The organism is Streptomyces deccanensis (genome assembly GCF_022385335.1).
Classification (GTDB): domain Bacteria; phylum Actinomycetota; class Actinomycetes; order Streptomycetales; family Streptomycetaceae; genus Streptomyces; species Streptomyces deccanensis.
The window spans coordinates 1601678-1656917 of sequence record NZ_CP092431.1 but is presented as its reverse complement, the minus strand read 5'-3'; the positions used below and the strand labels follow the sequence as shown (position 1 = coordinate 1656917).

55 protein-coding genes and 1 riboswitch (1 of these 56 only partly in view) are annotated in these 55240 nt (G+C 71.7%); of the genes, 23 read left to right on the top strand and 32 right to left on the bottom strand.

The genetic code is table 11. The annotated features are described in order from the left end of the window. Positions 1–24: 24 nt before the first annotated feature. Together L3078_RS07365 and L3078_RS07360 are read right to left on the bottom strand one after the other, a co-directional pair. Complete coding sequence (locus L3078_RS07365; protein WP_239752226.1) at positions 25–2595, bottom strand: ABC transporter permease; 2571 nt, start codon at positions 2593–2595, stop codon at positions 25–27. A 4-nt stretch (positions 2596–2599) separates the two neighbouring features. Continuing rightward, positions 2600–3445, bottom strand: coding sequence for an ABC transporter ATP-binding protein (locus tag L3078_RS07360; RefSeq protein ID WP_239752225.1), 846 nt, complete (start codon positions 3443–3445; stop codon positions 2600–2602). Positions 3446–3635: 190 nt separating this feature from the next. On the opposite strand from L3078_RS07360, the gene L3078_RS07355 reads away from it, so the two are divergent. Further along, positions 3636–3875, top strand: a complete 240-nt coding sequence (locus L3078_RS07355) for a toxin-antitoxin system HicB family antitoxin (protein ID WP_184896821.1) — start codon at positions 3636–3638, stop codon at positions 3873–3875. A gap of 4 nt (positions 3876–3879) precedes the next feature. Next, positions 3880–4254, top strand: coding sequence for a fic family toxin-antitoxin system, toxin component (locus L3078_RS07350; RefSeq protein ID WP_239752224.1), 375 nt, complete (start codon positions 3880–3882; stop codon positions 4252–4254). Here the strand turns inward: L3078_RS07350 and L3078_RS07345 are convergent. Both L3078_RS07345 and L3078_RS07340 read right to left on the bottom strand, forming a co-directional pair. Further along, positions 4223–4909 carry a class I SAM-dependent methyltransferase gene (locus L3078_RS07345; protein ID WP_239752223.1) on the bottom strand — a complete coding sequence of 229 codons (687 nt, stop codon included), beginning with the start codon at positions 4907–4909 and terminating at the stop codon, positions 4223–4225. The two genes, L3078_RS07350 and L3078_RS07345, sit on opposite strands and share 32 nt — an antisense overlap. Positions 4910–5018: 109 nt before the next feature. Beyond that, positions 5019–5705, bottom strand: a complete 687-nt coding sequence (locus tag L3078_RS07340; RefSeq protein WP_239752222.1) for an esterase/lipase family protein — start codon at positions 5703–5705, stop codon at positions 5019–5021. Between the two features lie 109 nt (positions 5706–5814). Between L3078_RS07340 and L3078_RS07335 the strand changes: the two genes are divergently transcribed. Continuing rightward, positions 5815–8031: a helix-turn-helix transcriptional regulator gene (locus L3078_RS07335; RefSeq protein ID WP_239752221.1), complete on the top strand. Its 2217-nt coding sequence runs from the start codon at positions 5815–5817 to the stop codon at positions 8029–8031. A 108-nt stretch (positions 8032–8139) separates the two neighbouring features. Here L3078_RS07335 and bioD read toward each other — a convergent pair whose 3' ends face one another. Genes bioD through bioB form a run of 3 tightly spaced genes read right to left on the bottom strand, consistent with a single transcriptional unit; the run spans position 8140 to position 11432 of the window. Further along, the gene (gene bioD / locus L3078_RS07330) at positions 8140–8865 is read right to left on the bottom strand and encodes a dethiobiotin synthase (RefSeq protein WP_239752220.1); all 726 of its coding nucleotides are present in this window, start codon (positions 8863–8865) and stop codon (positions 8140–8142) included. A 19-nt stretch (positions 8866–8884) separates the two neighbouring features. Continuing rightward, the gene (locus L3078_RS07325; protein ID WP_420864045.1) at positions 8885–10165 is read right to left on the bottom strand and encodes an adenosylmethionine--8-amino-7-oxononanoate transaminase; all 1281 of its coding nucleotides are present in this window, start codon (positions 10163–10165) and stop codon (positions 8885–8887) included. Positions 10166–10181: 16 nt separating this feature from the next. Continuing rightward, the gene (gene bioB / locus L3078_RS07320; protein WP_239752218.1) at positions 10182–11432 is read right to left on the bottom strand and encodes a biotin synthase BioB; all 1251 of its coding nucleotides are present in this window, start codon (positions 11430–11432) and stop codon (positions 10182–10184) included. A 197-nt stretch (positions 11433–11629) separates the two neighbouring features. On the opposite strand from bioB, the gene L3078_RS07315 reads away from it, so the two are divergent. Next, entirely contained in the window at positions 11630–12760 is a 1131-nt protein-coding gene (locus tag L3078_RS07315; RefSeq protein ID WP_239752217.1) for an 8-amino-7-oxononanoate synthase, read from the top strand. A gap of 57 nt (positions 12761–12817) precedes the next feature. Here L3078_RS07315 and L3078_RS07310 read toward each other — a convergent pair whose 3' ends face one another. Then, the gene (locus tag L3078_RS07310) at positions 12818–13042 is read right to left on the bottom strand and encodes a DUF397 domain-containing protein (RefSeq protein WP_239752216.1); all 225 of its coding nucleotides are present in this window, start codon (positions 13040–13042) and stop codon (positions 12818–12820) included. 9 nt (positions 13043–13051) lie between these two features. After that, on the bottom strand, positions 13052–13912 hold the full coding sequence (locus L3078_RS07305) for a helix-turn-helix domain-containing protein (protein ID WP_239752215.1): 861 nt from the start codon (positions 13910–13912) through the stop codon (positions 13052–13054). 247 nt (positions 13913–14159) lie between these two features. On the opposite strand from L3078_RS07305, the gene L3078_RS07300 reads away from it, so the two are divergent. Then, positions 14160–14618, top strand: coding sequence for an ATP-binding protein (locus L3078_RS07300; RefSeq protein WP_239752214.1), 459 nt, complete (start codon positions 14160–14162; stop codon positions 14616–14618). On the opposite strand, the gene L3078_RS07295 is transcribed toward L3078_RS07300, so the two are convergent. The 4 genes from L3078_RS07295 to L3078_RS07280 all read right to left on the bottom strand — a co-directional run bounded on the left by L3078_RS07295 (position 14590) and on the right by L3078_RS07280 (position 17212). Continuing rightward, the gene (locus L3078_RS07295; protein ID WP_239752213.1) at positions 14590–15138 is read right to left on the bottom strand and encodes a DUF6328 family protein; all 549 of its coding nucleotides are present in this window, start codon (positions 15136–15138) and stop codon (positions 14590–14592) included. The genes L3078_RS07300 and L3078_RS07295 overlap by 29 nt on opposite strands. Before the next feature lie 77 nt (positions 15139–15215). Next, positions 15216–15689, bottom strand: coding sequence for a C40 family peptidase (locus tag L3078_RS07290; protein WP_045562372.1), 474 nt, complete (start codon positions 15687–15689; stop codon positions 15216–15218). 3 nt (positions 15690–15692) lie between these two features. Continuing rightward, positions 15693–15863: riboswitch (cyclic di-AMP (ydaO/yuaA leader) on the bottom strand. A gap of 382 nt (positions 15864–16245) precedes the next feature. Next, positions 16246–16563 carry a hypothetical protein gene (locus L3078_RS07285; protein ID WP_239752212.1) on the bottom strand — a complete coding sequence of 106 codons (318 nt, stop codon included), beginning with the start codon at positions 16561–16563 and terminating at the stop codon, positions 16246–16248. Positions 16564–16570: 7 nt separating this feature from the next. Continuing rightward, on the bottom strand, positions 16571–17212 hold the full coding sequence (locus L3078_RS07280) for an ATP-dependent Clp protease proteolytic subunit (protein WP_239752211.1): 642 nt from the start codon (positions 17210–17212) through the stop codon (positions 16571–16573). Between the two features lie 197 nt (positions 17213–17409). Between L3078_RS07280 and L3078_RS07275 the strand changes: the two genes are divergently transcribed. Next, positions 17410–17688, top strand: coding sequence for a type II toxin-antitoxin system Phd/YefM family antitoxin (locus L3078_RS07275; RefSeq protein ID WP_239752210.1), 279 nt, complete (start codon positions 17410–17412; stop codon positions 17686–17688). 132 nt (positions 17689–17820) lie between these two features. Here L3078_RS07275 and L3078_RS07270 read toward each other — a convergent pair whose 3' ends face one another. Beyond that, the gene (locus L3078_RS07270) at positions 17821–18903 is read right to left on the bottom strand and encodes an ABC transporter permease (RefSeq protein ID WP_239752209.1); all 1083 of its coding nucleotides are present in this window, start codon (positions 18901–18903) and stop codon (positions 17821–17823) included. Between the two features lie 101 nt (positions 18904–19004). On the opposite strand from L3078_RS07270, the gene L3078_RS07265 reads away from it, so the two are divergent. From L3078_RS07265 to L3078_RS07230, 8 genes are all read left to right on the top strand, one after another. After that, the gene (locus L3078_RS07265; protein WP_239752208.1) at positions 19005–19634 is read left to right on the top strand and encodes a TetR/AcrR family transcriptional regulator; all 630 of its coding nucleotides are present in this window, start codon (positions 19005–19007) and stop codon (positions 19632–19634) included. A gap of 178 nt (positions 19635–19812) precedes the next feature. Beyond that, complete coding sequence (locus L3078_RS07260) at positions 19813–20115, top strand: urease subunit gamma (protein ID WP_045562427.1); 303 nt, start codon at positions 19813–19815, stop codon at positions 20113–20115. A 12-nt stretch (positions 20116–20127) separates the two neighbouring features. Continuing rightward, on the top strand, positions 20128–20439 hold the full coding sequence (locus L3078_RS07255) for an urease subunit beta (protein ID WP_033529028.1): 312 nt from the start codon (positions 20128–20130) through the stop codon (positions 20437–20439). Then, complete coding sequence (locus L3078_RS07250; RefSeq protein ID WP_239752207.1) at positions 20432–22153, top strand: urease subunit alpha; 1722 nt, start codon at positions 20432–20434, stop codon at positions 22151–22153. The genes L3078_RS07255 and L3078_RS07250 overlap by 8 nt, the downstream gene beginning before the upstream one ends. Then, a complete protein-coding gene (locus L3078_RS07245; RefSeq protein WP_239752206.1) occupies positions 22153–22827 on the top strand; it encodes an urease accessory protein UreF in 675 nt (224 codons plus the stop codon). Before L3078_RS07250 ends, L3078_RS07245 begins: the two co-directional genes overlap by 1 nt. 208 nt (positions 22828–23035) lie before the next feature. Next, on the top strand, positions 23036–23719 hold the full coding sequence (ureG, locus tag L3078_RS07240) for an urease accessory protein UreG (RefSeq protein WP_239752205.1): 684 nt from the start codon (positions 23036–23038) through the stop codon (positions 23717–23719). Continuing rightward, positions 23716–24513, top strand: coding sequence for an urease accessory protein UreD (locus tag L3078_RS07235; RefSeq protein WP_239752204.1), 798 nt, complete (start codon positions 23716–23718; stop codon positions 24511–24513). The genes ureG and L3078_RS07235 overlap by 4 nt, the downstream gene beginning before the upstream one ends. A gap of 164 nt (positions 24514–24677) precedes the next feature. Further along, positions 24678–26267, top strand: coding sequence for an alpha/beta hydrolase (locus tag L3078_RS07230; RefSeq protein ID WP_239752203.1), 1590 nt, complete (start codon positions 24678–24680; stop codon positions 26265–26267). 72 nt (positions 26268–26339) lie between these two features. Here L3078_RS07230 and L3078_RS07225 read toward each other — a convergent pair whose 3' ends face one another. Beyond that, complete coding sequence (locus tag L3078_RS07225) at positions 26340–27365, bottom strand: NAD-dependent epimerase/dehydratase family protein (protein ID WP_239760243.1); 1026 nt, start codon at positions 27363–27365, stop codon at positions 26340–26342. A 115-nt stretch (positions 27366–27480) separates the two neighbouring features. Then, a complete protein-coding gene (locus tag L3078_RS07220) occupies positions 27481–28200 on the bottom strand; it encodes a lysophospholipid acyltransferase family protein (protein ID WP_045562358.1) in 720 nt (239 codons plus the stop codon). Positions 28201–28582: 382 nt separating this feature from the next. Here L3078_RS07220 and L3078_RS07215 point away from each other — a divergent pair, with 382 nt between their 5' ends. Further along, the gene (locus L3078_RS07215; RefSeq protein ID WP_239752202.1) at positions 28583–30694 is read left to right on the top strand and encodes a SpoIIE family protein phosphatase; all 2112 of its coding nucleotides are present in this window, start codon (positions 28583–28585) and stop codon (positions 30692–30694) included. Positions 30695–30718: 24 nt separating this feature from the next. On the opposite strand, the gene rocD is transcribed toward L3078_RS07215, so the two are convergent. From rocD to L3078_RS07200, 3 genes are all read right to left on the bottom strand, one after another. After that, positions 30719–31945 (bottom strand): ornithine--oxo-acid transaminase, encoded by a 1227-nt coding sequence (gene rocD / locus L3078_RS07210; protein ID WP_239752201.1) that lies wholly within the window; start codon positions 31943–31945, stop codon positions 30719–30721. Then, positions 31942–32772: a dimethylargininase gene (gene ddaH, locus L3078_RS07205; RefSeq protein WP_239752200.1), complete on the bottom strand. Its 831-nt coding sequence runs from the start codon at positions 32770–32772 to the stop codon at positions 31942–31944. Before ddaH ends, rocD begins: the two co-directional genes overlap by 4 nt. Positions 32773–32894: 122 nt before the next feature. Next, complete coding sequence (locus tag L3078_RS07200) at positions 32895–33386, bottom strand: Lrp/AsnC family transcriptional regulator (RefSeq protein ID WP_045562354.1); 492 nt, start codon at positions 33384–33386, stop codon at positions 32895–32897. A 102-nt stretch (positions 33387–33488) separates the two neighbouring features. Here L3078_RS07200 and L3078_RS07195 point away from each other — a divergent pair, with 102 nt between their 5' ends. The 4 genes from L3078_RS07195 to L3078_RS07180 all read left to right on the top strand — a co-directional run bounded on the left by L3078_RS07195 (position 33489) and on the right by L3078_RS07180 (position 37817). Continuing rightward, positions 33489–34256 carry a LytR/AlgR family response regulator transcription factor gene (locus L3078_RS07195; RefSeq protein ID WP_239752199.1) on the top strand — a complete coding sequence of 256 codons (768 nt, stop codon included), beginning with the start codon at positions 33489–33491 and terminating at the stop codon, positions 34254–34256. Positions 34257–34265: 9 nt separating this feature from the next. Next, on the top strand, positions 34266–34637 hold the full coding sequence (locus L3078_RS07190) for a hypothetical protein (protein WP_239752198.1): 372 nt from the start codon (positions 34266–34268) through the stop codon (positions 34635–34637). A 98-nt stretch (positions 34638–34735) separates the two neighbouring features. Next, entirely contained in the window at positions 34736–36481 is a 1746-nt protein-coding gene (locus L3078_RS07185) for a sodium/solute symporter (RefSeq protein ID WP_239752197.1), read from the top strand. Positions 36482–36596: 115 nt separating this feature from the next. After that, on the top strand, positions 36597–37817 hold the full coding sequence (locus L3078_RS07180) for a sensor histidine kinase (protein ID WP_239760242.1): 1221 nt from the start codon (positions 36597–36599) through the stop codon (positions 37815–37817). 19 nt (positions 37818–37836) lie between these two features. On the opposite strand, the gene L3078_RS07175 is transcribed toward L3078_RS07180, so the two are convergent. The 7 genes from L3078_RS07175 to L3078_RS07145 form a co-directional block, all read right to left on the bottom strand. After that, positions 37837–37992 (bottom strand): hypothetical protein, encoded by a 156-nt coding sequence (locus L3078_RS07175; RefSeq protein WP_239752196.1) that lies wholly within the window; start codon positions 37990–37992, stop codon positions 37837–37839. 22 nt (positions 37993–38014) lie between these two features. Beyond that, positions 38015–40054, bottom strand: coding sequence for a serine/threonine-protein kinase (locus L3078_RS07170; protein ID WP_239752192.1), 2040 nt, complete (start codon positions 40052–40054; stop codon positions 38015–38017). Positions 40055–40070: 16 nt separating this feature from the next. Further along, a complete protein-coding gene (locus L3078_RS07165) occupies positions 40071–41564 on the bottom strand; it encodes a DUF6777 domain-containing protein (protein ID WP_239752190.1) in 1494 nt (497 codons plus the stop codon). Positions 41565–41770: 206 nt separating this feature from the next. Beyond that, positions 41771–42715, bottom strand: a complete 945-nt coding sequence (locus tag L3078_RS07160) for a cytochrome c oxidase assembly protein (protein ID WP_239752188.1) — start codon at positions 42713–42715, stop codon at positions 41771–41773. 186 nt (positions 42716–42901) lie between these two features. Further along, complete coding sequence (locus L3078_RS07155; RefSeq protein ID WP_239752186.1) at positions 42902–43927, bottom strand: 6-phosphofructokinase; 1026 nt, start codon at positions 43925–43927, stop codon at positions 42902–42904. A gap of 243 nt (positions 43928–44170) precedes the next feature. Next, positions 44171–44902, bottom strand: coding sequence for a type 1 glutamine amidotransferase (locus tag L3078_RS07150; RefSeq protein ID WP_239752174.1), 732 nt, complete (start codon positions 44900–44902; stop codon positions 44171–44173). 48 nt (positions 44903–44950) lie between these two features. Next, on the bottom strand, positions 44951–46189 hold the full coding sequence (locus tag L3078_RS07145) for a Mur ligase family protein (protein ID WP_005475362.1): 1239 nt from the start codon (positions 46187–46189) through the stop codon (positions 44951–44953). Positions 46190–46341: 152 nt separating this feature from the next. Between L3078_RS07145 and def the strand changes: the two genes are divergently transcribed. Beyond that, positions 46342–46881, top strand: coding sequence for a peptide deformylase (gene def, locus L3078_RS07140; protein ID WP_239752173.1), 540 nt, complete (start codon positions 46342–46344; stop codon positions 46879–46881). 76 nt (positions 46882–46957) lie between these two features. Here def and L3078_RS07135 read toward each other — a convergent pair whose 3' ends face one another. Beyond that, positions 46958–47602, bottom strand: coding sequence for a TetR/AcrR family transcriptional regulator (locus tag L3078_RS07135; RefSeq protein WP_239752163.1), 645 nt, complete (start codon positions 47600–47602; stop codon positions 46958–46960). 172 nt (positions 47603–47774) lie between these two features. On the opposite strand from L3078_RS07135, the gene L3078_RS07130 reads away from it, so the two are divergent. Further along, positions 47775–49001, top strand: a complete 1227-nt coding sequence (locus tag L3078_RS07130; RefSeq protein ID WP_239752161.1) for an acyl-CoA dehydrogenase family protein — start codon at positions 47775–47777, stop codon at positions 48999–49001. A gap of 81 nt (positions 49002–49082) precedes the next feature. Next, on the top strand, positions 49083–49745 hold the full coding sequence (locus L3078_RS07125) for a thiaminase II/PqqC family protein (RefSeq protein ID WP_239752152.1): 663 nt from the start codon (positions 49083–49085) through the stop codon (positions 49743–49745). A gap of 88 nt (positions 49746–49833) precedes the next feature. Here the strand turns inward: L3078_RS07125 and L3078_RS07120 are convergent, their stop codons facing one another. The 5 genes from L3078_RS07120 to L3078_RS07100 form a co-directional block, all read right to left on the bottom strand. Further along, positions 49834–50070, bottom strand: a complete 237-nt coding sequence (locus L3078_RS07120) for a DUF6213 family protein (protein WP_045562964.1) — start codon at positions 50068–50070, stop codon at positions 49834–49836. A 25-nt stretch (positions 50071–50095) separates the two neighbouring features. Next, positions 50096–51481, bottom strand: a complete 1386-nt coding sequence (locus L3078_RS07115) for an NADP-dependent succinic semialdehyde dehydrogenase (protein ID WP_239752149.1) — start codon at positions 51479–51481, stop codon at positions 50096–50098. A gap of 64 nt (positions 51482–51545) precedes the next feature. After that, positions 51546–52013 (bottom strand): NUDIX hydrolase, encoded by a 468-nt coding sequence (locus tag L3078_RS07110; RefSeq protein ID WP_239752139.1) that lies wholly within the window; start codon positions 52011–52013, stop codon positions 51546–51548. Then, positions 52010–53548 carry an ATP-dependent DNA ligase gene (locus tag L3078_RS07105; protein ID WP_239752138.1) on the bottom strand — a complete coding sequence of 513 codons (1539 nt, stop codon included), beginning with the start codon at positions 53546–53548 and terminating at the stop codon, positions 52010–52012. The genes L3078_RS07110 and L3078_RS07105 overlap by 4 nt, the downstream gene beginning before the upstream one ends. A gap of 157 nt (positions 53549–53705) precedes the next feature. After that, a complete protein-coding gene (locus tag L3078_RS07100; RefSeq protein WP_239752130.1) occupies positions 53706–54680 on the bottom strand; it encodes an NAD(P)/FAD-dependent oxidoreductase in 975 nt (324 codons plus the stop codon). A gap of 78 nt (positions 54681–54758) precedes the next feature. On the opposite strand from L3078_RS07100, the gene L3078_RS07095 reads away from it, so the two are divergent. After that, positions 54759–55240 carry the 5' portion of a helix-turn-helix domain-containing protein gene (locus L3078_RS07095; RefSeq protein ID WP_239752127.1) on the top strand. Its footprint extends 115 nt past the window's final position, so 482 of the gene's 597 nt are visible here — the first part of the coding sequence; the start codon lies at positions 54759–54761; its stop codon lies beyond the right edge, outside the window.

Below are 55240 nucleotides of genomic sequence, written 5' to 3'. Positions count from 1 at the left end.
GAGTCGGGCACACCGGCGAGTACATCATTCGTGCGCGATGGCCGCCAGCACGTTCATCCGCGATGCCCGCAGCGCCGGCAGCAGGGCCGCGACCACGCCCACGACCGCTGAGCCGATCACGACGGCGACGACCGTGCCCCACGGGATCGCCAGCGCCTTCATCCCCTGGAGCGCCAGGATCTGCTGCACGCACACGCCCCAGACCAGCCCCAGCGCGAGCCCGAGGACGGCACCGAAGACGGCGATCACCACCGACTCCAGCCGGATCATCCGCCGCAACTGCCGCCTGGCCAGCCCGATCGCGCGCAGCAGTCCGATCTCCCGGGTGCGCTCCACCACCGACAGGGCGAGGGTGTTGACCACACCGAGCACCGCGATGACGATCGCGAGGCCGAGCAACGCGTAGACCAGGTAGAGCAGGACGGCGATCTGGCCCCGCACCAGCTCCTTGTAGTCGGCCTGGTCACGGACCTGCACCTGCGGATACGCCTCCAGCGTCCTCTCCAAATTCGCGCGCAGCTCGTCGGCGTCCGCGCCGGAGCCGGTGTTCACGTACAGGGCCGAGTCCTGCCCGTCGGGCACCTGGGTCTCGATGGTGCCCATGCCGAAGAACAGCCCGCCCCGCATCCCGAAGCCGTCGGCGGTGTCCTGGTCGGTGAGCGCTGCCACCTTCAGCTCGGCGTTCTTCCCGGCGGGGAACCGCACCGGGAGCGTGTCGCCGACCGTCACGTCGTGCTCCCGCGCGAAGTCGACGTCCATGGCGATGGCGCCGTCCGCGAGGGCGGCCGCGCTGTCGCCCTGGGCGTAGGTGACGTTCGCGACCTCGTCGAGCCGCCCGTCGTAGGCCGCGGCGGTCGTCTCGATCCGTTCACCGTCCGGCAGCCGTACCGCGACCGGGGTGAACCGCTGCCGCACCACGAGGCCTACGCCGTCGGTGGCGCGGATCCGGTCGGTGACCTCCTGCGGGAACGGCAGGAAGTTCTGGTTCTGGACGACGAAGTCGGCACCGAGGGTCTTGTCGATCTCCTGGTCGAAAGACTTCGTCATCGACGCGCTCGCCACGGACATGCCGCCGACCAGCGCGATCCCCACCATCAACGCGGCGGCGGTGGCCCCGGTCCGGCGTGGGTTGCGCAGGGCGTTGCGCTGGCTCATCCGGCCCACGGAGCCGAACAGCGCGGGGAACGCCCCGCCCAGGACCCGGATGACCGGCCGTACGAGGAGCGGTCCCGCGATGACCGTCGCGACGAGGGTGAGGACCACGCCGAGGCCGAGCAGGGAGGCCGCCGACCCGGTGTCCGACGACACCGCGCACCCCACGAGCGCGGCGGCACCGGCAGCCCCGACGGCTCCGCCGACCACCGCGCGCACCTTCAGCGGCCGTCCGACCCCGGCGATCTCGGCGTCCGCGAGCGCCGCCATCGGCGACACGGCCGACGCCCGCCGCGCCGGCAGATAGGCGGCCACGAAGGTGACGCCGAGCCCGACGACATAGGCCGCGACGGGCGTCCCCACGCCGATCACCATCTCGGTCGACTTCAGGTTCATCCCGAAGGCGCCCATGAGCGCGATCAGGCCGAAGGCCAGCCCGATGCCGGCGGCGAGGCCGAGCGTCGACCCGACCAGCCCGAGCAGCGCCGCCTCGGTCAGCACCGATCGCCGCACCTGCCGCCGGTCGGCTCCCAGCGCACGCAACAGGCCCAGCTCACGGGTGCGTTGGGCGATCAGCATCGAGAACGTGTTGACGATGAGGAACATCCCGACGAGCGTCGCGATCCCGGCGAAGCCGAGCATCACGTACTTGATGACGTCGAGGAATCCGCCGAGGGAGGCGGCCGCCGACTCGGCCTGCTCGTCGGCGGTCTCGTACGTGTACGCCGACGGCCCCAGCGCCTCGGCGATCCGCCGCTCGAGCACCTCGTCGCCGACCCCGGGATCGGCGGTCACCGAGATGCCGGTGGCGGCGTCGGGATCCCCGAGCAGCTCGGTCTGCGCGACCCGGGTGTCGAGGAAGACGAGCGCGGAGCCGGGATTGGTGGTGGTGAAGGTGGCGATGCCGACGACCTTCACCTCGAAGGAGCCCGGCCCGGCCAGGACCGTCAGGGTGTCGCCGATCCGCACGTCCTTGTTCTCGGCGGTGTCCGCGTCGAGCAGCGCCTGGCCGGGACCCTCCGGCGCGTGCCCGCTGGTCAGCTTCACCGGGCTGCGGTCGGTGGGGTGCCAGCCGGTGGCGATGGTGGGGGCGCCCGTCGTGGGTCCCACCGACTCGTTCTCGCTGTCGACGACCGTGACGTTCTCCACGGACGCGTCGACGTGGGCCTCCGCGACGCCGTCGATGCCCGCGATCCGCTCGGCGAGCGAGGCCGGCACCGTCTCCACCGCCCCGGTCGGCAACTGGCCCTCCAGCTCGTCGTCCTTGGGGCCCACCGTCACATCGGCGGAGGTGGAGGCGAAGAGCCGGTCGAAGGTACGGGTGACCGTGTCCGAGAAGATCAGACTGCCCGCGACGAACGCCACGGAGAGGATCACCGCGAGCGCCGAGAGCAGCAGCCGCCCCTTGTGTGCCAGGAAACTCCGCAGGGTCGCCTTGAGCACGGTCTCAGTCCTCGGCGGCGTCGGTGGCCCCGGTGCCCGCCCCGGTGGTGGGCGTGCTCTCGGGCGCGAAGGCCCCCCGGGCGGTGTCGAAGCGCTTCATGCGCTCCAGGACCGCCTCGGCGGAGGGGCGCTCCATCCGGTCCACGATCCGCCCGTCCGCGAGGAAGAGCACCAGGTCGGAGTGGGCGGCCGCACCGGGGTCGTGGGTGACCATGACCACGGTCTGGCCCAGCTGGTCCACCGCCTCGCGCAGGAAGCCGAGCACTTCGAGCCCGGCGCGGGAGTCGAGGTTGCCGGTGGGCTCGTCGGCGAAGATCAGTTCGGGCCGGGAGGCGAGCGCGCGGGCGCAGGCGACACGCTGCTGCTGGCCGCCGGAGAGCTGGGCGGGCCGGTGCTTCAGCCGGTCCCGCAGTCCGAGGGTGTCGATGACCTGGTCCAGCCACTTCTCGTCGGGCTTCTTGCCCGCGATGTCCATGGGCAGGGTGATGTTCTCGGCCGCGTTCAGAGTGGGGATCAGGTTGAAGGACTGGAACATGAACCCGATCCGGTCCCGGCGCAGCCGGGTCAGGTCGCGCTCCTTGAGTCCGGTGATCTCGGTGTCCCCGAGCCACACCTGTCCCGCCGAGACGGTGTCGAGCCCGGCCAGACAGTGCATCAGCGTGGACTTGCCCGAGCCCGAGGGGCCCATGACGGCGGTGAAGCGGCCGCGCGCGATGTCCACGTCGACCGAGTCGAGGGCGAGCACCGTCGTCTCGCCAGAGCCGTACGCCTTCGTCAGGCCCCGGGCACGGGCGGCGATGCCGTCGGCTTCCGCGCGGCCGAGGGTGTGCTCAGCGGCAGCAGTGGACAAAACGGCCTCCAGGCTCGAACCAGTTCGAATTCCGGGCGTTCTCGGCCGAGCCTAGTGTGACCCAGGGCACAGCCGAAATCCCCCCGAGGGTCGAGACCGTCTCCGTCGCAGGTCGGGTTCCCGTGATCGGTGTAAGGGGCACTCATGGGCGCCCTTGCCTCCGCTAGCACTTCGGCGCTAGCGTCGAGGTATGGCCAAGACCCAGCTGAACGTGCGGGTGGACGAGGACACGGCCCGAGCTGCCCGAGAGCGAGCCCTGGAGCGCGGGATGAGTGTGAACCGGTACATCGAGGAGCTGGTCAGGCAGGACACCGGCGAGGCGGGCCACACCTTCGTCGAGTCCGCCGCCGACTTCATGAAGCAGTACGAGGCGGTCTTCGCCGAGGAGTTCGGCACCGAGCCCGAGAACGGGCGCGAGGGACGTCACTGATCCCTTGAGTCAGCTCCGCATCGACCTCGCCTGGCTCCTGATGGTCGCCGAACGCAAGACGCCCGGCGATCCCCAGGTCACCGACTGGGGCGCCCTCGTCGCGGCCGTCGCCCGGCACGAGGCCCAGATCTTCGACGTCGCCGTCTACGACACCCCGCACGCCCGGGCCGCCGCCCTGCTGCAACTCCTCCTGCACGTACCGGCGTTGGAGCGCTCCAACGCGCTGTTCGCCTGCGCCGTCGCCTACGGCTACCTCGTGGCCAGCGGCGTCAAGGTCGTCACCTCCGCCGAGCAGGTGCGCGAACTGGCCAGACTGGTCAAGAGCGGCGAGGCCGGCGTGCACGAGATCACGCGGGAGCTGCGCCAGTGGAGTCAGTGAGTCCGGGCCGCCGCGCCCGGCCCAGCACACAGTAGGAACTGGGCAGCCGTGGCCCCTGCTCGGGCACCAGAAGCTCCCGGACCTCCCCGACCTCGAACCCGGTGGCCCGGAGCGCCTCGACCGGGTCGCGCGAGACATGGCAGCCGCCGAAGAGCAGCGGCCACACCGAGGCGTCCAGGGCTTGCTGGGCCGTTCGCATGGCCCGTCCACCGCCCCGGCCGTGCTCGAAGAACCGCAGCTCACCACCCGGGCGCAGTACCCGGCGCACCTCGCTCAGCGAGCGCCGTACGTCCCGCACACTGCACAGCACCAGCGACACGACGGCCGCGTCGAACGCCTCGCTCTTGACGGGCAGCGCCTCCGCCGCGCCCGGCACCACGTCCACCGGCACCTCGGCGCGCAGGGCGGCCTCCAGGGCCAGCCGCCGCAGCGCGTGCTCGGGTTCGATCGCCACCACCTCGGAGACGGTGCCGGGGTAGCGGGCGAAGTTCAGGCCGTTGCCGGCCCCGATCTCGATGACGCGCCCCGACAGCCCGGCGAGCAACTCGTCGCGCAGCGGACCGATTCTCGGCTCCGCCGACACGCTCAGTCGGGCGTAGAACCGGGCGAAGAGGGGGTGGTGCACGGCGTCCTTCGCGGCGCGGGCGCGGGCCATGAGGACCTCCCGAAGAGGGCGGTGCGGATACCGCGATTCTCCCCCGGGAAGCACCGGCTCACCCGTCGCACTGCCGTGGGGAACGACTGTGCGACGGGTGGGGGAGGGGTCAGGCGATGAAGTCGCGGACCTGCTGGTACACGCCCTGGTCGTTGTTCATCTCGTTGTGCGAGACGCAGCCGACCTCGACGTTCGTCGCGCCGCTGAGGATCGCGGTGGTGTCCGGGGTGAGCGCGTCGTCGCAGTTCGACCAGTAGCTTGCGTAGGACACACTGCCCGGCGTCTCGTCACCGGAGTTCAGCGAGGTCAGGAACGAGCTGCCGGTGTACATCTCGCCGCAGGACGTGTAGAGCCACCGGCACCAACCGGCGACGGTCGTCCCGTGGTTCACACCGGCCGTGGCGACGAAGTCGTCCACGTACGCCGTCCCGCCGAGGTTCTTCAGGTAGTAACGGGAGCTGAGCGCGCCCATGGAGTGCACCACCACGTCGACCTTCGCGGCGCCCGTGGAGGCGCGCACACTGTCGATCTTGGTCTTCAGCTGGGCCGCCGTGGTGGCGTTGGACTGGCCCCAGTCGTAGGACCAGGAGTGCAGTTCCGAGGCGGTGTAGCCGTCCGCCTTGAAGTACGCGACCCAGTCGTCCCAACTGCTGGACGAACTGCTCAGTCCGTGTACGAAGACGACCGGGTTGTGGGTGGCGGCCTGGGCGGAGGACGCCGAGAAGGTGAGCGACAGAAGGAGCGTGCTGGTCACGGTCGCGAGAGCCGTGGCGATACGGCGCATGCGGCGATGCATGGTGCCTCCTGAAACGGGTGGGGTTCGTCAGGAGTGTCAGCGGGGTCTACGCGCGCCGCATCGGCGAAATCGCCGGTCTTTACTGGCCGGTTAACTCGCAAGTAACGTGATGAGCGTGGTGACTCCGGTGAACCCCCCACAACTTCCGCATCGCTCGCCACCGCCCCCCACCCACGTGTGGCCGAGCCCGAACACAGCGTCGGCCACCGTGCCCACGCTGTCCGAAGGCGTGCGCGTACGCCTGCTGCACGCCGCCCACGGCGACCCCCGGGCCGCCGCCGAACTCGCCGCCGCCCTCACCCGGCGCCAGCTCACGGGCCTCGACCCGCTCCCCGCCGAGCCCCTGGCGCTGGCCCCCGCCCTGCTGCGGACCCATCGACGGGCGGTACGGGCCCTGCCCGACGACACCCGCTTCCTGCTGCTCCTTGCCGCCGCCGACCAGTACCCCGTGCCGACCCACGCCTACGCGCGCGCCGTCACCGCCGCCGGGCTCGACACCCGCCCCCTCGACACGGCGGAGGCGGCGGGCCTCGCGCACACCACGGCCCAGGGCATCGTCTTCCGGGACGCCTGGACCCGCGTCGCCGTCTACGAGTCCGCCTCCATGGCCGACCGGCGCGAAGCCCACCGCCTCCTCGCCGCCGTCCTCAACGGCGAGGGCGAGCGACCCGGCCGGTCCTGGCACCGGGCCGCCGCCGCCCTCGGACCCAGCCGCCGCCTCGCCGCCGAACTCCGTCTCGCGGCACGGGTGGCACGTGCCATCGGCGACCCGACCCTCGCCTCCGCCCTCGCCGAACGCGCCGCCGGCCTCACCCCCGAACCGGCCGAACGCGCGCCCCTGCTGGCCCAGGCCGCCGCCGAGGCCTGGCAGTCCGGCGACGGCGACCGGGCCCGCCGCCTCGTCGCCGCCACCGACGACGACGCCCTCGGCGGACTGCTCGCCCTGCGCGCCGGCAACGCCGCCGAGGCGTTCGACGCCCTGCTCACCGCCACCGTCCGGCACGTCGGCGACCACACCTCGGACCGGGCCGCCCATCTGCTGGCACGAGCCACCGAGGCCGCCATCTACACCGGGGACCTCCGCCGGTGCCGCGAGGCCGCCGCCGTCGCCGACGGGCTCGGCATCCTGCCGCCCAGCACCCTCGGCGCCCTCGCCGCCGCGTTCGAGGGACGCTACGACGACGCCAGGGACGTCCTCGAAGCCGCCGCAGGGCGCTGCGGTCCCGGCGGCGACCCCACCCAGCTCATCCACTCCGGGATCGCCGCCCTCCTCCTCGGCGACCACACCCGCGCCTTCACCGCCACCGCCCGCGCCGCCGCCTCCGCCCGGGCCCGCGGCGAGACGGTCACCGTGCCGCAGGCCATGGAGTTCCGGGCCTACGCCGAGTTCTGGACGGGGCGCCCCAAGGCCGCCGAGGCCGCCGCCGTGGACGCCCTGCGCCAGGCGTACGCCACCGGGCAGGACAACGGGGCCTGCCACCTCCAAGCCGCCCTCGCGATGTTCGCCGCCATCACCGGCGACGAGGAGGTGTGCCGCCAGCGCGCCGAGTCCGCCCGCGCGTACGCCCTCGAACGCGGCCTCGGACTGCCCGCCGCGCTCGCCATGTTCGCGCTCGCCTTCCTCGACCTGAGCACCGGCCGGTACGCGGCCTCGGCCGCCCGGCTGCGCGCCCTCGCGGGCTTCGGCCCCGGGCACGGGCACCGGGCCATCCGGCACCTCGCCACCCCGCACTACGTCGAAGCCGCCGTCCGTACCGGCGACACCCGGGTCGCCGTCGCCGCGCACGCCGACTACGACCGCTGGGCCCGTACCGTCCGCAGCGCCGACGACCTCGCGCTCAGCGCCCGGTGCCGGGCCCTCCTCGCGACCGGCGAGGAGGCCGTCGAGCACTACCGGGCCGCCCTCGACCTGCACGCCTCCGGCACCCGCGACTTCGAACGCGCCCGTACGGAACTGCTGTTCGGCAGCGCCCTGCGGCGGCTCCGCAACCGCACCGAGGCCCGCGACCGCCTGCACAGCGCGCTGGAGGCCTTCGACCACTTCGGCTCCCCGCACTGCGCGTCCCAGGCCCGCGCGGAACTCAGGGCTCTGGGAGAGCGAGCCTCCGCCGCGCCCGGCACCGAGGATCTCGCCGCCCGCCTCACCGCCCAGCAACTGCTGATCGCCCGCATGGCGGCGGAGGGCGCCACGAACAGGGAGATCGCCGCGCGGCTGCTGCTGAGCCCGCGCACGATCGACCACCATCTGCGGGGCGTGTTCTCGCGGTTGGGGATCAGGTCGAGGATCGAGCTGGTGCGGCTGTTGGGGGAGCAGTCGGCGCCGTAGGGGGTGCTGGTTCGTGTCGGCTGCGGGTTCGTCGTGGCTGGTCGCGCCCACGCGGCGGAGCCGCATATCGGCACAGCCCCGCGCCCCTGACGGGGCGCGGGCCGGCCATCAGTGTGCAGTGGGGCCGTGGTGTGCGATGAATGCGGCGCCATCCCATGCGCCTCCCAGATCCGGTGCCAGCCAACTACCCGCCGCCGCCCGGAAGTCGATCGGAGCCAACGCCCCCGACCCCGCAGGCACCGCACCCAGCAGCGGTGCCCCCGCCACCACCGGCAGGTCCGTCAGGTTGCACCGCGACGCCAGATCCGGTGCCCCCGGCCAGCTGCCGATGACGACGCCCGCCAACTCCACCTCCCGGACGGCGAGTTCGCGGGCCGTCAGCTCGGTCGTGTTCAGCGTGCCCAGCCCGGCCGAGGCGACCAGCAGCACCGGCGCCCCCAACAGCCGCGCCGTGTCCGCCAGCGTGCCGCCCGCCTCGTCGAAGCGGACGAGGAGCCCGCCCGCGCCCTCGACCAGCACCAGGTCGTGGTCGGTCGCCAGCTTGGCCGCGGCCTCGGCGACGTCCTCCGGGTGCACCGGCGGCAGACCCGAGCGGCGCGCGGCGGTCGCCGGGGCCAACGGCTCCGGATAGCGGGCGAGTTCGCGGACGGTGACGGCACCGGCGAGCCGGGCCACCTCGTCCGCGTCGCCGCGCTCGTCCGGCCGTACGCCCGTCTGCGCGGGCTTCAGCACGGCCACCGAGCGGCCGGACGCCACGGCCACCGCCGCGACCGCCGCCGTGGTGACCGTCTTGCCGACCTCCGTGCCCGTCCCCGTGACCACCAGGACCGTCATATCGTCCTCTTCCGTTCCGTCATCCCGCCGTGGCCGCCGCGCACACCGCGCGCGCGATCCGTGCCACGTCCTCGTCGCCCGTGACGTACGGCGGCATCGTGTAGACCAGGTCGCGGAACGGCCGCAGCCACACGCCCTCGCGCACGGCGGCCTCCGTGGCCGCCCGCATGTCCACCGCGTGGTCGAGCTGCACCACACCGATCGCGCCGAGAACCCGTACGTCCGTCACCCCGGGCACCTCGCCGACCGGCGCCAGGCCCTCCCGCAGCCCCGTCTCGATCCGCTTGACCTCCGCGAGCCAGTCCTGGCCCAGCAGCAGCTCGATCGAGGCACAGGCGACGGCCGCCGCCAGTGGGTTGCCCATGAAGGTGGGCCCATGGGCCAGCACCGGCACCTCGCCCCGCGAGATCCCGTCGGCCACCCGCGCGGTGCACAACGCCGCCGCCAGGGTCAGATAACCGCCGGTCAGCGCCTTGCCGACACACATCACGTCCGGCGTGACGGCCGCGTGGTCCGCCGCGAACAACGCTCCCGTACGCCCGAACCCGGTGGCGATCTCGTCGAACACCAGCAGCACGTCATGCGCGTCGCACGCCTCGCGCAGCACCCGCAGGTAGGCGGGGGAGTGGAAGCGCATCCCGCCCGCGCCCTGGACCACGGGCTCCACGATCACGGCCGCCAGCTCGTCCGCGTGCCGCTCGATCGTCGAACGCAGCGCCTCCGCGTACGACTCCTCGTACTCGGCCGGCGGCGCGTCCACGAACACCTGCCGGGGCAGGACGCCCTGCCACAGCTCGTGCATCCCGCCCTCGGGGTCGCACACCGACATCGGCTGCCAGGTGTCGCCGTGGTAGCCGCCGCGCCAGGTCAGCAGCCGCCGCTTGCCGGGGCGGCCCAGCGAACGCCAGTACTGCAAACACATCTTGACCGCGACCTCGACGGACACCGACCCCGAGTCGGCGAGGAACACATGCTCCAGACCCTCGGGCGACATGTCGACAAGGTGCTTCGCCAGCCGCACGGCGGGCTCATGGGTGAGCCCGCCGAACATGACGTGGCTCATCCGGCCGAGCTGCTCCCGCGCCGCCTCGTTCAGGACGGGGTGGTTGTAGCCGTGGATCGCCGACCACCACGACGACATGCCGTCGACCAGCTCGCCCGAGCCGTCGGCGAGCTTCAGCCGGACCCCGCTCGCCGACTCCACGACGAGCGGTTCCTGCCGGCCCGGCATGGGCCCGTACGGGTGCCACACATGCCGCCGGTCCAGCTCCACCAGCTCGGGCACGCTCAGTTCGGGCACGCCCGGACCGTTCAGCTCAGGCATTGGGCGCGAGGTCGGTACCGGCGCCCCGGCGGCGTACGGCCACCAGATCCGTACGGGCCTCGCCGGCCGGAGTCGCGGCGGCCGGGGCCGATGCGGCGGAACCGCACACCCCACCCCCCGCGTGCGACCCACAACCCGCGCCCGCGCCCTCGCTCTCGTGCGACCCGCAGCCGCCCCCGGCGTGCGAACCGCACCCCGCGCTCTCCCCGGACCCGCAGCCCCCACCGGCGGTCACGGTCGCCCGGTGCTCCGGCAGCGTCACCTGGTCGGCGCCCTCGACCTCGAACCCGGCGTCCGCGATCATCTCCAGGTCGGCCTTGCCCGCCTGACCCTCACTGGTGAGGTAGTCCCCGAGGAAGATCGAGTTGGCCAGGTGCAGGGCGAGCGGCTGCATCGTGCGCAGATGGACCTCGCGGCCGCCCGCGATCCGCACCTCGGCGTCCGGGCAGACGAACCGCACCATCGCCAGGATCCGCAGACAGCGCTGCGGGGTCAGGTTCCACTCCTTGGCGAGCGGCGTGCCCTCGAACGGGATCAGGAAGTTCACCGGCACGGAGTCCGGGTCCAGTTCGCGCAGCGAGAAGACCACGTCGACCAGGTCCTCGTCGCTCTCGCCCATACCGGCGATCAGACCCGAGCAGGCCGAAAGACCCGCCGCGTGCGCCTTCTGCACCGTGTCCACCCGGTCGGCGTACGTGTGCGTCGTCGTGATCTCGCCGTACGTCGCCTCGGACGTGTTCAGGTTGTGGTTGTAGGCGTCCGCGCCCGCCTCGCGCAGCCGCTCCGCCTGGCCGTCGGAGAGCAGACCGAGGCAGGCGCACACCTCGACGCCCTCGTTCTGGTCCTTGATCGCCTTGATGGTGTCGGAGACCCGGTCGACGTCCCGGTCGGTCGGGCCGCGCCCGGACGCCACCAGACAGACCCGCTTGGCGCCCCCGGCGAGCCCGGCCGCGGCGGCCTCGGAGGCCTCGTGGGGCTTGAGCCAGGTGTACTTGAGGATGCCCGCGGTCGAGCCGAGCCGCTGGGAGCAGTAGGAGCAGTCCTCGGGACAGAGGCCGGACTTGAGGTTGACCAGATAGTTCAGTTTCACCCGGCGCCCGAACCAGTGCCGGCGTACCTTCCCGGCCGCGGCCACCACGTCCAACAGCTCGTCGTCGGAGGTGCCGAGGACGGCGAGCGCCTCGGCACGGCTCAGCGGCTCGCGCCGCAGCCCCTTGTCCACCAGCGTGTTCAGCAGGTCCATGAGAGCCGATCCTGTCCTACGGGACCGCTCCCGGCCAAGGATGGTTCGGACAACAGAGTGCGATCGACGTGTGGGTATTGCCACATCGTGGGCGGCTGGTCCGGCCGTTAGTGTCTGTGCACTGCCTACAAAAGCCCGCGCCGTGCCGTCCACGACGGCGCGGCGCCGCGGGCTGCCCACACCACCCCGGAGGACCCATGGCGTTCGGCTGGATCGACGAGCAGGCCTCCGCGCGCCGCCGGGCCGGGCTGGTACGGACCCTGCGCCCCCGGCCCGCCGACTCGCCGCTCCTCGACCTCGCGAGCAACGACTACCTGGGTCTGGCCCGGCACCCCGAGATCACCGAGGGCGCCGCCGAGGCCGCGCGCCGCTGGGGCGGTGGCGCCACCGGCTCCCGGCTCGTCACCGGCACCACCGAGCTGCACGGCGAGCTGGAGCGTGAACTCGCCGACTTCTGCGGCTTCGAGGCCGCCCTCGTCTTCTCCTCCGGCTACGCGGCCAACCTCGCCGCCGTCACCGCGCTCGCCCCGCACGGCTCCCTGATCGTCTCGGACGCGGGCAACCACGCGTCCCTCATCGACGGCTGCCGGCTGGCCCGGGGCACCACCCAGGTCGTGGCGCACGCCGACCCGGAGGCGGTCCGCAAGGCCCTGGCCACGGGCGGCGGGGTGCCTGCCGTCGCCGTCTCCGACACGGTGTTCTCCGTCGACGGCGACGCCGCCCCGCTGGCCTCCCTCGCGGCCGCCTGCCGTGAGTTCGGCGCCGGGCTCGTGGTGGACGACGCGCACGGGCTCGGGGTCCTCGGCGACGGCGGCCGGGGCGCGCCCCACGCGGCGGGGCTCGCGGGCGACCCCGACGTGGTCGTGACGGTCACGCTGTCGAAGTCGCTGGGCAGCCAGGGGGGTGCCGTCCTCGGCCCGGCCAAGGTCATCGACCACCTGGTCAACGCGGCCCGGACGTTCATCTTCGACACCGGACTCGCCCCGGCGGCGACCGGCGCGGCGCTCGCCGCGCTCCGGCTGCTGCGCCGTGAGCCGGAGCGCGCCGCACGCGCCCGTGAGGTGGCGCGGGAGCTGCACACACGGCTGACGGCGTCGGGCCATGAAGCGGTGCGGCCCGACGCCGCCGTGGTCTCCGTACGCGCGCCGTCCCCGGATCAGGCGGTGCGGTGGGCGGCCGACTGCCGTGCGGCGGGTCTCGCCGTCGGCTGTTTCCGCCCCCCGTCCGTGCCGGACGGCGTGTCCCGGCTGAGGCTGACCGCCCGCGCGGATCTCACACGGGAGCAGATCGACCGGGCTGTGGGGATCATCGGCGATACGCGACCGTGAGTCGGCGTCAGGGCCGTGCGTCGCCGTAAGCGGAAGTGCGAACGCCGTCGGTGGGGGTCACCGCAGCGTGGTGATGAATCCCTCCCAGGCGTCGGGGTCGAACAGCAGGGCGGGCCCCGCCGTGTTCTTCGAATCGCGTACGGCCACCAGGCCGGCCCAGCGGCCGGACGTGGGACGGGCCGTCTCCACGCAGTTGTTCATTCCGGTGCTGCGACTGCTGCGCAGCCATCGCACTCCGCGTAGTGCGGTACTGGTGGGTACGTTCCGAGGCAGTGCGGACATGGTGCCTCCTTACGCGCCGGCGGCTAGCCCGGCGATGTAATCCAACGAGTCCTCGGGCGAAAGGGCGTGGATCTGAAGGGCGTTGAAGGCCTCGACATACGCCTTGAGGTCTTCTTTCCGTTCGAGGTAGAGGCTACTCGTCAAGTGGTCGAGAACAACCACGTCCAGATCAGATGTGCTCCTAAATGAGAAAATTACGAAAGGGCCCGTGAGGCCGATGTGCGCCCCGGCAGTGAACGGCAGCACCTGCAGTCGCACCTGCGGAAGGCGAGCCGCCTCGACGAGCCGGCCCAGCTGGCGGGCCATGATCTCGGGACCGCCCACCTCACGTCGGAGAACGCCCTCGTCGAGCACGGCGCTCAGCTTCAGCGGCGGGTTCCCCCGCAGGACCTCCTGCCGCGCGAGCCGCACTTCCACGAGCGCGTCGAGTTTGTCGTCTTCCAGCCCCTCCACCGCGGCCCGGGTCACCTCCCGCGCGTACTCGGGGATCTGCAGCAGGCCCGGCACCACCGAGGTCTCCAGCGTCCGCATCCCCCCGGCCTGCGACTCCAGGCTGATGAAGTCCCGGTACGTCGGCGGCAGTACGCCCCGATAGGCGTGCCACCAGTTGTGCCGCCCGCCGCCGTCCTCGGAGCCCGCGAGCGCCAGGAGCAGCTCCCGTAACTCGGTGTCGGCGACCCCGTACGCGTCCAGCAGCTTGCGTACGTCCGCGGGCTTCACGCCGCTGGCGCCCGTCTCGATCCGACTCACCTTGGACTGGTGCCAGCCCACCCGATGGGCCGCCTCGATACTGGTGAGCGCGGAACGGGTGCGCAGGACACGCAACTCGGCACCGAGCTTGCGGCGGCGCACCGCCGGACCGTACTGCATGGGATTCTCCTTCCGCCCGGCGCGCGAAGTCGGGGTGACGACAGAGGATGGACGAAACCCTCACCCAAATACGGTCGGCCGTCGGATAGTTCACCGCTTCGAGCGACAGATATATGCATATCTTGGTGGATCGCCACCCGTGACAGCCCAGGTAGTGGCAGTCTGGCGCGAAGCACCAGTCCGGGACCGTAGTCGAACCATCCGCTCCCTGTCGGACACCGGTCCCGTGGGAAAGGGACGCCTCGCCATGGCAGATCACCTGGAAGCATCCGTCACTCTGCCGAGCGATCCCGCCTCGGTGTCCACGGCCCGGAACTACGTCGCCGGCGTGCTCGCCGAATGGGGCCTGCCGGGCGACACCGACATCGCCGACACCGTGCGCCTGATCGTGTCCGAACTCGCCACCAACGCCGTCCAGCACACCCTCGGGCAGTCGCCCACCTTCACCGTGGACCTCGCCCTCGACCGGGACGAGCGCCTGCGCATCGGCGTCACCGACAGCCATCCACGCTTTCCGAAACGACTGCCGGCCGCCGTCCAGCAGGACAACGGCCGGGGCATGGTCATCATCCGCTGGCTGACCGCCGAGTGCGGCGGCAGGCTCAGCGTCAGACCCACCCGGGAGGGTGGCAAGACGGTGGCGATCGAACTGCCGTGGACGGTCCCGGTGCGGCCGGTCAGCGCGGGCGGTCCGCAGGAACCCTGACGGGGCCCTCGTCCGTGGCCGGCTGTGCCGTCGAGTCGGCGTGGTCGGAGAAGCGGACCACCAGTTTCGGGAGCGCGGCCCACAGGAGCAGGCAGACGAGGAAGGTGCCGGCCCCGGCGGCCATCCCGGCCTTCCGGCCGAGCGTCACGTCCACGACGAGCAGGACGGAGCCGGTGAAGGCCGGCATCAGCACGATCAGGCCTGCGGTGGCCAGCCGAGACGACACCTGGACGATGAGGGGCTTGGCGTTCTGCTGGAAGAGGGAGCGGTGCAGGGCGGCCGGGGCGGTGAAGAGGGTCGCCGCGAGGACCGCGAGCAGCAGGGTGACGACGTAGGTGGCGCGCTGGAAGGAGTCCAGGTCCGGGAAGCGCGGGGTGAAGGCCAATGTCAACAGGAACGCGAAGAGGATCTGCACCCCGGTCTGGGTGACGCGCAACTCCTGGAGCAGCTCGGAGAAATTGCGGTCGGCGCGTTCGAGGGGGGTCTCGTTGCGTGCGGGACGGGTGCGTTCTTCGGCCATGGTCGAACGGGTATCCAAAACCGCCGGTCGCACGCCCGTCGGGGGCGGCGGAGAGCTCCGCCGCCCCCGACGGTGGGTCAGCGGACCCGGCCGTACCAGACGTTCTTCGTCCACAGCTTCTGCAGCCGGACGACGTCACCCGTCTTCGGCGAGTGCCAGATCTTTCCCTTCCCCGCGTAGATACCGACGTGGTAGACGTTCGAGCCCGAGTGGAAGAAGACGAGGTCTCCGAGCTTGCGGCTGCTCGCGGAGATGTGCTTCGTCTTGTTGTACTGCTGCTGAGCAGTACGGGGCAGCTTCTTGCCCGCCTTCTTGAACGAGTAGAGCGTCAGCCCTGAGCAGTCGAACCTGCTCGGGCCCACGGCGCCGTACTTGTAAGGGGAGCCCTTCTTGGAAGCCGCGACCTTGAGTGCCTTCGACGCCACCGTGGCGGCCTCGGCGCCGGATGCGGCGCCCGGGACCACGATGCTGCCGCTGACAGCGGCGATGGTCAGAGCCGAGGCCGTGCCGGCCCGGGTCAACAGCGACGGGACACGATTCAGCGCAGTCATGCGCAACCCTTCGTCAGCCGCCTGTGAAGGATGACCTGTCGGATTCGGGCTGGCGAAGTTGCCCGGCCGCTGACGCGGCTTCACCCCAAGGGCTGCTCGGCGCGGTCGTGGCGTGACCGTTCCGGCGACCCGTCGTGCTTGGGTCCTCCACTCCTGCCGATGCACTTCTGTCGACCGGTCATCCGGGCGGCGGCAGGACTCGGCGTCCACCCGGATCGCCCCGCCGCTGCGGCGGGGGCTTGTCGTCAGGAAGGGATCTTGGCGCACAGAAGTCCGAAAATCCCAACGGAACCGGGGATTTGTGGTCTTACTCACCACTCGCCCGTTCGGGTGGACAGACCATTTTCAGCTGTTGTGTCCAGCCCGTCGAGGAGGTCCGCACCAGCACCGGAATGGCATATTCCGGCCCGGTACCAGGCATGTTGCGCAACTTCACAGGTCCTCACGACGTATGGGCCGATGGGTCGATCGCGGTAGGCCGTCCGGACGGTGCGAAACCTGGACCGGACGCCCCGTCAGTAGTACGGCGAGCGACCCGGGATCGGTTCAGACGCGTTCAGGCGGGTGAGTCCTCCGGCTCCGGAGGCAGCGCCACCCGCCCCACCCGCCGCTCGCCGTCCAGGACCCGCAGGGCGCGCGCGAGCGTCGGGGCGTGCACCTCGTGCTCCCCACGCTTGTGCATCAGTTCGAGTGCGTCGCGCAGGGCGGTCGCCTTGGCGACGAGCGCCTGCGCCGCGCGCAACCCGCGGTAGGTGTCGCCCGGTCGGGCCGGATTGATCCGGCCGAGCAGATCGACCACGTCCAGGTAACGGTCGATCAGCTCGGCCTCGGCGCGGGTGAGCGCGGGCAACGGCGGAAGTTCGGGTGGGAGCATCCGCGGCTCACCTCGCGCCGGGGAGCGTGCCCGAGGTCCTGCGGCTCGGAATCACCCGATCGGCCAGGCCGTACTCGACCGCCGCCTCCGCGTCGAGGAACGTGTCCCGCTCGATGTCCGCGCTGATCCGCTCCGGGCTCTGTCCGGTGTGCCGGACGAGCATCTCCTCCAGCCTCCGGCGGTTGCGCGTCAACTCCTCGGCCTGGATGGCCAGATCGCTTGCCTGCCCCTCGACCCGGTCGGCCACCGCCGGCTGGTGGATCAGCACCCGCGCGCCCGGCAGCATGAACCGCTTGCCCGGCGTGCCCGCCGCGAGCAGCACCGCGGCGGCCGCACCCGCCTGTCCCAGACAGATGGTCTCCACATCGCAGGTGACGAAGCGGATGGTGTCGTAGAGGGCCGTCATCGCGCTGAACGAGCCGCCGGGGGAGTTGATGTACAGCGAGATGTCGCGGTCCGGCGACTGGTGCTCCAGGTGCATGAACTGCGCCGTCACGTCGTTCGCCGACGTGTCGTCGATCTGCGTCCCGAGGAACACGATCCGTTCTTCCAGCAACTTGGCGTACGGATCCATCGTTCGGTGACCCGCACTGGTGCGCTCGGTGAACTCGGGCAGCATCTGACGGGCCGACGGTCGGTTCGCGGGCATGAGACACGCCTCCTCTGATCGACTTCTGTAAAAAATGTACAGGACGTACGTACCGGGGAGGAGGGGATCGGCCGAACGTGCGGGGTGGAGGTTGCGTAGACCCGTAGACCCGTAGACCCGTAGACAGTGACCGGCGGCCAGCGGCGGGGGGCGGCGAGCTCAGGGCGGTGCGAGGCGCCCGGTCTAAGCTGGGCTCCATGGCCTACGAGATTCCGGTGACGCAAGCCAGGGCTGAGCTCGCCGATCTGATCAACCGCGTGGTCTACGGCGGCGAGCGCGTCGTCGTGACGCGGCACGGCAAGCCCCTCGTCGCCCTCGTCTCGGCAGCCGACCTGGAGCAGCTCGAAGCCCTGCAGGAGCCGACCGACGAGCCGGTGATCAGCGCCGTCTCCCGAGTCCACGAGATCGCACCCGCCTCCCGGGAACAGCAGCGCTTCGGCATCGCGGCCGAGCATCGGGGCTCCGGGGCTTCTTAGCGCCGGGGCGAGTGCCTCCGTAGACGGCTCTGCTCGACAGACCGCTCTGCTCGATCGCCGACACCAAGGCCGTGCGCCCCCGTCCGCTACAGCGGGGGCGCACGGCCGGTCTGATGGAGCGGTCGCCGGTGGTCAGTGAGCGGCGGTCGGGGCCGGCGTCGGCTCAGGGGTGGGCCGCTCGGTGGGCGGGGTGCGGCGCCCGCGCAGGTCGCCCAGGAGGACCGCCGTGAGGCCGAGGCCGGCCCACGCGGTCAGCACCAGGGCCGGGGTCAGGGCGCCGGCGCCGTCGAAGAAGGAGACCGAGCGCAGGAGTGACGCGCCCGCACCCGGCGGGAGGAGCTGGCCGAGGGCGCCCACCGGCTCGGGGAGCATCTGGGGTGCCGAGGAGGCGCCCGCGAACGGGTTGCCGAGAAAGACGATCAGCAGGGCGCCGAGACCGAGGCCCGCCCGTCCCAGCAGTGCGGCGAGTCCGGCCACGGTGGCGCCGACGGCCAGGGTCGCCAGGCTCAGCACACCGGCCTCGGCCCACCAGTGACCGCCGAGCACCCCGAGCCAGCTGTCGGCGAGGGCGGCGGCAGCGGTCCCGACCAGTGCGGCGGCCCCGACCAGCGCGCCGACCGCACGCCCCCGGCGCAGCCCGAGCAGGGTGACCAGGGCGCCGGACGCCGTACCGGCCAGGGCCAGCGGCAGCACGCTCGAACCGAAGGCCGAGCCCCGAGGGTCGTTCGCCGGGCTGGCCACCACATCGGTGGTCGTCACCGGGACGCCCTCCTCGGCGGCCTGCTGCGTCACGGCCTGCTGCAGCAACTGGGCGACCATCGGGCTCGCGGCCGAGGCGGTGAGCAGCTTCGGCCCGGCCTGGGTGACGACCACCGCGCCGTATACGGTCCGGTCCTCGATCGCGTCCCGCGCGGCCGCCTCGTCGGCGTAGCGGTGGATCTCGAACGCGCCGTCCCGCTGCTCCAGCTGCCGTTCGACCTGGGCCACGGCGGTCGCCGGTCCGGCCACGCCGAGCGGCAGGTCGCGGGGTGCGGTCCGGGCGTTGGGCCAGGCGAAGGCCCAGAGCGCGAGCGCCGCGACGAGCGGGATCAGGACGATGATCGCCACCATGCGGCGGCCGGGGGGTACCGAGTGGGCCGGGGTCGCCGGGCCGGCGTGCGTTGCCTGCGTGGCCTGTGTGGTGGCCGCGGTGGGTGCAGCGGACGGGGCGGACATGGGTTCTCCCTAAAAAGAAGGATCGTTCGTTTTTCTTGACTTCACCATGCTCCTGGGTGTCGCGCTTGTCAAGAAGGAACGTTCGTTTTACGTTTGGCGGCATGCCCCGCGTATCTCAGGAGCGTCTGGACGCTCGCCGCCGCCAGATCCTCGACGCCGCCGCCCGCTGCTTCGCCCGCAACGGCTTCCACGCCACGTCCATGCAGGACGTGCTCAAGGAGGCCGACCTCTCCGCCGGAGCGGTCTACCGCTACTTCAGCGGCAAGGAGGAGCTGATCGCCGCGATCGTCGGCACGGTCCTCGGTGAGGTGCGCGAGGCGTTCGAGGAGGCCGCGGCCGAGGGCCCGCCTCCGCCGCCGGATGTGCTGATCGGCGCGGTCCTGCGCCGGATCCTGCACCGGCAGCCGTCGCTGGGGGAGGCGGGGGAGTCCCTGTACCCGCGGCTGATGGTGCAGGTGTGGGCCGAGACGCTGCGCAATCCCGAGCTGCACGCCATCCTGGCGGACGGCTTCGCCCAGGTCCGCAAGCCGTGGATCAGGATCGTCGAGGGGTACCAGGACGCCGGCATGATGCGGGCCGACATCCCCGCGGTCAGCGTCGCGCGCACGATGGTGGCGCTCGCCCAGGGATTCGCCGCCCAGTACGCGCTCTTCGGGGACGTGCCGATCCAGGTGGTCGAGCTGGGTGTGAAGGCGCTGACGAGCATGGGGGACCCGCAGGCCCGGGACTGAGCGGGCTGAGGGGACGGCGGGGACGGCGGGGACGGATGAGACTGAGCGGGGATCACGGTCCGGTTAACGTCGCCGAAACGCCACCCAATTAGCCTGCGGCCACGCCACCAGCGAATTTGCCCGGTGGCGAGGCAACCGGATCCCGCACGGTCCGGAGCGAGGATGTGAGGTGGACGCCGTGCAACTGACCCCGCACGAGCAGGAGAGGCTGCTGATCCATGTGGCGGCCGACGTGGCGGAGAAGCGCCGGGCCCGCGGCCTGAAGCTGAACCACCCCGAGGCCGTCGCGCTCATCACCGCGCACCTCCTCGAAGGCGCGCGGGACGGCCGTACGGTGGCCGAACTCATGGCGTCCGGACGGCAGTTGCTCACCCGGGACGACGTCATGGAGGGCATCCCCGAGATGATCCACGACGTCCAGGTCGAGGCGACCTTCCCGGACGGCACCAAGCTCGTCACCGTCCACGACCCGATCGTCTGAGGGGGAGCGCCCGTGATTCCCGGAGAGATCCTGTTCGCCTCGGACCCGATCGTCTACAACGAGGGCCGTGAAGTCACCCGGCTCACCGTCCTCAACGCCGCCGACCGGCCCGTCCAGGTCGGCTCCCACTACCACTTCGCCGAGGCCAACCCCGGCCTGGAGTTCGACCGCGCCGCCGCGCGCGGCAAGCGGCTGAACGTCGCCGCCGGCACCGCCGTGCGTTTCGAGCCCGGGATCCCCGTCGACGTCGAACTCGTACCGCTCACCGGCGCCCGTGTCGTGCCCGGACTGCGCGGGGAGACCGGAGGTGCCCTCGATGCCTGAGATCTCGCGTGCCGCGTACGCCGACCTGTTCGGCCCGACCACCGGTGACCGTATCCGGCTCGCCGACACCGATCTGCTGATCGAGATCGAGGAGGACCGCTCCGGCGGACCCGGACTCGCCGGTGACGAGGCGGTGTTCGGCGGCGGCAAGGTCATCCGTGAATCCATGGGCCAGGCCCGCGCTACGCGCGCAGAAGGCACCCCGGACACGGTCGTCACCGGCGCGGTGATCATCGACCACTGGGGGATCGTCAAGGCCGACATCGGCATCCGCGACGGCCGGATCACCGGCATCGGCAAGGCCGGCAACCCCGACACCATGGACGGGGTCCACCCCGACCTGGTCATCGGCCCGGAGACGGAGATCATCGCGGGCAACGGGCGGATCGTCACGGCCGGCGCCATCGACGCCCACGTCCACTTCATCTGCCCGCAGATCGCCGACGAGGCGCTGTCGTCCGGTGTCACGACCCTGGTCGGCGGCGGCACGGGCCCGGCGGAGGGCTCGAAGGCCACGACCGTCACCCCCGGCCCGTGGCACCTGGCCCGGATGCTGGAGGCGATGGAGCAGTACCCGCTCAACATCGGCTTCCTGGGCAAGGGCAACACGGTCTCCCACGAGGCGATGCTGTCCCAGATCCGCGGGGGCGCCCTCGGCCTCAAGCTGCACGAGGACTGGGGCTCGACCCCGGCCGTCATCGACGCCTCGCTGACCGTCGCCGAACGGACCGGCATCCAGGTCGCCATCCACACGGACACCCTCAACGAGGCCGGTTTCGTGGGGGACACGCTCGCCGCGATCGCCGGACGCGGCATCCACGCGTACCACACCGAGGGCGCGGGCGGCGGACACGCGCCCGACATCATGACCGTGGTCTCCGAGCCGCACGTGCTGCCCAGCTCCACCAACCCGACCCGGCCCTACACCGTCAACACCGCCGAGGAACACCTCGACATGCTGATGGTCTGCCACCACCTGAACGCGGCCGTGCCGGAGGATCTCGCGTTCGCCGAGTCCCGGATCCGGCCGTCGACCATCGGCGCCGAGGACATCCTGCACGACCTGGGCGCCATCTCGATCATCTCCTCCGACGCGCAGGCCATGGGCCGGGTCGGCGAGGTCATCCTGCGGACCTGGCAGACCGCGCACGTGATGAAGCGGCGGCGCGGCGCGCTGCCCGGTGACGGGCGGGCGGACAACCGACGGGTACGTCGCTATGTCGCCAAATACACGATCAACCCGGCGCTCGCGCAGGGACTGGCCCGGGAGATCGGGTCCGTGGAGAGCGGGAAGCTCGCCGACCTCGTCCTGTGGGAGCCCGCGTTCTTCGGCGTGAAGCCCCAGCTCGTGATCAAGGGCGGCCAGATCGCGTACGCGCAGATGGGCGACGCCAACGCCTCCATCCCCACCCCGCAGCCGATCCTGCCGCGTCCCATGTACGGGGCCATCGGGCGGGCGCCCGCCTCCAACTCGTTCAACTTCGTGGCGCCGCTCGCCATCGAGGACGGGCTGCCGGAGCGGCTCGCGCTCGGGAAGCGGTTCGTCGCCATCGAGTCGACCCGGGGGGTCACCAAGGCCGACATGCGGGAGAACGACGCGCGGCCCGAGGTGCGCGTCGACCCCGACAGTTTCGCCGTGCACATCGACGGGGAGCTGGTGGAGGCCACACCGGCCGCCGAACTGCCCATGGCCCAGCGTTACTTCCTCTTCTGATGTCCCGGGCGACTCTTCTCGTCCTGGCCGACGGCCGCTTTCCCGCCGGGGGGCACGCGCACTCCGGCGGGGCCGAGGCGGCCGTCAAGGCGGGGCTGATCACCGGGGCGGAGGGGCTGGAGGCGTTCTGCCGGGGGCGTCTGCACACCGTCGGGCTGGTGTCGGCGTCTCTCGCGGCCGCCGCCGCGCTGGGTGTCGACCCGGTCGAGCTGGACGTGGCCGCCGACGCCCGTACGCCGTCACTCGCGCTGCGGGTCGCCTCGCGGAAGCTGGGGCGGCAGTTGATGCGGGCGGCGCGGGCCACGTGGCCCTCCGGGGAACTGGACGCGGTGGCGCGAGTGTTCCCCAAGGGGGCGCATCAGCCGGTCGTGCTGGGGGTGACGGCCCGGGCGGCCGGGCTGGGGGCGGACGACGCGGCGTACTGCTCCGTGTACGAGAGTGTGAGTGGGGCCGCCGGCGCCACGGTGCGGTTGCTGAGTCTCGATCCGTTCGAGGCGACGGGGGTGTTGGCGCGGTTGGCTGCCGAGATGGATGCGGTGGGGGCGGCCGCGGTTGAGGCGGCGCGGGGGGTGGGGGCCGGTGGGGTGGGGGTTCTGCCGGTGGCTTCCGGGCCGTTGTTGGAGATCAGTGCGGAGGTGCATGCGGCTTGGCCTGTGCGGTTGTTCGCGTCCTGAGCGGGGTTCGCCCCCGCCGCCCCTACCCGTCCCATCCACCAGGGGCTGCGCCCCTTTGACCCCCAGGCGTCCGTCCGGTGGGGGCTGGTCGCGCAGTTCCCCGCGCCCCTGAAAAAGCGGGGCTGCGCCCCGTGCTTTTCGGCCCGAAAGGCCGGAGGCCTGCCAGGGGCACCCGTCCTCCCACCCATCCCAAGAAGGAGCCGCAGACATGCATCTGGACCACACCCACTCCCACGACGGCCCCTCAGCCATCGGCGCGGACGCGCACCGGCCCGATGGGAGCCGGCGCGCGTTGCGCGTGGGGCTCGGGGGGCCCGTCGGGTCCGGTAAGACGGCGACCGTCGCCGCGCTGTGCCGGGCGTTGCGGGACGAGTTGTCGCTCGCGGTCGTGACGAACGACATCTACACGCGGGAGGACGCCGAGTTCCTGCTCAGGGAGGCCGTGTTGCCGCCGGAGCGGATCACGGCCGTGGAGACGGGGGCGTGCCCGCACACCGCCATCCGGGACGACATCTCCGCCAACCTGGAGGCCGTGGAGGACCTGGAGGACGAGGTCGGCCCGCTGGACCTCATCCTCGTCGAGTCCGGCGGCGACAACCTCACCGCCACCTTCTCCAAGGGGCTCGTCGACGCGCAGATCTTCGTCATCGACGTGGCCGGCGGCGACGACATCCCCCGCAAGGGCGGGCCCGGAGTCACCACCGCCGACCTGCTCGTCGTCAACAAGACGGACCTCGCGCCGTACGTCGGGTCCGACCTCGCCCGGATGGCCGCGGACGCGAAGGCGCAGCGCGCGCAACTGCCGGTGGTGTTCCAGTCGTTGCGGGAGGAGGCCGGGGTCGGCGAGGTCGCCGCCTGGGTGCGGGAGAAGCTCGCGGCGTGGACGGCATGACGGCTCTCCGAGGGGCTGCGGCACAGCAGAACAGGGGGACCACCGGCGTCAGGGCCACCGCGCGCATCGCGGCCCGCGCCGACGGGCGGGGCGGTACGGCCCTGCCCGTGCTGGAGAGCGACGGGCCCCTGGCGCTGCGGCGTACCCGGGGGAGTGGGGACGCGGCGCGGGTCATGCTGGTCGGGGCGATGAGCGGGCCGCTCGGCGGGGACCGGTTCGCCGTCGAGGCGGAGGTCGGGGAGGGGGCCCGGCTGGACGTCGGGTCGGCCGCCGCGACGATCGCGCTGCCCGGGCAGGCCGAGGGGGAGGCCCGTTACGACGTACGGATCGACGTGGCCGACGGTGGCGAACTGCGGTGGCTGCCGGAGCAGTTGATCTCCGCGCAGGGCAGCGATCTGGCGGTGTCGACGCGCGTCGACCTCTCTCCCGGGGCCCGGCTGGTGTTCCGCGAGGAGCAGGTGCTCGGCCGGGCGGGGGAGCGGCCGGGGCGGTTGCGGAGTCGGCTCACCGTACTGCTCGACGGGCGGCCGTTGCTCGATCAGGAGGTGGGGTGCGGGCCCGGCGCGCCGGGCGGCTGGGACGGGCCCGCGGTGCTGGGGGGGCACCGGGCGTTGGCACAACTCCTCGTCGTACGGCCGGAGTTCGTCGACAAGCTGCCCGAGCCGAGGGTGCTCGGGGAGACCGCCGCGCTCACTCCGCTCGCCGGACCCGCGGTCCTCGTCAGCGCGCTCGCACCCGACGCGCTGCGGCTGCGGCGTGTGCTGGACCAGGCTCTCGCCGAGCTGGACGGCTGAGGAGGCGTGAGACCTGAGTTCCGCTGAACGGGACTTTCCGCACCGGTTATCGGATTAGTAAAGAACGCGTCGGGCCCCTGTTCTCAGGTGCCTCACAGGCACGAGGATCCCCGTGACCATTCGACACTTCGCAACGATGTACGGGGAGTTCCCTCTTGAGAGGTATGAGGCCGACGAGAAGGGCGGGAGCGTTCGGCTCCGCCGGACTGCTCGTCACGGCGACCCTGATAGCCAGTGCCGTCACGGCTCCCACGGCCGGCGCCGCGGACGGCACGAGCGTGCGGGACCGTGAGGCCAAGGGTGTCGCCGTCGCCGCCGCCAAGGCGGCGAAGCAGGGCATCACGTGGCAGGACTGCCCCGAGAGCTGGGGGCTGGAGAAGCCCATCCAGTGCGGCTGGGTCACCGTGCCGCTGGACTACGCCAAGCCGAACGGCAAGCAGATCAAGCTCGCCGTCGACCGGATCGGCAGCACCGGTACGAAGGAGGAGCGCCAGGGCGCGCTCGTCTACAACCCCGGCGGCCCGGGCGGCTCGGGCCTGCGCTTCCCGCGCCGGGTCACGACCAAGAACCCCCTGTGGGTCAACACGTCCAAGGCCTACGACTTCGTGGGCTTCGACCCGCGTGGTGTCGGCAAGTCGGCGCCCATCTCCTGTGCCGATCCGCAGGAGTTCGTGAAGGCGCCCAAGATGGACCCGGTCCCGGACTCCGAGGCCGACAAGCGCAAGCAGCGCGGGCTCGCGGCGAAGTACGCGGCCGGCTGCAAGGAGCGCAGCGGCGAGATGCTGCCGCACATGACGACCCCGAACACCGCGCGCGACCTGGACGTCATCCGGGCCGCCCTCGGGGAGAAGAAGCTCAACTTCCTCGGTGTCTCGTACGGCACGTACATCGGCGCCGTCTACGGCACCCTCTTCCCGAACCACGTGCGCCGCATGGTCGTCGACAGCGTGGTGAACCCCTCCCGCGAGAAGATCTGGTACCAGGCCAACCTGGACCAGGACGTCGCCTTCGAGACGCGCTGGAAGGACTGGACGACGTGGGTCGCGGCGCACGACGCGACCTATCACCTCGGTGACACCCAGGCGAAGGTGCAGGCGAACTGGCTGAAGCTGCGCGCCACCGCGAAGAAGAACCCCCTCGGCGGGCTGGTCGGCCCGGCCGAGCTGATCTCCTTCTTCCAGAGCGCCCCGTACTACGACTCCGCGTGGGCGCCCACCGCCCAGGTGTGGAGCAAGTACGCCGCCGGTGACACCCAGGCGCTGGTGGACGCGGCCGCCCCGGACCTCTCCGACACGGCGGGCAACGCCGCCTCGGAGAACGGCAACGCCGTCTACACGGCGGTCGAGTGCACCGACGCCAAGTGGCCCACCAGTTGGAAGAAGTGGGACCGCGACAACACCCGGCTGCACAAGAACCACCCGTTCATGACCTGGGCCAACGCCTGGATGAACCTGCCGTGCGCCACCTGGCCGTCCAAGCAGTACACCCCGGTGGACGTGAAGACCAGGAAGGGCCTGCCGCCCGTCCTGATCGTCCAGGCCGAGCGGGACGCGGCCACGCCGTACGAGGGCGCCGTCGAACTGCACAAGCGGTTCAAGGGCTCCAGGCTGATCACGGAGACGAAGGCCGGCTCCCACGGAGTCACCGGCCTGGTCAACCCGTGCGTCAACGAGCGCGTGGACACCTACCTGCTCACCGGCAAGGTGGGCAAGGCCGACGTGAAGTGCGCCCCGCACGCCACGCCGACCCCGTAGGACCCGAAGGGCCGTAGGGCCCTGGAAGCGGCGAGGGGGCGACCGGCACCGGTCGCCCCCTCGCTCATGCGCTCACACCTGCCGCCCCGCCAGCCAGGCGTCCTCCGCCGCGTAGTCGAAGAGGTCCCCGTACACCTCGGCCATCCTGGGGTACGCCTCCCGCCAGTCCCGTCCGCCCGCGAGTCGGCCCTCGATCCAGGCGACCGTCTCCGGCAGCGAATCCGCGTACCGGACCACCGGGCGGTAGCCCAACTCCCGCTCGGCCGCCGACATGTCGCACACCACCGGCGCCGGCACGGTCCACGGGGTCTCGCCCACGGTGGGCGACGGGGCGGGGCCGTCGACGAGCACGTTCTCCGCCCGTACGCCCATCACCGCGTCGACGGCGGCGGCGATCTCCACGACGGTGGGCGCGTCGGGGTCGACGGCGTTCAGCGCCCGCGCACCGGGCCGGGCGGCGGCCAGCCGGATCAGCTCGGCGATGTTGTGGACGCTCGCCGGATGGAAGCGGCTCGCACCGCCGTGGGCGAGGATCCGGCGCGGCCTGCGGTCCAGGTTGCGCTTCACGAAGTACAGCTCGCGCGGTGTACGGCAGTGCGGCCCGTGGATGGCGCCCGCGCGCAGCAGGGTCGTGGGCAACCGGTAGCCCTCGGCGAGGAGTTCACGTTCCAGGCCGGCCTTGCGGGTGCTGTAGGAGGTGTCGTCCGGCCGGATCGTGCGCTGGCTCTCGGGCAGGGGCAGCGGGTAGACGGGGAAGCCGTCCGGCTCCGCCTGGGTGTCGAAGCTGCGGCCCTTGTCGTCCTCGTACACCGAGACGCTGGAGACGACGACCGCCGAGCCCACCCGGTCGGCCGACGACAGCAACTGCCGGGCGTGTTCGGGACCGTACGCGACCACGTCCACCAGCACGTCGCAGCCGTCACCGATCGCGGCCGACAGCGCCGCGTCGTCGCCCCGGTCGGCCGAGACGGTGCGTACCTCCTCCGGCCAGTCGTCGTCGCGGCCGCCGCCCCGCGAGACGGCCGTCACCGCCCACCCGTCGCGCGCCAGCGCCGCCACGGCCGGTCGGCCGATCTGTCCCGTCGCTCCGATCACCACAGCACGTCGTGTCATGGCCCCGACCGTACGGCGCCCGGGTACCGGGCGTCGCGCTGCTCTGCCACCGGCAGAACACCGACGGGTCCCGACCCGGGCTGCTCCGCCGGGGGCTCGCTCAACTCAGCGGCATGCGCGGGAACTTGCGCTCCTTCGCCGCGGCGGCCTCCTCCGCCTTCACGACGGCCGCGTACTGGTCGACGTACTCCTGCTCGGAGAGCGTGAGGATCGCGTACATGATCTCGTCGGTGATGGCGCGCAGCACGGCCTTCTCGTTCTCCATGCCCTCGTAGCGGGAGAAGTCGAGGGGCTTGCCGAAGCGGATGACGACGGGGTGGATGTTGGGGATGACCTTGCCCGGGGGCTGCGCCTCGAAGGTGCCGATCATGGCGCACGGGATGACGGGCACGCCGGCCTTGAGCGCCATGACGGCGACGCCGACCTTGCCCTTGTAGAGGCGGCCGTCGTGCGAGCGGGTGCCCTCCGGGTAGATGCCGAGGAGTTCGTCCTTGCTCAGCACGCCGAGGCCCTCGCGGATGGCGGCCTGGCCCGCGTCCTTGCCGGAGCGGTCGACCGGGATCTGCCCGGCGCTGCGGAAGAAGAACGCCGTCAGCCGGCCCTTGAGACCCGGGCCGGTGAAGTACTCGGCCTTCGCCAGGAAGGTGATGCGGCGCTTGAGGATCGCGGGCATGAGGAAGTGGTCCGAGAAGGACAGGTGATTGCCCGCGACGATGGCGGCGCCCGACGACGGCACGTGTTCGAGGCCCTCGATGCGAGGCCGGAAGACCAGTCTCAGCAGGGGGCCCAGAAGCACGTACTTGAGCAGGTAATAGAACACGGCGTCTCCCTCGCGCTACCGGATCGGCTCTGTGGACGTGTTCGGACTCACGAGGACTCCTCGCTGACCTCGCTGACGCTGCGTCAGGCGCATGAGCGCTGGTGGGCCTCGTCCTGCGTGTCGACGATTGATCGTAGCCCGACGTGCCACGTCACCGGGAGGAGGCCGGAGCAAACCGAACAGCGGGGGTCGACCGGCAGCCGGGGGAGGGGGTCGCGGGGAGGGGGCTGGTGGCCGTGGGGGCGTGGCGGCAGCCGCCGCACCCGTGACACCCGCACGCGCGCTCCCGCCGGTACCCCCGGCCGGCGTCGCCGCCTGATCGACATGCCGTCTCCCGTGGGCGGGCTTAGCGTCGGCATATGCGCGTAGGGCGTGGCGCCGAATGACCGGGCCCGGTGCGGAGCCGGGTGCGGCCGATCCGCTCGGTGAGACCCTGGCGGCGATCGTGCGCCGTACGGGCGCCAGGTCCGCGGGCGTCTACGTCCTGGACCCGGCCGAGGCCGTCCTCGGCCTGATCGCCCTGTGCGGTGTCCCGGTCGACGCCTTCGCGCCGTGGTGGCGGGCCCCCTACGCCGTCCACGGCCCGACCCAGGACGCGATACGCAACGAGCGGCTCGTCTGGGTCAGTTCACTGGACGAGTTGGCCCGCTGCTATCCGCGCGTCGCGGCGAGCATCCCCTACCAGGTCGCGTTCGCGGTCGTCCCGCTCACGGGGATCCGGCACTGCCGGGGCGCCCTGCTGCTGATGTGGTCCCCGGGCCGGTCACCGGTCCTCAGCCGCCGGGAGCGCGGCCGGATCATGGCCGGTGCCCGCCGTATCGCCCGCGTACTGGACGGGGCCGCCCTGCCTCCGCCCATCCCCAAGCGGCCCCGCTTCGTCCGCCCCGACCGCCCGGAAGCGGTACCGCAATCCGGGTCCGAGGCGGCCCGGCTGGTGGAACGCCTGCCCCTCGGCACGCTCGCCCTCGACCTCGGTGGCCGCATCACCTACGTGAACGCCGCGGCCGCCGGACTGCTGGCCAGACCGGCCGAACAACTGCTCGGCACACGACCGTGGCAGTCACTGACCTGGCTCGACAACATCGCGTACATGGACGCGTACCGCACCGCCATGAGCAGCCGCGAGCCGGTCGCCCTGACCGTCCTGCGGCCCCCGAACCAGTGGCTCGACCTCCGCCTCCAGACGGACGACAGCGGTACCAGCGTCCTCATCGCCCCGGACCCGTCCTCCCGGCCCCTCGGCGGGCGGCCGACCTTCACCGGCACCCCGACGCACAGCCGCATCCACCTGCTGATGGCGCTGGCGGCGGCCCTGACGGAGGCCGTCGGCGTCCAGGACGTCGTCGACCTGGTCGCCGACCGGATCCTGCCCGCCTTCGGCGCCCACGGCATGATCATGTCCACCGCGCAGGCCGGCCGCATCCAGATCATCGGGGCCCGGGGCTACGACCCCGCCGTCATCGAGCAGTTCGACGGCCTGCCCACGGACGCCGACCTGACCCCCGCCGGGCGCGCGCTGACCACCGGAGCCGCCTCCTTCTTCGCCGACCGCGGTGAACTCGCCCGCCTCTACCCGAGAGCCCCGCAGATCTCCGACAAGCACGCGTGGGCCTTCCTGCCCCTGCTCAGCTCCGGGCACCCCATCGGCTGCCTGCTGCTCGCCTACGACGAGCCCCACCCCTTCTCCGCCGCCGAGCGTTCCCTCCTCACGCCCCTCGCCGGGCTCATCGCCCAGGCCCTGGACCGCGCACGCCTCTACGACGTCAAACACAACCTCGCCCACGCCCTGCAGCAGACCCTCCTGCCGCACGCCCTGCCGACCGTGACCGGCCTGGAGGTCGCCGCCCGCTACCTCCCCGCGAGCCACGGCATGGACGTCGGCGGCGACTTCTACGACCTCATCCGCCTCACCGACACCACCGCCGCCGCGGTCATCGGAGACGTGCAGGGGCACGACATGGCGGCCGCCGCCCTCATGGGACAGGTGCGCATGGCCGTCCACGCCCACGCCACGGCCGGAGCCACGCCCGACCAGGTCCTCACCCGCACCGACCGCGACCTCGCCGACCTGAACGCCGGCCGCTTCGTCTCCTGCCTGTACGCCCACCTCGACCTCGCCCGTCACCGGGCCACCCTCGCCGGTGCCGGACACCCCCCACCGCTCCTGCGCGCGCCCGACGGCCGCACCCGTCCCGTCGACATCCGCCCCGGCCCCCCGCTCGGCATCGGCATCGGGACGCCCGCCTACCCGCTCACCACGCTGTCCCTGGGTCCCGAGACGCTGCTCGCCCTCTACACCGACGGCCTGGTGGAGGACCCCGGCACCGACATCGGCCGGACCATCGCCGACCTCGCCGACCACCTCGGCGAGTCCGGTGACCTCCCGCTGCACCGACTCGTGGACGACCTCGTCCACCACACCCACCGCACCGGCCGGCACACCGACGACATCGCCCTGCTGCTGCTCCGGCCCCACCGCACCGCCGAGCCATGACCGGACTCGGCGGTGCGGTGCGGCTCAGGAGGCCTCGCCCAGAACCTCCCCCAACGTCCCCAGCGCCGACCGGAGTTCCGTCCCCGTGATCGTCAGGGGCGGCGCCAGACGGATGGTCGAGCCGTGGGTGTCCTTGACCAGGATGCCCCGCTCCATGAGCCGGTGACTGATCTCGCGGCCCGTGCCGATCGCGGGGTCGACGTCGACGCCCGCCCACAGTCCGCGCGCCCGGAAGCCGACCACGCCCCGGCCGACCAGTTCGGTGAGCCCCTCCCGCAGCACGCCGCCCAGTTCGGCGGCCCGGAGCTGGAACTCCCCGGTGCGCAGCAGCTCGACCACCGCCGACCCGACCGCCGCGGCGAGCGGGTTGCCGCCGAACGTCGAGCCGTGCTCGCCGGGCCGCAGGACCGACAGCACCTCACGACGGGCCACCACCGCCGACACCGGCACGATGCCGCCGCCGAGCGCCTTGCCGAGCAGGACGGCGTCGGGCAGCACGTCCTCGTGCTCGACGGCGAGCGTCCGGCCGGTGCGGCCGAGGCCCGACTGGATCTCGTCCGCGATGAACAGACAACCGGCGCGCCGGGTCAGCTCGCGGACCCCGCGCAGATAGCCGTCGTCCGGGATGAGGACGCCCGCCTCACCCTGGATGGGCTCGATGAGCACGGCGGCCGTCGTCTCGTCGACCGCCGCCTCCAGCGCCGCGAGGTCGTTGTACGGGACCACCCGGAACCCGGGCGTGAACGGGCCGAAGCCGTCCCGGGCCACCGGGTCCGTGGAGAAGCTGACGATCGTCGTGGTCCGGCCGTGGAAGTTGCCGTCGGCCACCACGATCGTCGCCCGGTCGGCCGGGACGCCCTTCACCTCGTACGCCCACTTGCGGGCCACCTTGATCGCGCTCTCCACGGCCTCGGCGCCCGTGTTCATCGGCAGCACCATGTCCAGGCCGGTCAGCTCGGCCAGCGACTCGGCGAACTCGGCGAGCCGGTCGTTGTGGAAGGCCCGCGAGGTCAGGGTGAGGGTGTCGAGCTGGCGGTGCGCGGCCTCGATCAGCGCCGGGTGGCGGTGGCCGAAGTTGAGCGCGGAGTAGCCGGCCAGCATGTCGAGATAGCGGCGGCCCTCGACGTCCACGACCCAGGTGCCCTCGGCACGGGCGACGACCACGGGCAGCGGGTGGTAGTTGTGCGCGAGGACGGGCTCCTCGGCACGGATGAGGTCGGCCGACGAACGTGCGCGGACGGGAGCGGTCATGAGCGGATCTCCTGAGTGACGCACTTGATGCCGCCGCCGGCCTTCTGGAACTCCGACAGGTCGACGGGGACGGGAACGTAGCCCTGCCGGGCGAGCTGGTCGGCGAGGTCCTTGGCGCGGGGCGAGATGAACACATGGCGGCCGTCGGACACCGAGTTCAGGCCGAAGGCCATGGCGTCCTCGCGGGTGGCGATCACCGCGTCCGGGTACAGGCGGGCGAGGACCGCGCGGCTGCCGGGGGAGAACGCCTCCGGGTAGTAGGCGATGTTGCCCGCGGAGCCGTCGCCGCCGTCGTCCAGGACGAACAGCGCCGTGTCCAGATGGTAGAAACGCGGGTCCACCAGCTGGAGGCTGATCACGGGGACGCCGAAGAACTCCTGCGCCAGGCGATGCGCCTCACGGGTGGTGCGGAAGCCGGTCCCGGCGAGCAGATAGCGACCGGTCGGCACCAGATCGCCCTCCCCCTCGCACACCGCCTCGGAGCGGAACACCTCGTACCCGGCGTTCTTGAACCAGGCGTCGTAGGCGGTGGACTCGGGGCGTCGCTCGGGCGCGTGGAACAGCGAGCCGAGGACACGGCCGCCGAGGACGAGCGCGCAGTTGGCCGCGAACACCATGTCCGGCAGCGCCGCCACCGGCTCCACGGAGTCCACGGTGTGACCATGGGCCCGATAGGCGCGGATCAGCTCCTGCCACTGGTCCTGGGCGAGGTCGACATCCACGGGGGTGTCCGGATGCATCCACGGATTGATCGAGTACTGCACGGCGAAGTGTCTGGGTTCGCAGACGAGAAAGCGCCGAAGGCGCGGCACACGGCTGTCGGGCACAGAGGGTTTCTCCGCTTCCTGACGGTGTCGACGGGGATGACACCACGGTAGGAATCGGCCCAGGCGCACGACAAGGAACGAACGTTGCGTGTTCGCGCAGTAATGCTGCGTGTTTGGCGAGCTCAACGCACGTTCGCTGCGTCCTGGGTCGCGGCGGCCTCCGGAGCCTCCGGCAGCAGGTGCGACAGCACCATGTAGCTGATCGTCTTCCGGATGAACGGCTCGGTGCGGATCCGCTCCAGCACCTCCTCGAAGTGCTCCACGTCCACCGCCCGCACGTGCAGCAGCGCGTCCGCGCCCCCGGTCACCGTCATCGCCGCCGTGATCTCCGGATGGTTGCGCACCACCTCCGCGAGCCGCCGGGGCGGCGCTGCGCCCTCGCAGTACACCTCCACGTACGCCTCCGTGCGCCAGCCGAGCGCCGCCGGTTGCACCGTCGCCGTGAAGCCGGTGATGACCCCGGTCTCGCGCAGCCGGTCCACCCGCCGCTTGACCGCGGTGGCCGACAGACCGATGTCCGAGCCGATCTCGGCGAAGCTGGTCCTCGCGTTCGCCATCAACGCCGTGATGATCTTGCGGTCGAGCTCGTCGAACGCCGCGGACTTGCTGTTCATGAGGGCACTGTAGCCAGCGGGAGGCGTCCGCGACCCCCGCCGCGAAGGCCTCCGCCGCGCGCCCGTGTGCATGAGTACGAATTACTCCTACACTCCACGTTCATGCTGCGCGCGCTCGCCGTCGATGACGAGAAACCCTCCCTGGAGGAGCTGCTGTACCTGCTGAACGCGGATCCACGGGTCGGCAGCGCCGAGGGCGCGAACGACGCCACCGAGGCACTGCGGCGGATCAACCGCGCCCTGGAGTCCGGCCCCGACGGACCCGAGGCGATCGACGTCGTCTTCCTCGACATCCAGATGGCCGGACTCGACGGCCTCGACCTCGCCCGCCTCCTCACCGGCTTCGCCCGGCCCCCGCTGGTCGTCTTCGTCACCGCGCACGAGGGCTTCGCCGTCCAGGCCTTCGACCTCAAGGCCGTCGACTACGTCCTCAAACCGGTACGCCGGGAACGCCTCGCCGAGGCGATCCGCCGGGCCGCCCAGCTCCGCGAGGCGACCACGGCGCCCGCCCCGCCGATCCCCGTCCACGAACCCGACCCCGACCAGATACCCGTCGAGCTCGGCGGGGTGACCCGCTTCGTCGCCGTCGACGACATCACCCACGTCGAGGCCCAGGGCGACTACGCCCGACTGCACACCCCGCAGGGCAGCCACCTCGTCCGCATCCCCCTGTCGACCCTCGAGGAGCGCTGGCGCGCACGCGGGTTCGTCCGCATCCACCGCCGCCATCTCGTCGCCCTGCGCCACGTCGGCGAACTCCGCCTGGACGCGGGCACGGTCAGCGTCCTCGTCGGCCCCGTGGAACTCCAGGTCAGCCGCCGCCACGCCCGCGAACTGCGCGATCTGCTGATGCGCCGGACCACGGGCTGAGGAGCGGCCATGCCGAACGACCCCACCGAACGCCGTGTCGAACGCCGCGTCGTCGTCACCGGGGTGCCCCGCCGCACCCCCCGCCCCTCCGGCCACCAGCGCCCCCGCACCGAGATCGACGAACAGACCACCCTCGGCCACACCTACGTACGCTCCCTCATGCGCAGCCAACTCCGCTCCGCGCTCGCCGTGTTCGCGGTCCTGGTCCTGCTGGTCGGCCCGCTGCCCCTGGTCTTCGCCGCGATGCCGGACGGCGCCGGCCTGGAATGGGCCCTCCTCGGCTTCGGCGTCTACCCCCCGCTGGTCCTCCTCGCCCGCCGGCACGTACGCCGCGCCGAACGCAACGAACAGGACCTCGTCCGCCTCGTCGAGGACCGCTGAGGCGACGCGAGCAGTGAACCCGTGAACGAGGAGACCGAGAGCACGGCATGAACGAGAGCACGGCATGAACGAGAGCAAGGCATGAACGAGAGCAAGGCATGAACGAGAACTACGCCGTCCCCGCGGTGGCCCTCGTCGTCGTGGCGACCGTCTTCGTCGGCGCCTTCGGCCTGCGCATCTCCCGCACGACCTCCGACTTCTACGTCGCCTCCCGCACCGTCGGCCCCCGCCTCAACGCGGCCGCCATCAGCGGCGAGTACCTCTCCGCCGCCTCCTTCCTCGGCATCGCGGGACTGGTGCTGGTCCAGGGCCCCGACATGCTCTGGTACCCGGTCGGCTACACCGCCGGCTACCTCGTCCTCCTGCTCTTCGTCGCCGCCCCGCTGCGCCGCTCCGGTGCCTACACCCTGCCCGACTTCGCCGAGGCACGGCTCGCCTCCAAGACCGTACGACGGCTCGCGGGGGCCTTCGTCGTGGGCGTCGGCTGGCTCTACCTCCTGCCCCAACTCCAGGGCGCGGGACTGACGTTGAACGTGCTCACCGACGCTCCCGAGTGGCTCGGCGGCGTCATCGTCGCCGTCGTCGTCTCCGCCACGGTCGCCGCGGGCGGCATGCGCAGCATCACCTTCGTCCAGGCCTTCCAATACTGGCTCAAGCTCACCGCCCTCCTCGTCCCCGCCCTCTTCCTCGTCCTCGCCTGGCAGGGCGACGGCGCCCCACGCCACGCCTTCGACGAGCCCGCCACCTTCCGCGAACAACGGGTCGTCCGCGTCGACGAGACCCTCGACCTGAAACTCAGCGGTCCGCTCACCGTCACCGCCACCGGCACGATCGACGGCCGCCGCTACGACGACCGGCGTGTGGACCTGCCCACCGGCACCCACCGCATCGACCGCGGCACCCGACTGACCTTCACCGAGGGCGACACCGTCCCCGTCGCCGACCGGGGCACCAACGGCGGCATGTCCACCTCACTCGCCTCCGGCCGCGAGGAACGCCCCCTGTACGCCACCTACGGGCTGATCCTCGCCACCTTCCTCGGCACCATGGGCCTGCCCCACGTCGTCGTCCGCTTCTACACCAGCCCGGACGGGGTCGCCGCCCGCCGCACCACGGTCGTCGTCCTCGGCATGATCGGCGTCTTCTACCTCCTCCCACCGATCTACGGGGCCCTCGGCCGGCTCTACGCCCCCGACCTCACCCTCACCGGCGACGCCGACGCGGCCGTCCTCCTGCTCCCCGACCGCATGATCGGCGGCCTCGGCGGCGACCTGCTCGGCGCGCTGGTCGCGGGCGGCGCCTTCGCCGCGTTCCTGTCGACCGCCTCCGGACTGACCATGGCGGTCGCCGGCGTGCTCACCCAGGACGTGCTGCCCGCCCGGGGCGTACGGCACTTCCGGCTCGGCACGGTCCTCGCCATGGCGGTGCCGCTCGCCGCGAGCGTCCTGGTCGGCGGTCTGCCCGTCGCCGACGCGGTCGGCCTCGCGTTCGCCGTCTCGGCCTCGTCGTTCTGCCCGCTGCTCGTCCTCGGCATCTGGTGGCGGCGCCTCACCCCGCCGGGCGCGGCCGCGGGCATGCTCGTCGGGGGCGGGGCGGCCCTCCTCGCGGTCGCCGCGACCATGGCCGGATACCCCGGCACCGGCACCCTGCACGCCCTGCTGGCCTGGCCCGCCCTCTGGTCCGTACCGCTCGGCTTCCTCACGATGGCCCTGGTGTCCCTGGCCACCCCCGGCAAGGTGCCGCCCGAGACACCGGCGATCCTGGCCCGCTTCCACCTCCCGGAGGAACTGGTCGGCGGCCGCACCCGCGCCGCCACCAAGGAGATCGAACTGTGGCGGCGGTGACGACCGGCGGTGAGGACCGGGCCCACCCGACCGGGCTCGCGCGTGGACCGGCGGAAGGGAACCCAGGAGCGGTGAGCGGTGTACCACATGCAGGAGGTGAGTGATGAGTGGTGAAGTGACCGGCTTCCTGGCCGGGTTCTGCGTGGCCGTGCTTCCGCTGCTCGCGGCCGGCTTCTGGCTCGGCCGCCGCACGGCACACCCGCGCAACAGCCTCGGTGGCCTCGGCACACCCGTCGAGCACGCCACCTTCCAGACCCTGCACACCGCCACCCTCGCCGCGCCCCCGCTGCGCGCCGGCCTCACCGAGGAGACGGCCCGCAGATCGGCCAAGCGGCTGCGCACCCTCCTCGGCACGGACGCGCTCTGCCTCACCGACCACGAGTCGGTCCTCGCCTGGGAGGGCGTCGCGGAGCACCACCGCGCCGAGATCATGGGACACCTGGCGGGCCCGTTGGAGACCGGCCGGGGCGAGGCCTTCCGGCTGACCTGCGACATCATCGACTGCCCGGTGCGCTGGGCGGTGGTCGCCCCCCTCACCGTCGACGACCGCGTCCACGGCGCGCTCGTCGCCTGCGCGCCCCGCGAGTCCGCCGTGCTCGTCCGGGCGGCCGGCGAGGTCGCCCGCTGGGTCTCCGTCCAACTCGAACTGGCCGACCTCGACCAGTCCCGCACCCGCCTGATCGAGGCCGAGATCAAGGCCCTGCGTGCCCAGATCTCCCCGCACTTCATCTTCAACTCGCTCGCGGTGATCGCCTCGTTCGTCCGCACCGATCCCGAGCGCGCCCGTGAACTGCTGCTGGAGTTCGCCGACTTCACCCGCTACTCGTTCCGCAGCCACGGCGACTTCACCACCCTCGCCGACGAACTCCACGCCATCGACCACTACCTGGCACTGGTCCGGGCCCGCTTCGGCGACCGGCTCTCGGTCACGCTGCAGATAGCCCCCGAGGTCCTGCCGGTCACCCTGCCCTTCCTCTGCCTCCAGCCGCTCGTGGAGAACGCGGTGAAGCACGGCCTCGAAGGCCGGTCCGTGACCGCCGCGGGCAAGAGCCACATCAGCATCACCGCGCAGGACGCCGGCGCCGAGGCGCTCGTCGTCATCGAGGACGACGGCGTCGGCATGGAACCCGACGTGCTCCGCCGCATCCTCGCCGGCGAGACCAGCCCCTCGGGCGGCATCGGCCTCAGCAACGTCGACGAGCGGCTCCGCCAGGTGTACGGCGACGACCACGGCCTGGTCATCGAGACCGCGGTGGGCGCGGGCATGAAGATCACCGCCCGGCTGCCCAAATACCAGCCGGGCGTACACCCGGACGGGGGAATACCCCGGACCTGAGACCTGCCGTCGACGGGTCTCAGGTGCGCGCCGCCACCATGCCCAAGGTCAGCAGGCCCAGGACGACCCAGCCGAACCACAGCCAGCCATTGCTGCCGAGGGCCACCGAGTAGGCGGTCACCATGACCAGCCCACCCAAGGTGAGCACTCCCATGGCCTTCGTCGAACCGGGCATCGCAACACCCTTTCTCAGGTCCTCAGGCTTCTTCTCCCTCCATGGTGCCCCCTGTATCGGAAATGACAGTGCAGACGACGAAATGTGCCCCCTTTTTCCAGCCGTCCTCGCTGAGCCAGAAACCCGAGCCGGTCCGGCCGGGCTCATAGCCGTACTCCTGCGGCGGCAGGTTCTTCTCGCAGGCGGCGCGAGCCTGCTCGTGGGCATCGTCGTAGGTGGTGCCGGGACTCATCTCGTGGAATCCGAGCACCTTCTCGTCGTGACGTTCCTGGCAGGAGACCAGTCGGAGCCTGTTGCTGGAGATCATGTCGAGGCAGTCCTGCTTCTGCAGGGTGGCCACGTCGACGAGCACCGTCTCACCTTCTGTGCGGTACTCACCGATCGGCCCGAACACCGGCCTGCGCTCGCCCAGCAGCAGACAGGCGACCCGATGCCCGGCGGCGTCGAAGCCGTCGTCGGTCGGCAGCACGGCGTAGGTGCGGACGTCCACGAGCCTGTCCCGGGCCTCCACGGTGAGCTGCTCGCACTGGGCGGCTCCGCCCGCGCGGGCGTCCTCGGCGGACGAGGCCTCGTAGGAGGCCATCACCTGTCCGTCCATCGTGGGCCCCGCGCACCCGGGCACGATCCGGAGCCGGGGGGCATCCGCGAACGGAGCGCCGGTCCAGGTGACGTCCACGCAGTCGCCGTCCTTGAGCGGCTCGGTCAGCCCCACGGACCCGCCGTACGGCAGCGCGGCGCTCCCGGTGGCTCCGCCGCCGAGGCCGTCCGTCAGCTCCTTCATGTTGCCCATGGCGTACCAGGTCCCGCCGACGATGAGGGCGAGACCGAGGGTGGTGGCCACGCCCGCGAGCAGAGCCCGGCTGCGGTGCCGACGGCGATGTCCACCGGAGCCCGGGCCCGGGCCTCCTGCCGTGCCCCCGCCGGTGGACCCTGGGGGAGGGGCGAAGCCGTCGCCGCCGGCGCCTGCCGCCCGGTGCTCCGCCGGGGACCAGCCGTCCTCACGCGCCTGGGCTCCCGCTCCTTCCGGCACGCCGTGTCCGTGGCCGCCGTGTCCGGCCGGGGGCACGTACCAGGGCGTCTCGTGGGCGACGGGCGAGGCGAAGGGGTGTCGTGGCTCCGCCGTGTGCGTGGGCTCGCTCGCCCACTGCGGTTGCGAGCCGAGGTCGGGCGCGGTACGTGGGTGGGCCTGGGGTGTGACGATCGCGGAGAGTGCCGCCTCGGTCTCGGCGGCGGTGATCCGGCGCACGGGATCCTTGGTGAGCATGGCGGCCAGCACCGGCTCCAGCGCGCCCGCCCGCAGCATGGGACGCGGCTCCTCCAGGACGACGGCGGTGAGCGCCGCGATCTCCGAGTCGCGGTCGAAGGGCCCGTACCCCTCGACGGCGTGGTAGAGCGTGCAGCCCAGCGAGAACAGGTCGGACGCGGCGGTCGGCGGCCCGCCCTGCGCCCGCTCGGGTGCCAGATACCCGGCGGTCCCGACCAGGACGTGGGTCCGGGTGTACCGGGTCTCCTGGGTGTCCGGCTGGACGGAGATGCCGTAGTCGGTGAGGAGGACACGGGCGTACGGCGATCCGGTGCGGTCCGGGGCGAGCAGGATGTTGGCCGGCTTGACGTCCCGGTGCATGACGCCGCGTTCGTGCCCGGCGGTCAGCGCGTCCAGCACGGCGAGCCCGATCCGGGCGCACTCGGCGGGTGCGAGGGCGCCCCGCTGGGCCACCAGCGCCTTGAGATCGAGGGCCCCCGGCACGTACTCCATGACGATCCACGGCAGCGCGTCGTGTTCCAGGACGTCGTGCACGGTGACCACGTTCGGGTGGGCGCGCAGTCCCGCCGCGTGCCGGGCCTCCGCGCGGGCGCGGGCCACGCGGGCGGCGCGGTCCCGCTCGGCCTCGCCGGGATGGCGGAACACGACCTCTTTGAGCGCCACCTTGCAGTCCAGCTGACGGTCGTGCGCCAGCCAGACATGGCCCATGCCGCCGCTGCCCAGCTGGTTCAGCAGGAGATAGCGATCGGCGATGACCCGGCCGACCCCCGAATCCGAATGCGGTGCTCCTGACTGCATCGGTCACCCCCAGGGTTCAGATCCGCATGAACTGGGCCGGTTCCTCGACGGGGTCGCCCGGGGTCCCCGAATCGCTCGGGTCCCCAGGACTTCCCGGGGCGTCGGTCGGTGGGTCACCGGTCGGATCGGGAGCGGACGTGGGGGTGGGGTCCGGAGAGGGGTCCTCCGTGGGGCGCTCGGAGGACGGGGAGGGCGTGGGCGTGAGGGACGTGACGTCCGTGGGCGGGGGAGTGCTGGACTCCGCGGGCGACGACATGTCATCCGTCGGGGAGGAGCCACCGTCCGAGGGTGTCGTGCCCGGATCTGTCGGCGTCGAACTGTTCTCCGTCGGCGACCCGCCCGAGTCCGAGGGCTCCGTCGGCCCCGGCTCCGTCCCGGTCGACCCACCGTCCGCACCCGACCCACCGTCCGCTCCCGACCCACCGTCCGCTCCCGACCCACCGTCCGCACTCGACCCGCCATTCGAACTGGACTCGTCGTCCGATGTCGGACCGCCGTCCGATCCCGACCCGTCGTCCGAGGTCGAGCCACCGTTCGAGCCGGGCCTGGAACCGGCCCCCGAATCGTCGGTGTTGTCCGTGCTGTCGGTGCCGGTGTCGGACGTCTCGCCGGGCCACTCCACGTGCAGTGCCACCGGGGCGCCGAACTCCAGTCGGGCGCCCGGGCCGGGACTGGACCCGGTCACCGGCGCGTCACCCGGCGGCATCTCGTCCCCGGCGACCGTCACCGCCAAGCCCTTCTCCGCCATGGCTGCGCTCGCCTCGCCGAAGGTCAACCCCCGCACCTTCGGCACGGCCTGCCGCGCACGTGTGTCGAACGTCGTGTCGGACTCACCGGTGGTGCCGACGTCCCGGCTGATGCCCCGGTCCGGATCGTCGACGTCGACAAGCTTGATCTCCTTCAACTGCTCGGGCGCGGGCTTCACGACGACCACCGCGGCCTTGTCGTAGCCCTCCCACTGCTCGTTGTCGCCGGCGAAGTCCACCCGGATGCGGTCCGGGTCCGCCGCGAACGAGCGCAGTGGATTTCCGCAGCTGCACTTCACGGCCGGCAGTCCCTGGTCGTCCACCAATACGGCGATCCCGGCTTCCAGCAGCGCGTCGAAGGAGACGGCCCTGCCCTTCTTGTAGTCGTGGTTCTTCACGAGGGTGTCGTGGCGCAGAAGAACAGGGGTGAGGTCGCCGAGATAATCCGGGATGCGGTCGACGCCGACCCCGACGATCCGGGCCCATTCCTGAGCCTTTTTCTTGTTCTCGGGAGCGGTGAGGAAATCCTCCAGCTTGCCCACGTCACAGATCTTCGGCTTCCGTGTGCCCCCGTACAGACCGGGGGTGCTGCCCTGTTGGAGACCGCTGTGCGGCTCGAGGGACCGCAGGTCGGGCTGGTCACGGCCGAGCCGTTCGCCCTCGTCGAAGAAGGGGGCGAGGGACGGGACCCCCGCGGCCACGGCCGTCACCGCGAGCAGTGACGGCGCCGATTCGCCGCAACCGCTGAGAACCAGTACACCCATCAATAGCAAACATGTTCGCAAACGTGCGCGAATGGTCATGACCGCTCCCCCCGCGGTTTCCCCCGTCACCCCGCAGAGCGTATGCGGGGCTCACGCATCATGCTACTGAAGGGCAAAGCCTTTCCGTCAAGAGAAAAGAAAAGGGGCACGGTCCTGTGGCCAAAGAAAAGAATGAGGACACGCAGGGCAAGAAAAAGAAATGAGGCTCAGCGATTACGAGCGTTCAGCGAGGCGAGGTAGGCGTTGTACGCCTCCAGTTCCTTGTCGCCGTCCCGGTCGGCCGCGCGGTCCGTGCGCCGGGCCTGCCGCTGCTCGGAGTTGTACCACTGGAAGAGCAGCGCCAGCAGCACGAGCACCGAGGGGATCTCGCTGAAGGCCCAGGCGATGCCACCGGCCGCGTTCTGGTCGGCGAGGGCGTCGATGCCGAGGGAGGCGGGCGGGTTCTCGTACGTCTTGACCATCGGGGCGGACGCCATCATCAGCGCGATGCCGAAGAAGGCGTGGAACGGCATGCCCGCGAACAGTTCCAGCATCCGCATCAGATAGCCGGGCCGGTGCGGGCCCGGGTCCACGCCCATGATCGGCCAGAAGAAGAACAGCCCGACCAGCAGGAAGTGCGTCATCATCACGATGTGCCCCGGCGTCGACCCCATCAGGAAGTCGAACAACGGGGTGAAGTACAGCCCGTAGAGGCTCGCGATGAACATCGGGATCGTGAACGCCGGATGCGTGACGATCTTCATGTACCAGCTGTGCAGGAACTTCAGCAGCAGCTCACGCGGGCCCGTGCGCCCCTTCCCCGCCACCGGCAGCGCCCGCAGCGCCAGGGTCATCGGCGCCCCCAGCAACAGCACGATCGGCGCCAACATGCTGATCACCATGTGCTGCACCATGTGCACGCTGAACATGACCATGCCGTAGTCGTTCAGCCCGGTGCACGTCACCAGCACCACGAGCAGCACCCCGACGACGAACGCGACGGTCCGCCCGACGGGCCACTTGTCCCCGCGCCGCACCAGCCGCGCGACTCCCCAGCCGTAGAGACCGAGGGCCGTCAGACAGGCGATCAGGAAGAACGGGTCGGCCGACCACGCGAGCCCCCGCCCGAGGGTGAAGGGCAGAAGCCCCATACCGTGCCCGCTGTGATCCATCCGCCGGCTCCTGTTTCGTGGGGGTTGAGCGCTGTACGTCCGCCCCCAGACTAGAACCGCCCCCGGTCGCGGCTACGACCGGGGGCAGAGCATCGAGCCCCTTCAGGGGCGCGGGGAACTGCGCGATCAACCACGAACCACCCGCAGCCGACGAACCACCCGCTGGACCGAGCTCCTAGTCGGAACTCACAGCACGCACTCCGCCTCGGCGTACCGCTCCGACGGCACCGTCTTCAACGTCTCCACCGCCTCCGCGAGCGGCACCATCACGATGTCGGTCCCCCGCAGCGCGGTCATGTGCCCGAACTCACCCCGGTGCACGGCCTCCACCGCGTGCCACCCGAACCGGGTCGCCAGCACCCGGTCGTACGCGGTCGGCGTACCGCCGCGCTGCACATGCCCGAGGATCACCGGCCGCGCCTCCTTCCCGAGGCGCTGCTCCAGCTCGATCGACAGCTGCCGCGCGATCCCCGCGAACCGCTCGTGCCCGTAGATGTCCTTGCCGCCCTCGTCGAAATCCATCGACCCGGCCTTCGGCTTGGCGCCCTCCGCCGCGACGACGATCGCGAACCGCTTGCCCGCCGAGAACCGCTCGGCGACCTTCGTGGTCAACTCGTCGATGTCGAAGGGCCGTTCCGGTACGACGATGGCGTGCGCGCCGGCCGCCATACCGGAGTGGAGCGCGATCCAGCCGGTGTGGCGGCCCATGACCTCCACGACCAGCACCCGCTGGTGGGACTCGGCGGTGGTCTTCAGCCGGTCCAGGGCCTCGGTCGCGACCCCGACGGCCGTGTCGAAGCCGAACGTGACGTCCGTGACCGCGATGTCGTTGTCGATGGTCTTCGGCACGCCGACGACCGGCAGCCCGCTGTCCGACATCAGCCGGGCGGCCTTGAGCGTGCCCTCACCGCCGATGGGGATGATCGCGTCGAGACCCAGCTCCTCGACATGGCCCTTGGCCCGCTCCACGCCGTCGCGCAGATGCGAGGGCTGGACCCGGGAGGATCCGAGGATCGTGCCGCCGCGGGCCAGGATGCCGGCCACGGAGTCCAGGTCGAGCTTGAGGTAGTCGCACTCCAGGAGGCCTTTCCAGCCGTCCCGGAAGCCGATGACCTCGTCGCCGTGGTCGACGACGGCGCGGTGCACGACGGACCGGATGACGGCGTTCAGTCCAGGACAGTCGCCGCCGGACGTGAGGACACCAATGCGCATAGCCCGAATACCTTCTCGACGTGGGCCGGGGACCGGACCACGTTGTCCGGCTGGAATCCCCGCCACCCTACCGGCGGCAGGGGGCGGGGCCGTAGCGGGCGTCCGCCTGCTGGACGGCCCCGCACAGGTGAGCGCAGGCCTGGTCAGACGGGCTGTCACAGGTGAGCGAGAGCCGCTACGGATGGGCTGTCGTACGGGCACTGAGGAACCGTTTCTCAGGTGCCCGGGCCCCTGCCGGACGCGTTACGCGGGCTGCTGCTGGGCCGACGAGATCCGCTCGTCGCGCAGCGCCTCGAACCAGCGGTCGTCGGTCGGCGGCAGCGCGTTCACGTCCAGTGCCAGCTTCAGCAGCAGGTCCGCGATCTGCGGGTTCCGCGCCAGCACCGGCCCGTGCATGTACGTACCGAACACGGTGTCGTTGTACGCGCCCTCCGTGCCGTCGCCCGTCCCGTTGCCCTTGCCGAGCCGCACCTGCGCCAGCGGGCGGGCGGTGGGGCCGAGGTGGGTGACGCCCTGGTGGTTCTCGAACCCGGTCAGCTGCGGCAGTCCGAGGCGCGGGTCGATGTCCGCGAGGACGTCGCCGACGCACCGCTCGCCCTCGCCCCGGGTCGTCGTCACGTCGAGCAGGCCGAGGCCGGGCTCGCGCTGGCCGAGGTCGTTGACGAACTCGTGGCCGAGGATCTGGTAGCCGGCGCAGACCGCGAAGACGATCGCGCCGTTGTTCACCGCCTGGTACAGGTGCCGGTCACGGCGCAGCCGCTCGGCGGCCAGCCGCTGCGGCCGGTCCTCGCCGCCGCCGATCAGATAGATGTCGCCGGAGGTCGGGATCGGCTGGTCGCTGCGCACGTCCAGCCGGGCCACGTCCAGGCCGCGCTGACGCGCCCGGCGCTCGACGACGAGGACGTTGCCCTGGTCGCCGTAGGTGCTGAGCAGGTCCGGGTAGACCCAGACGACCCGCAGACTGTTGTCGCTCATGAAGTCAGTGCCCCTCAGAGTCGTTCATGGTCGTTCGTGGCCGGACGCTCAGTTGCCCACGCGGCGGCGCAGGTCCTGGAACGCGGTGTAGTTCGCGATGACCTCGATCCGGCCCGGCGGGCACATCTGCACCGCCTGGTCGAGGGTGTCGCAGACCTGGAAGTGCTGATTGGCGACTTCCAGACGCACCGCGAGGTCCAGCTTGCGGTCGCCGAGCACGAAGATCGGGTGGCCGGTGAGCCGGGTGTAGTCCACGTCCCACAGCCAGGAGGTGTCGGTGCCGTCGGCGCCGCGCGCGTTCACCGAGAGGATCACCGGCGACGGCGGCGGGTCGATCAGCGAGAACGTCTCCAGCCAGCCCGCCGGGTTCTTGGCGAGCAGCAGCCGCAGATCGCGCTGCATGAACTGGACCACGTCGTACCGTCCGGCGACCGCCTGTACCTGGTACATGCGTTCCAGGGCGACCTGCGGCGGCACACCGAAGACGGCTGCGGTGGCGGCCGAGGAGGCGGCGTTGGCCTTGTTGGCGCGGCCCGGCAGCTGCAGATGGATCGGCCAGGCCGAACCGTGCGGGTCCAGGACGTGGTCGCCGGAGAGCGCCCAGCTCGGGGTGGGGCGGCGGAAACCGCACTCGCCGCAGAACCAGTCGTCGCCGGGGCGCTGCATCACACCGCCGCAGGACGGGCAGGACCAGGCGTCGTCCTTCCACATCTGGCCGACCGCGACCCAGATCACGTTCGGGGACGACGAGGCCGCCCACACGATCAGCGGGTCGTCGCAGTTGGCCACGACGACGGCCTTGGTGCCGGCCAGGCCCTCCCGCCACGCCTCCGCCATCATGCGGGTCTCGGCGGCGCGGTCGAGCTGGTCGCGGGAGAGGTTGAGCAGCGCGATGCACTTGGGGTCGGTGTCCCGCGCGACACCGGCGAGGTACTTCTCGTCGACCTCGATCACCGCGAACTTGGCGTCCGAGTTCCCGGCGAGGGCCGAGGTGATGCCCGCGGGCATGTTGGCGCCGAGCGCGTTCGAGACGACGGGGCCCGCGGCCCGCAGCGCCTCGGCGATCAGTCGGGTCGTGGTGGTCTTGCCGTTGGTGGCGGAGACCAGGACGACGTCCAGGCTCTGTGCGAGCCGGGCGAGGAGGTCGGGGTCGAGTTTCAGTGCCACCCGGCCGCCGATCACAGATCCGCTACCGCGTCCCGCGGCACGCGATGCCGCCGCGACCGCCTTGCCCGCCGTCACGGCCAGCTTGGCCCGCGGCGTGAGCGGGTCCGAGTTGCCTGCCATCAGTTCTCGATCCTCCTTGCGTACAGCGCCGCGCCCAGTCCCGGCAACGTGTGGACCAAAGCCTATCGAGATCCACTCACGCGCCCGAATCCCGACGGGGCCGTATCACCGGCCGGACCGGCGATATCGGGTCCGAACGTACTCTTGCGGCCATGCGAAGCGGCTCGATTCCCGGCGCCCGAGGGCGCGTTCTCCCCATGACACTGCTCGGGGACCCCGTATTGCAGGCCCCTTGTGAAGAGGTGACGGAGTTCGGGCCCGAACTGGCGCGGCTTGTGGAGGACATGTTCGCGACGATGTACGACGCGCGGGGGGTGGGGCTCGCCGCGAACCAGGTGGGCCGGGGGCTCCGGGTGTTCGTGTACGACTGTCCGGACGACGAGGACGTACGTCATCTCGGTCATGTGGTGAATCCCCGGCTCGTCTCGACCGGGGGAATCGTACTGCGGGGGCCCGAGGGTTGTCTGTCGCTGCCCGGCTTGGAGGCCGGGGTGGAGCGGTACGACGAGGCCGTGGTGGAGGGGTTCACGGTGGACGGGGATCGGGTGCGGGTGTCGGGGAGCGGGTTCTTCGCGCGGTGCCTGCAGCACGAGTGCGACCATCTTGAGGGCCGGGTTTATGTGGACCGGCTGTCGGGGTGGCGTCGGCGGCGGGTGCTACGGAAGGCCGCCCGGGCGTCGTGGGGGGCTTGAGTTCGTCGGCGGGTGCGGGTCGGTGGGGCTTCTCGCGCAGTTCCCCGCGCCCCTGACGGGGCGCGAACGGAACCCTCTAGAAGCCCGGGCCGCCGACCTTGTCGCCCGCTGCTGCCAGGCGGCCCCAGAGGAGGTCTGCGAGGCTGCGGACCAACTCGGCGCGGGTGAGGGGTTGTTCGCCGAGCCACCAGTCGCCCGCCGCGTGCATCATGCCGACGATGCCGTGGCCCCAGACACGTGCCAGTTGGCGGCTGTCGGGGCCGAGGTCGAGTCGGTCCTCTATGACGGTGCCGAGTTCTTCGCCCATGCGGCGCAGGAGGGGGGCCGAGTGCTTGCCGACGTCGAAGCCCTGGTCGCCGGGCTGGCCGCCCTCGGCGGGGTGCATGAGGAAGCGGTACACCTGGGGGCGGGCCTCGATGGCCGCCAGGTAGGTGTCGAGGGTCGCCTCGACGCGTTCGCGGCGCTCCGCCGGGGCGTCCAGCGCGGCCCGCAGGGAGTCGAGGAGGGCGTCGGTGTGACGCTGGGCGAGGGCGGCGTAGAGTCCGCCCTTGTCGCCGAAGTGGCGATACAGGATCGGCTTGGTGATGCCGGCCTCGGCGGCGATGGCGTTCATCGACGCTCCGGGGCCGTCGCGGAGCACGACTCGGTCCGCGGCCTCCAGCAGCTCGCGCCGACGGCGGTCGGCGGACCGCTCCTGGTCGGTCCGCTGCGTGGTGTCCATGAGTCTCTCCCCCAAATACTGATGACGTGACGCCCTGCGCAAACTAACACTGATTGGCACGACCGGATCGAACGGGCTACCGAGCTCGCCCCGGGAGTTGACTTTTCCTACCGACCGGTAACAGACTCCAGTTACCGCAGGTAACATCTTAGTGCAGTGCTGGAGGCGCGTCATGGCCGAGTTCACCATGGAACTCAACGAGGAACAGCGAGAGGTCCGCGACTGGCTCCACGGATTCGCCGCCGATGTGATCCGCCCCGCGGCCGCCGAGTGGGACGAGCGCGAGGAGACCCCCTGGCCGGTGATCCAGGAGGCCGCCAAGGTCGGCATCTACTCCCTCGACTTCTACGCCCAGCAGTACTTCGACCCCACCGGCCTCGGCATCCCCATGGCCATGGAGGAGCTGTTCTGGGGGGACGCGGGCATCGCCCTGTCCATCGTCGGCACCGGCCTCGCCGCCGTGGGCGTCCTCGCCAACGGCACCGAGGAGCAGATCGGCACCTGGATCCCCCAGATGTACGGTGACGCGGGCGATGTCAAGGTCGCCGCGTTCTGCTCCTCCGAGCCCGACGCCGGTTCCGACGTCGCCTCCATGCGCACCCGCGCGGTGTACGACGAGGCCAAGGACGAGTGGGTCCTCAACGGCACCAAGACCTGGGCCACCAACGGCGGCATCGCCAACGTCCACGTCGTGGTCGCCGTCGTCGACCCCGAGCTCGGCTCCAAGGGCCACGCGTCCTTCATCGTCCCGCCGAACACGCCCGGCCTGTCCCAGGGGCAGAAGTTCAAGAAGCACGGCATCCGCGCCTCCCACACCGCCGAGGTAGTCCTGGAGGACGTACGGATCCCCGGCTCCTGCCTCCTCGGCGGCAAGGAGAAGCTCGACGAGCGCCTGGCGCGGGCCCGGGAGCGGGCCAAGGCCGGCGGTGAGCGTGTGAAGAACGCGGCGATGGCCACGTTCGAGGCCTCCCGCCCGGCCGTCGGCGCCATGGCGGTGGGCACCGCGCGGGCCGCGTACGAGGTCGCCCTCGACTACGCCAAGACCCGCGAGCAGTTCGGCCGGCCCATCATCGACAACCAGGGCGTCGCGTTCCAGCTCGCGGACATGCGGACCTCCGTCGACGCGGCGCGGCTGCTGGTGTGGCGGGCGTCCTGGATGGCGATCAACGGCAAGCAGTTCACGGCGGCCGAGGGGTCCCAGTCGAAGCTCTTCGCCAGCGAGACGGCGAAGAAGGTGACGGCGCAGGCTATTCAGATCCTGGGCGGCAACGGGTACACGCGGGAGTACCCGGTCGAGCGGATGCACCGGGACGCTGCTATTTACACCATCTTCGAGGGTACGAGTGAGGTGCAGCGGCTGGTGATCGCCCGGACGGTGTCGGGGATGCCGATCCGGTAGCGCCGTGGGGTGTGACGGTGTCGGTCGGGCTGCGGGCTGCTGATCAGCGGTGACGACAGGTGAACCCGACGGGAGTGCTTGATGACGCGTACGGCCGGAGAAGTGCTGGAAGCGATCACCGCGAGGCTCGCGCCCGATCCGAGCGCCAACCCCCTGCTGCCCCTGATCGACTCCGGTGCCGCCGAGGTCGGCACGCTGGCCGTGCTCGGGCTGGAGCAGCGGCTCGTCATCGCCGCGGACCTGCGCTCCTTCCGCCACCTGGCCGAGCGGTCGGCCGCCGAGGAGCCGGCCTGTGCGCCGTTCTTCGAGATGCTCGCGGAAGGGGAGGCGGTGGCGGCTCAGCGGCTCGGGGCGTTCGTCGCGGCGTGCGGGGTGGACCAGGAGAGTGCGGCGGCGTATGAGCCGCTGCCCGGCTGCCAGGCCTATCCGTCGTACGTCGCCCGGCTCGCGCTGGGCGCGGCCCCGGCCGACGTGGTGCTCGCCCTGAGCGCCAACTTCGCTTCCTGGGGCGGCTATTGCGCGAAGATCGCGAAAGCCCTCCGCGAGCACTACACCTTCACCGACGAGGCCTGCGGCTTCTTCGACTTCTTCGCCGAGCCGGCCCCGGAACTGGAGGAGAGGGCCAGGGAGGCGGTACAGGCCGGGCTGGACGCCGGTCGCATCGACGAGGAGGCGGCCCACGGCTACGGCCGACTGCTCCAGAGCTACGAGTCGATGTTCTGGACGACGCCGGCGCGCCCCTGAAAGGGGCGCGGGGAACTGCGCGACAAGCCACGACGCGCCCGCAGGCGCGTACCGACGTGGGGGCTACGGGGCGTGGGCGAACCGGCCCTCAGCCGGAGGCGCCGCCGCTGCTGTGCGCGATGCACGCCACGTCGATCCGGTCCGCCAGCTTCGCCAGTTCGATCGTCAGGGCCGCCACCGTGTCCTCGTCGAGCTCCTCACCCGCCTCCACCAGGTGCAGCCAGCGCCCGCCCACCGTCCGCAGCAGCTTGCTCACATCGGCCGCAGACACCTGGAGGGTCCCGCGGTCGTCGACGATCAGAGGCAGAGTCACTTCGCGGTTCACAACGGGGATGGTAGCCGCGGAACGCTCACGCCCCGTGCCATACCGTGGTGATGTTGCAGAACTCCCGGATTCCGTGTCCGGACAGCTCACGCCCGTATCCGGACCGCTTGACCCCGCCGAACGGGAACGCCGGGTGGGAGGCGGTCATCCCGTTGACGTAGACCGCGCCGGCGTCGAGGTCCCGGACGAAGCGGTCGACCTCGGCGGTGTCCCGGGTCCACACGTTGGAGCTGAGCCCGAAGGGCGTGTCGTTGGCGATCGCGATCGCTTCGTCGAGGTCGGCGACCCGGTACAGCGTGGCCACCGGGCCGAAGGTCTCCTCCTGGTGGACCCGCATCTCGGGGGTGATGTCGGCGAGGACGGTCGGCGGGTAGAACCAGCCGGGCCCGTCGGGCCGTTCGGCGCCGCACAGGACGGTGGCGCCGCTCTCCACGGCCTCGTCGACCAGCTCCTCCAGGTCCTCGCGGCCCCGCTCGCTGGAGAGCGGGCCGACATCGGTGTCCTCGTCCAGGGGATCGCCGACCTTCAACGCCCGCATCGCCTCGACGAATCGCTCGGCGAAGGCGTCGTACACGTCGGCGTGGACGATGAACCGCTTGGCGGCGATGCACGACTGGCCGGTGTTCTGCACCCGGGCCGTCACGGCGGTCTGCGCCGCCTTCTCGATGTCGGCGGACGGCATCACCACGTACGGGTCGCTGCCGCCCAGTTCCAGGACGGTCTTCTTGACCTCGTCCCCGGCGACCGAGGCGACGGCCCGGCCCGCGGGCTCGCTGCCGGTGAGGGTGGCGGCCTTCACCCGGGGATCGCGCAGGATGTCCTCGACGGCGCCGGAGCCGACGAGCAGCGTCTGGAAGCAGCCCTCGGGGAAGCCCGCCCGGCGGAAGAGGTCCTCCAGGTAGAGCGCGGTCTGCGGCACGTTGGAGGCGTGCTTCAGCAGGCCCACGTTGCCGGCCATCAGGGCGGGCGCGGCGAAGCGGATCACCTGCCAGAGCGGGAAGTTCCACGGCATCACGGCGAGGACCGGGCCGAGCGGCCGGTAGCGGACCAGGACCCGGGAGGCGCCCGAGTCCTTCACGTCCGCGTCGGACGGCTCCACGTCGGTGAGCAGCACCTCGGCGTGGTCGGCGTACCAGCGCATGGCCTTCGCGCACTTGGCCGCCTCGGCGCGGGCCTGCTTGACGGGCTTGCCCATCTCCGTGGTCATCGTCCGTGCGACGTCCTCGGTGTCCTCGTCGAGGAGGTCGGCGGCCCGGCGCAGCAGCCGGGCGCGTTCCGCGAAGGAGGTGGTCCGGTAGGCGCGGAACGTGGCGTCGGCGGTGGCGAGGCGGTGCTCGATCTCCTCCTCGCCCAGGGCGTCGTACGTCTTCAGGGTCTCGCCGTTCGCCGGGTTGACCGTGGCGATGGGCATGCTGGCCTCCTGCGTGGGCTGTCCTTCGACCTTCCCGCGCGACGGCGCACGCCGCAACGCGGACTCAGTCCGAGTGCTCCAGGAGACGGTCGAGAAACTCCGCCTGCGCCGGGACGATCACGGCCCGCGCCCGCTCGACGGTGAGCCACTCCACCCGGTCCAGCTCCGGGAACTCCTGGAGCTGCCCGGACCTGGGCGGCCACTCCATACGGAAGGTGCCCGGGACGACGGTCGCCGGGTCGAGGTCCGCCTCGATCGCCCAGGCCGTGACGATCTTGCCGTTCTTCTGCCGCACCTCGCCCAGCGGTACCGCCTCCCCGTCGGGCGGCGTCAGCCCCAGCTCCTCCTGGAACTCCCGGCGGGCCGCGTCCCAGGCGGGCTCGTCCGGCTCGTACTCGCCCTTGGGCACGCTCCACGCGCCCGCGTCCTTGTGCGCGAAGAACGGGCCGCCCATATGGCCGAGCAGCACCTCGACGCCGTGCTCGGTGCGGCGGTGGAGCAGCAGGCCGGCACTGCGCTTGGGTGTGGTCAACGGGTCACCTCGGGGTGTGCGGCGAGCAGGGCCTCGACCGTATCGGCTTCCGCGGGGGTCTTGTCCTCGCGATAGCGGATCACGCGGGCGAAGCGGAGGGTGACGCCGGCCGGGTAGCGGGTGGAGCGCTGCAGGCCGTCGTAGGCGATCTCGACGACGAGTTCGGGGCGTACGGTCACGCCCCACCGGTGCTCCTCCACGGCCAGCTCCGTCAGCCGCTCCGTCTGCCAGGCCAGCAGGGCGTCGGTCATGCCCTTGAAGGTCTTGCCGAGCATGGCGAAGGAACTGTCGGCGGTGCGGGCGCCGAGATGGAGGTTGGAGAGCCTGCCCGTGCGGCGGCCGTGGCCCCACTCGGCGGCCAGGACCACCAGATCGAGGGTGTGCACGGGCTTGACCTTCAGCCAGGACGCCCCGCGCCGGCCCGCGCTGTAGGGGGCGTCGAGGGCTTTGAGCACGACTCCCTCGTGGCCGCGTTCCAGGGTGGCGGCGAGGAAGTCCTCCGCCTCGGCGAGGTCGCCGGGGCCGTTCACCAGGGTGCGGCGGACGCGCATCGGTTCGGGGACGAGGCGGGCCAGTTCGGTGTGGCGGTCGGTGAAGGGCAGGTCGAGGAGGTCCTGCCCGTCCACGGACAGGGCGTCGAAGAAGACCGGCGAGACGGGGATCTGCGCGGCGGCCGTCGCCACGTCCAGTCGGGAGCCGACCCGTCCGGCGGTCTCCTGGAAGGAGCGGGGGCGGCCGGTCTCGTCGAACGCGATCACCTCTCCGTCGAGGATGAACCGTTCGCCCCGCAACTCCATTGCGGCGGCGGTGAGTTCGGGCAGCCGGTCGGTGATGTCGTCCAGGGTGCGGGTGTAGAGGCGTACGTGGTCGCCGGCGCGGTGGACCTGGACGCGGATGCCGTCGAGCTTCTCCTCGACCGCGCACACGCCCAGCTTGGCCACGGCCTCCGCGACGGAGGACGCGCTGTGCGCCAGCATCGGCTGGACGGGCCGCCCCACGGTGAGCCGGAACGCGTCGAGCGCCGACGCGCCCTCCGCCAGCAGGGCCTGGGCCACGGTCTGGAGCGAGCCGGCCAGCATCACCGCCCGCCGTACGTCGGTGGCGGGGGCGCCGGTGGCGCCGGCCAGCCCCTCCACGGCGAGGGCGTCCAGGGCGCCCTGGCGGACCTCCCCGGTGAGCAGGCCGAACAGGTAGCGCTGCTCGTCCTCGGTGGCCGCGGCCAGCAACTCGCCGACCAGGCGCCTTCGTTCGGCCTGCGAACCGGTTCCGGTGACCGCGCCGATCACCGTCAGCCGGGCGTCGACCTCGCGGACCGTGAGGGTGGGGGTGCCGGCCGGCGGGATGTGCTGGTCCAGGACCTTCCAGCCGATACCGAGTCTGCCCTGGGGCAGTCGGCCCGCGAGGTACGGGATGACGATCGGGACGTCCGCCGCGTCGGCGTCGCGGAAGAGGTCGGCGAGCAGGGTGGTCTTGCGGGACCGGGCCGAGGTGGCGGCGATCTCTTGCGACACGCGGGCCAGCCGGGCGAAGAGCATGGAGCCATGGTCCTACGGAGTTTGGCCGGGCGCCTATTGGGGTGGGGGTGCGGGTTCGTGGGCGGGTGCGGGTGGGTCGTGGCTTGTCGCGCAGTTCCCCGCGCCCCTGGGTGGCCCTTCGGGCCGATCCCGCGTCCGCCCGGTTCTGCCGAAGGCTCTACGCCCGCGTCGCCGCGTCCAGGTCCGTCATCAGGAGGTCTCCGTTGATGGTCGCGCCTGCTCGGTAGCCCGAGGAGGCTGCGTTGATCACTTGTTCGGAGAAGCCCATCGCGTTGCCTGCGGCCCAGACCTCGGGGACCGTGGTCCGGCCGGTCGGGTCGACGACGGGGTAGGCGCCGAAGGGGGTCTCGTTCAGGTCGGCGCCCAGTTTCTCCAGCAGGCCGGTCTGCGGGAGGGGTCGGGGCGCGGTGAAGAGCACCGAGCGGGCGTGGGTCGTGCCGTCGGCGAGCCTGACGCCGGTGAGGCGGTCGTCCTCCACCGTCAGGCCCGCGACCTCGCCGGGGACCACCGAGACCCCGGCTGCCGCGAGGCGGCGCAGGTCCTCATCGGAGAGGTCGCTCTCGGGGACCTCGTGCAGGAACAGGGTCACGTCCTTGGACCACTGGGAGACCATCAGGGCCTGGTGGACGCTCATCGGGGACGTCGCGAGCACGCCGAAGGGCTGGCCGCGGACCTCCCAGCCGTGGCAGTAGGGGCAGTGCAGGACGTCCCGGCCGAAGCGTTCGGCGACGCCGGGGACGGCCGGGAGTTCGTCCTTCAGGCCCGTGGCGACGACCAGGCGACGGGCGCGCACGGTCCGGCCGTCGGCGAGGGCGACGGTGAGGCTCCGGCCGTCGTCCTCCCGGGTCACATCGACCGCCCGGCCCCGGACCAGTTCCACGCCGTAGCGGGCGATCTCCGCACGGCCGATCGCCAGAAACTCCGCCGGGGACATTCCGTCCCGCGACAGGAAGCCCTGCATGTGCGCGGCGGGCGCGTTGCGGGGCTCGCCCGCGTCGACGACCAGGGTGCGGCGCCGGGCCCGGCCCAGGACCAGGGCGGCGGAGAGCCCCGCCGCGCCGCCGCCGATGACGATCACTTCGTACTGTTCGGTCACTTCGTCCTGCTCGGTCATTTCGTCGTGCTCGGTCATGGTGACCACCTCCACGACCGACGGTCGCGCGGGCGCTGCCGTATTGACAAATGTCTTTGCCGAAACTGCAATGGCGGGATGAGTGACACGGGTGAGGTGGCGGGCGGCACGGACGAGGTGCTCGCCGGGGTCGGGCCGCGGCTGCGGCGGATCCGCAAGGAGCGGGAGGCGACGCTCGCCGGGCTGTCCCAGGCGACCGGGATCTCGGTGAGCACGCTGTCGCGGCTGGAGTCGGGGCTGCGCAAGCCCAGCCTGGAGCTGCTGCTGCCGATCGCGCGGGCCCACCAGGTGCCGCTGGACGAGTTGATCGGGGAGCCGCCGGTGGGTGATCCCCGGGTGCGGTCGAAGCCGATCCAGCGGCACGGGCGGACGTACTGGCCGCTCACCCGGCAGCCGGGCGGGCTCCAGGCCTTCAAGGTGCTCATCCCGCAGTCGAAGCAGGAGCCGGAGCCGCGCAGCCATGAGGGCTACGAATGGCTTTACGTGATGTCCGGGAAACTCCGCGTCGTGCTCGGCGAACATGATGTGGTGATGGTGGCCGGGGAGGCCGCCGAGTTCGA

What these genes read in the sequence shown, in the direction of transcription:
- L3078_RS07165 (WP_239752190.1), bottom strand. Translation starts at nt 41,564, where the DNA reads ATGGGTGTACTGGTTCTCAGCGGTTGCGGCGAATCGGCGCCGTCACTG.
- L3078_RS07310 (WP_239752216.1), bottom strand. Translation starts at nt 13,042, where the DNA reads ATGTCCGCACTGCCTCGGAACGTACCCACCAGTACCGCACTACGCGGA.
- L3078_RS07170 (WP_239752192.1), bottom strand. Translation starts at nt 40,054, where the DNA reads ATGCAGTCAGGAGCACCGCATTCGGATTCGGGGGTCGGCCGGGTCATC.
- L3078_RS07265 (WP_239752208.1), top strand. Translation starts at nt 19,005, where the DNA reads ATGCCCCGCGTATCTCAGGAGCGTCTGGACGCTCGCCGCCGCCAGATC.
- L3078_RS07335 (WP_239752221.1), top strand. Translation starts at nt 5,815, where the DNA reads ATGAGCGTGGTGACTCCGGTGAACCCCCCACAACTTCCGCATCGCTCG.
- L3078_RS07245 (WP_239752206.1), top strand. Translation starts at nt 22,153, where the DNA reads ATGTCCCGGGCGACTCTTCTCGTCCTGGCCGACGGCCGCTTTCCCGCC.
- L3078_RS07275 (WP_239752210.1), top strand. Translation starts at nt 17,410, where the DNA reads ATGGCCTACGAGATTCCGGTGACGCAAGCCAGGGCTGAGCTCGCCGAT.
- L3078_RS07285 (WP_239752212.1), bottom strand. Translation starts at nt 16,563, where the DNA reads ATGCTCCCACCCGAACTTCCGCCGTTGCCCGCGCTCACCCGCGCCGAG.
- L3078_RS07300 (WP_239752214.1), top strand. Translation starts at nt 14,160, where the DNA reads ATGGCAGATCACCTGGAAGCATCCGTCACTCTGCCGAGCGATCCCGCC.
- L3078_RS07115 (WP_239752149.1), bottom strand. Translation starts at nt 51,481, where the DNA reads ATGCCCATCGCCACGGTCAACCCGGCGAACGGCGAGACCCTGAAGACG.
- L3078_RS07155 (WP_239752186.1), bottom strand. Translation starts at nt 43,927, where the DNA reads ATGCGCATTGGTGTCCTCACGTCCGGCGGCGACTGTCCTGGACTGAAC.
- L3078_RS07145 (WP_005475362.1), bottom strand. Translation starts at nt 46,189, where the DNA reads ATGGCAGGCAACTCGGACCCGCTCACGCCGCGGGCCAAGCTGGCCGTG.
- L3078_RS07295 (WP_239752213.1), bottom strand. Translation starts at nt 15,138, where the DNA reads ATGGCCGAAGAACGCACCCGTCCCGCACGCAACGAGACCCCCCTCGAA.
- L3078_RS07345 (WP_239752223.1), bottom strand. Translation starts at nt 4,909, where the DNA reads ATGGCCCGCGCCCGCGCCGCGAAGGACGCCGTGCACCACCCCCTCTTC.
- L3078_RS07150 (WP_239752174.1), bottom strand. Translation starts at nt 44,902, where the DNA reads ATGAGCGACAACAGTCTGCGGGTCGTCTGGGTCTACCCGGACCTGCTC.
- L3078_RS07130 (WP_239752161.1), top strand. Translation starts at nt 47,775, where the DNA reads ATGGCCGAGTTCACCATGGAACTCAACGAGGAACAGCGAGAGGTCCGC.
- L3078_RS07355 (WP_184896821.1), top strand. Translation starts at nt 3,636, where the DNA reads ATGGCCAAGACCCAGCTGAACGTGCGGGTGGACGAGGACACGGCCCGA.
- L3078_RS07235 (WP_239752204.1), top strand. Translation starts at nt 23,716, where the DNA reads ATGACGGCTCTCCGAGGGGCTGCGGCACAGCAGAACAGGGGGACCACC.
- L3078_RS07135 (WP_239752163.1), bottom strand. Translation starts at nt 47,602, where the DNA reads ATGGACACCACGCAGCGGACCGACCAGGAGCGGTCCGCCGACCGCCGT.
- L3078_RS07200 (WP_045562354.1), bottom strand. Translation starts at nt 33,386, where the DNA reads ATGAACAGCAAGTCCGCGGCGTTCGACGAGCTCGACCGCAAGATCATC.
- L3078_RS07100 (WP_239752130.1), bottom strand. Translation starts at nt 54,680, where the DNA reads ATGACCGAGCACGACGAAATGACCGAGCAGGACGAAGTGACCGAACAG.
- L3078_RS07315 (WP_239752217.1), top strand. Translation starts at nt 11,630, where the DNA reads ATGGCGTTCGGCTGGATCGACGAGCAGGCCTCCGCGCGCCGCCGGGCC.
- L3078_RS07290 (WP_045562372.1), bottom strand. Translation starts at nt 15,689, where the DNA reads ATGACTGCGCTGAATCGTGTCCCGTCGCTGTTGACCCGGGCCGGCACG.
- L3078_RS07250 (WP_239752207.1), top strand. Translation starts at nt 20,432, where the DNA reads ATGCCTGAGATCTCGCGTGCCGCGTACGCCGACCTGTTCGGCCCGACC.
- L3078_RS07230 (WP_239752203.1), top strand. Translation starts at nt 24,678, where the DNA reads ATGAGGCCGACGAGAAGGGCGGGAGCGTTCGGCTCCGCCGGACTGCTC.
- bioD (WP_239752220.1), bottom strand. Translation starts at nt 8,865, where the DNA reads ATGACGGTCCTGGTGGTCACGGGGACGGGCACGGAGGTCGGCAAGACG.
- L3078_RS07175 (WP_239752196.1), bottom strand. Translation starts at nt 37,992, where the DNA reads ATGCCCGGTTCGACGAAGGCCATGGGAGTGCTCACCTTGGGTGGGCTG.
- L3078_RS07340 (WP_239752222.1), bottom strand. Translation starts at nt 5,705, where the DNA reads ATGCATCGCCGCATGCGCCGTATCGCCACGGCTCTCGCGACCGTGACC.
- L3078_RS07215 (WP_239752202.1), top strand. Translation starts at nt 28,583, where the DNA reads ATGACCGGGCCCGGTGCGGAGCCGGGTGCGGCCGATCCGCTCGGTGAG.
- ureG (WP_239752205.1), top strand. Translation starts at nt 23,036, where the DNA reads ATGCATCTGGACCACACCCACTCCCACGACGGCCCCTCAGCCATCGGC.
- L3078_RS07305 (WP_239752215.1), bottom strand. Translation starts at nt 13,912, where the DNA reads ATGCAGTACGGTCCGGCGGTGCGCCGCCGCAAGCTCGGTGCCGAGTTG.
- L3078_RS07160 (WP_239752188.1), bottom strand. Translation starts at nt 42,715, where the DNA reads ATGGATCACAGCGGGCACGGTATGGGGCTTCTGCCCTTCACCCTCGGG.
- def (WP_239752173.1), top strand. Translation starts at nt 46,342, where the DNA reads ATGCGAAGCGGCTCGATTCCCGGCGCCCGAGGGCGCGTTCTCCCCATG.
- L3078_RS07125 (WP_239752152.1), top strand. Translation starts at nt 49,083, where the DNA reads ATGACGCGTACGGCCGGAGAAGTGCTGGAAGCGATCACCGCGAGGCTC.
- L3078_RS07195 (WP_239752199.1), top strand. Translation starts at nt 33,489, where the DNA reads ATGCTGCGCGCGCTCGCCGTCGATGACGAGAAACCCTCCCTGGAGGAG.
- L3078_RS07190 (WP_239752198.1), top strand. Translation starts at nt 34,266, where the DNA reads ATGCCGAACGACCCCACCGAACGCCGTGTCGAACGCCGCGTCGTCGTC.
- bioB (WP_239752218.1), bottom strand. Translation starts at nt 11,432, where the DNA reads ATGGACCTGCTGAACACGCTGGTGGACAAGGGGCTGCGGCGCGAGCCG.
- rocD (WP_239752201.1), bottom strand. Translation starts at nt 31,945, where the DNA reads ATGACCGCTCCCGTCCGCGCACGTTCGTCGGCCGACCTCATCCGTGCC.
- L3078_RS07105 (WP_239752138.1), bottom strand. Translation starts at nt 53,548, where the DNA reads ATGCTCTTCGCCCGGCTGGCCCGCGTGTCGCAAGAGATCGCCGCCACC.
- L3078_RS07270 (WP_239752209.1), bottom strand. Translation starts at nt 18,903, where the DNA reads ATGTCCGCCCCGTCCGCTGCACCCACCGCGGCCACCACACAGGCCACG.
- L3078_RS07280 (WP_239752211.1), bottom strand. Translation starts at nt 17,212, where the DNA reads ATGCCCGCGAACCGACCGTCGGCCCGTCAGATGCTGCCCGAGTTCACC.
- L3078_RS07185 (WP_239752197.1), top strand. Translation starts at nt 34,736, where the DNA reads ATGAACGAGAACTACGCCGTCCCCGCGGTGGCCCTCGTCGTCGTGGCG.